At 65.5% G+C, this 57671-nt stretch carries 54 protein-coding genes (1 of these 54 running past the window's edge); 26 read left to right on the plus strand and 28 right to left on the minus strand.

The features are described from left to right. The coding region (locus F4X41_09005) for an IS110 family transposase (protein MYB17145.1) at positions 1–900 on the minus strand (900 nt) is incomplete at its 3' end. Between the two features lie 200 nt (positions 901–1100). Here F4X41_09005 and F4X41_09010 point away from each other — a divergent pair. Both F4X41_09010 and F4X41_09015 read left to right on the plus strand, forming a co-directional pair. After that, positions 1101–1787, plus strand: coding sequence for a hypothetical protein (locus tag F4X41_09010; protein MYB17146.1), 687 nt, complete (start codon positions 1101–1103; stop codon positions 1785–1787). Between the two features lie 14 nt (positions 1788–1801). Next, positions 1802–2356 (plus strand): CpsD/CapB family tyrosine-protein kinase, encoded by a 555-nt coding sequence (locus F4X41_09015; protein MYB17147.1) that lies wholly within the window; start codon positions 1802–1804, stop codon positions 2354–2356. Here F4X41_09015 and F4X41_09020 read toward each other — a convergent pair. Continuing rightward, a complete protein-coding gene (locus F4X41_09020) occupies positions 2353–3192 on the minus strand; it encodes a hypothetical protein (protein MYB17148.1) in 840 nt (279 codons plus the stop codon). The two genes, F4X41_09015 and F4X41_09020, sit on opposite strands and share 4 nt — an antisense overlap. Beyond that, positions 3189–3902: a phosphoribosyltransferase gene (locus F4X41_09025; GenBank protein MYB17149.1), complete on the minus strand. Its 714-nt coding sequence runs from the start codon at positions 3900–3902 to the stop codon at positions 3189–3191. The genes F4X41_09020 and F4X41_09025 overlap by 4 nt, the downstream gene beginning before the upstream one ends. A 113-nt stretch (positions 3903–4015) precedes the next feature. Here F4X41_09025 and secD point away from each other — a divergent pair, with 113 nt between their 5' ends. Then, positions 4016–5329, plus strand: a complete 1314-nt coding sequence (gene secD, locus F4X41_09030; GenBank protein MYB17150.1) for a protein translocase subunit SecD — start codon at positions 4016–4018, stop codon at positions 5327–5329. 7 nt (positions 5330–5336) lie between these two features. Further along, positions 5337–6257: a protein translocase subunit SecF gene (gene secF, locus F4X41_09035; GenBank protein ID MYB17151.1), complete on the plus strand. Its 921-nt coding sequence runs from the start codon at positions 5337–5339 to the stop codon at positions 6255–6257. A gap of 16 nt (positions 6258–6273) precedes the next feature. On the opposite strand, the gene F4X41_09040 is transcribed toward secF, so the two are convergent. The 9 genes from F4X41_09040 to F4X41_09080 form a co-directional block, all read right to left on the minus strand. Next, a complete protein-coding gene (locus F4X41_09040; GenBank protein ID MYB17152.1) occupies positions 6274–6717 on the minus strand; it encodes a hypothetical protein in 444 nt (147 codons plus the stop codon). Next, on the minus strand, positions 6714–7277 hold the full coding sequence (locus F4X41_09045) for an elongation factor P (protein ID MYB17153.1): 564 nt from the start codon (positions 7275–7277) through the stop codon (positions 6714–6716). Before F4X41_09045 ends, F4X41_09040 begins: the two co-directional genes overlap by 4 nt. A gap of 28 nt (positions 7278–7305) precedes the next feature. Continuing rightward, positions 7306–8370, minus strand: a complete 1065-nt coding sequence (locus F4X41_09050; protein ID MYB17154.1) for an aminopeptidase P family protein — start codon at positions 8368–8370, stop codon at positions 7306–7308. Beyond that, positions 8371–9408 (minus strand): endolytic transglycosylase MltG, encoded by a 1038-nt coding sequence (gene mltG, locus F4X41_09055; protein MYB17155.1) that lies wholly within the window; start codon positions 9406–9408, stop codon positions 8371–8373. It abuts the gene before it with no gap. Continuing rightward, on the minus strand, positions 9405–9821 hold the full coding sequence (gene ruvX, locus F4X41_09060) for a Holliday junction resolvase RuvX (GenBank protein ID MYB17156.1): 417 nt from the start codon (positions 9819–9821) through the stop codon (positions 9405–9407). Before ruvX ends, mltG begins: the two co-directional genes overlap by 4 nt. After that, positions 9805–11472 (minus strand): hypothetical protein, encoded by a 1668-nt coding sequence (locus tag F4X41_09065; protein ID MYB17157.1) that lies wholly within the window; start codon positions 11470–11472, stop codon positions 9805–9807. Before F4X41_09065 ends, ruvX begins: the two co-directional genes overlap by 17 nt. A gap of 10 nt (positions 11473–11482) precedes the next feature. Beyond that, on the minus strand, positions 11483–14122 hold the full coding sequence (gene alaS, locus F4X41_09070) for an alanine--tRNA ligase (GenBank protein MYB17158.1): 2640 nt from the start codon (positions 14120–14122) through the stop codon (positions 11483–11485). Between the two features lie 277 nt (positions 14123–14399). Next, positions 14400–14669 (minus strand): hypothetical protein, encoded by a 270-nt coding sequence (locus F4X41_09075; protein MYB17159.1) that lies wholly within the window; start codon positions 14667–14669, stop codon positions 14400–14402. Between the two features lie 88 nt (positions 14670–14757). Next, positions 14758–15906, minus strand: coding sequence for an IS200/IS605 family element transposase accessory protein TnpB (locus tag F4X41_09080; protein MYB17160.1), 1149 nt, complete (start codon positions 15904–15906; stop codon positions 14758–14760). 284 nt (positions 15907–16190) lie between these two features. On the opposite strand from F4X41_09080, the gene argF reads away from it, so the two are divergent. The 3 genes from argF (at position 16191) to F4X41_09095 (ending at position 19386) form a co-directional block, all read left to right on the plus strand. Beyond that, a complete protein-coding gene (gene argF, locus F4X41_09085) occupies positions 16191–17159 on the plus strand; it encodes an ornithine carbamoyltransferase (GenBank protein MYB17161.1) in 969 nt (322 codons plus the stop codon). An 18-nt stretch (positions 17160–17177) separates the two neighbouring features. After that, positions 17178–18017: a TIGR00159 family protein gene (locus F4X41_09090; GenBank protein MYB17162.1), complete on the plus strand. Its 840-nt coding sequence runs from the start codon at positions 17178–17180 to the stop codon at positions 18015–18017. Positions 18018–18078: 61 nt separating this feature from the next. Continuing rightward, on the plus strand, positions 18079–19386 hold the full coding sequence (locus tag F4X41_09095) for a hypothetical protein (GenBank protein ID MYB17163.1): 1308 nt from the start codon (positions 18079–18081) through the stop codon (positions 19384–19386). A gap of 45 nt (positions 19387–19431) precedes the next feature. Here F4X41_09095 and F4X41_09100 read toward each other — a convergent pair whose 3' ends face one another. Further along, positions 19432–20649, minus strand: coding sequence for a glycosyltransferase family 4 protein (locus F4X41_09100; protein MYB17164.1), 1218 nt, complete (start codon positions 20647–20649; stop codon positions 19432–19434). A gap of 1054 nt (positions 20650–21703) precedes the next feature. Between F4X41_09100 and F4X41_09105 the strand changes: the two genes are divergently transcribed. Continuing rightward, entirely contained in the window at positions 21704–22075 is a 372-nt protein-coding gene (locus tag F4X41_09105) for a hypothetical protein (protein MYB17165.1), read from the plus strand. A gap of 1283 nt (positions 22076–23358) precedes the next feature. Here F4X41_09105 and F4X41_09110 read toward each other — a convergent pair. Then, positions 23359–23964 (minus strand): response regulator, encoded by a 606-nt coding sequence (locus tag F4X41_09110; GenBank protein ID MYB17166.1) that lies wholly within the window; start codon positions 23962–23964, stop codon positions 23359–23361. Between F4X41_09110 and dnaN the strand changes: the two genes are divergently transcribed. Then, positions 23964–25211 (plus strand): DNA polymerase III subunit beta, encoded by a 1248-nt coding sequence (gene dnaN, locus F4X41_09115; GenBank protein ID MYB17167.1) that lies wholly within the window; start codon positions 23964–23966, stop codon positions 25209–25211. The two genes, F4X41_09110 and dnaN, sit on opposite strands and share 1 nt — an antisense overlap. A 33-nt stretch (positions 25212–25244) precedes the next feature. Here the strand turns inward: dnaN and F4X41_09120 are convergent, their stop codons facing one another. Genes F4X41_09120 through F4X41_09130 form a run of 3 tightly spaced genes read right to left on the minus strand, consistent with a single transcriptional unit; the run spans position 25245 to position 27983 of the window. Further along, complete coding sequence (locus F4X41_09120; protein ID MYB17168.1) at positions 25245–26159, minus strand: ABC transporter permease subunit; 915 nt, start codon at positions 26157–26159, stop codon at positions 25245–25247. Continuing rightward, positions 26113–27123, minus strand: a complete 1011-nt coding sequence (locus F4X41_09125) for an ABC transporter ATP-binding protein (protein MYB17169.1) — start codon at positions 27121–27123, stop codon at positions 26113–26115. Before F4X41_09125 ends, F4X41_09120 begins: the two co-directional genes overlap by 47 nt. Further along, positions 27084–27983: a nucleoside hydrolase gene (locus F4X41_09130; protein MYB17170.1), complete on the minus strand. Its 900-nt coding sequence runs from the start codon at positions 27981–27983 to the stop codon at positions 27084–27086. The genes F4X41_09125 and F4X41_09130 overlap by 40 nt, the downstream gene beginning before the upstream one ends. On the opposite strand from F4X41_09130, the gene F4X41_09135 reads away from it, so the two are divergent. Further along, positions 27862–29616 carry a hypothetical protein gene (locus tag F4X41_09135; protein MYB17171.1) on the plus strand — a complete coding sequence of 585 codons (1755 nt, stop codon included), beginning with the start codon at positions 27862–27864 and terminating at the stop codon, positions 29614–29616. The genes F4X41_09130 and F4X41_09135 overlap by 122 nt on opposite strands. Before the next feature lie 28 nt (positions 29617–29644). On the opposite strand, the gene F4X41_09140 is transcribed toward F4X41_09135, so the two are convergent. From F4X41_09140 to F4X41_09155, 4 genes are all read right to left on the minus strand, one after another. Continuing rightward, positions 29645–31204: a spermine synthase gene (locus tag F4X41_09140; GenBank protein ID MYB17172.1), complete on the minus strand. Its 1560-nt coding sequence runs from the start codon at positions 31202–31204 to the stop codon at positions 29645–29647. A gap of 68 nt (positions 31205–31272) precedes the next feature. Next, a complete protein-coding gene (locus F4X41_09145; GenBank protein MYB17173.1) occupies positions 31273–32361 on the minus strand; it encodes an ABC transporter permease in 1089 nt (362 codons plus the stop codon). Further along, the gene (locus F4X41_09150; protein MYB17174.1) at positions 32358–33275 is read right to left on the minus strand and encodes an ABC transporter ATP-binding protein; all 918 of its coding nucleotides are present in this window, start codon (positions 33273–33275) and stop codon (positions 32358–32360) included. Before F4X41_09150 ends, F4X41_09145 begins: the two co-directional genes overlap by 4 nt. Positions 33276–33410: 135 nt before the next feature. Then, a complete protein-coding gene (locus F4X41_09155) occupies positions 33411–34172 on the minus strand; it encodes a metal-dependent transcriptional regulator (GenBank protein ID MYB17175.1) in 762 nt (253 codons plus the stop codon). A 21-nt stretch (positions 34173–34193) separates the two neighbouring features. Between F4X41_09155 and F4X41_09160 the strand changes: the two genes are divergently transcribed. From F4X41_09160 to F4X41_09190, 7 genes are all read left to right on the plus strand, one after another. Then, positions 34194–35417 carry an aspartate kinase gene (locus F4X41_09160; GenBank protein MYB17176.1) on the plus strand — a complete coding sequence of 408 codons (1224 nt, stop codon included), beginning with the start codon at positions 34194–34196 and terminating at the stop codon, positions 35415–35417. Next, positions 35410–35928, plus strand: coding sequence for a bifunctional nuclease family protein (locus F4X41_09165; protein MYB17177.1), 519 nt, complete (start codon positions 35410–35412; stop codon positions 35926–35928). The genes F4X41_09160 and F4X41_09165 overlap by 8 nt, the downstream gene beginning before the upstream one ends. A gap of 135 nt (positions 35929–36063) precedes the next feature. Further along, positions 36064–36975 (plus strand): pyridoxal 5'-phosphate synthase lyase subunit PdxS, encoded by a 912-nt coding sequence (gene pdxS, locus F4X41_09170; protein MYB17178.1) that lies wholly within the window; start codon positions 36064–36066, stop codon positions 36973–36975. A 2-nt stretch (positions 36976–36977) separates the two neighbouring features. Then, on the plus strand, positions 36978–37592 hold the full coding sequence (pdxT, locus tag F4X41_09175; GenBank protein MYB17179.1) for a pyridoxal 5'-phosphate synthase glutaminase subunit PdxT: 615 nt from the start codon (positions 36978–36980) through the stop codon (positions 37590–37592). Positions 37593–37672: 80 nt separating this feature from the next. Further along, entirely contained in the window at positions 37673–39064 is a 1392-nt protein-coding gene (locus tag F4X41_09180; GenBank protein ID MYB17180.1) for an AAA family ATPase, read from the plus strand. 38 nt (positions 39065–39102) lie between these two features. Further along, the gene (tmk, locus tag F4X41_09185; protein ID MYB17181.1) at positions 39103–39807 is read left to right on the plus strand and encodes a dTMP kinase; all 705 of its coding nucleotides are present in this window, start codon (positions 39103–39105) and stop codon (positions 39805–39807) included. Between the two features lie 37 nt (positions 39808–39844). Next, positions 39845–40207, plus strand: coding sequence for a hypothetical protein (locus tag F4X41_09190; protein ID MYB17182.1), 363 nt, complete (start codon positions 39845–39847; stop codon positions 40205–40207). A 283-nt stretch (positions 40208–40490) separates the two neighbouring features. Here F4X41_09190 and lexA read toward each other — a convergent pair whose 3' ends face one another. Next, positions 40491–41114 (minus strand): transcriptional repressor LexA, encoded by a 624-nt coding sequence (gene lexA, locus F4X41_09195; protein MYB17183.1) that lies wholly within the window; start codon positions 41112–41114, stop codon positions 40491–40493. A 215-nt stretch (positions 41115–41329) separates the two neighbouring features. Between lexA and F4X41_09200 the strand changes: the two genes are divergently transcribed. The 8 genes from F4X41_09200 to folB all read left to right on the plus strand — a co-directional run bounded on the left by F4X41_09200 (position 41330) and on the right by folB (position 52687). Continuing rightward, entirely contained in the window at positions 41330–43642 is a 2313-nt protein-coding gene (locus F4X41_09200) for a MoxR family ATPase (protein MYB17184.1), read from the plus strand. Next, the gene (locus F4X41_09205) at positions 43629–45569 is read left to right on the plus strand and encodes a VWA domain-containing protein (protein ID MYB17185.1); all 1941 of its coding nucleotides are present in this window, start codon (positions 43629–43631) and stop codon (positions 45567–45569) included. Before F4X41_09200 ends, F4X41_09205 begins: the two co-directional genes overlap by 14 nt. 145 nt (positions 45570–45714) lie before the next feature. Continuing rightward, the gene (locus tag F4X41_09210) at positions 45715–46938 is read left to right on the plus strand and encodes a S1 RNA-binding domain-containing protein (GenBank protein MYB17186.1); all 1224 of its coding nucleotides are present in this window, start codon (positions 45715–45717) and stop codon (positions 46936–46938) included. Positions 46939–47068: 130 nt separating this feature from the next. Beyond that, complete coding sequence (locus F4X41_09215) at positions 47069–49534, plus strand: ATP-dependent Clp protease ATP-binding subunit (protein ID MYB17187.1); 2466 nt, start codon at positions 47069–47071, stop codon at positions 49532–49534. Positions 49535–49588: 54 nt separating this feature from the next. After that, positions 49589–50293, plus strand: coding sequence for a 2-C-methyl-D-erythritol 4-phosphate cytidylyltransferase (gene ispD / locus F4X41_09220; protein ID MYB17188.1), 705 nt, complete (start codon positions 49589–49591; stop codon positions 50291–50293). A 21-nt stretch (positions 50294–50314) separates the two neighbouring features. Then, complete coding sequence (gene ispF, locus F4X41_09225) at positions 50315–50803, plus strand: 2-C-methyl-D-erythritol 2,4-cyclodiphosphate synthase (protein ID MYB17189.1); 489 nt, start codon at positions 50315–50317, stop codon at positions 50801–50803. Between the two features lie 109 nt (positions 50804–50912). Beyond that, positions 50913–52301, plus strand: a complete 1389-nt coding sequence (locus F4X41_09230; GenBank protein ID MYB17190.1) for a cysteine--tRNA ligase — start codon at positions 50913–50915, stop codon at positions 52299–52301. 35 nt (positions 52302–52336) lie between these two features. Then, a complete protein-coding gene (gene folB, locus F4X41_09235) occupies positions 52337–52687 on the plus strand; it encodes a dihydroneopterin aldolase (protein ID MYB17191.1) in 351 nt (116 codons plus the stop codon). Between the two features lie 200 nt (positions 52688–52887). On the opposite strand, the gene F4X41_09240 is transcribed toward folB, so the two are convergent. After that, positions 52888–53829 (minus strand): IS110 family transposase, encoded by a 942-nt coding sequence (locus F4X41_09240; GenBank protein ID MYB17192.1) that lies wholly within the window; start codon positions 53827–53829, stop codon positions 52888–52890. A 92-nt stretch (positions 53830–53921) separates the two neighbouring features. Here F4X41_09240 and folE point away from each other — a divergent pair, with 92 nt between their 5' ends. Beyond that, complete coding sequence (gene folE, locus F4X41_09245) at positions 53922–54671, plus strand: GTP cyclohydrolase I FolE (protein ID MYB17193.1); 750 nt, start codon at positions 53922–53924, stop codon at positions 54669–54671. A 107-nt stretch (positions 54672–54778) separates the two neighbouring features. Here folE and F4X41_09250 read toward each other — a convergent pair whose 3' ends face one another. From F4X41_09250 to gatB, 5 genes are all read right to left on the minus strand, one after another. Continuing rightward, complete coding sequence (locus F4X41_09250; GenBank protein MYB17194.1) at positions 54779–55225, minus strand: nucleoside deaminase; 447 nt, start codon at positions 55223–55225, stop codon at positions 54779–54781. Positions 55226–55359: 134 nt separating this feature from the next. After that, a complete protein-coding gene (locus tag F4X41_09255; GenBank protein ID MYB17195.1) occupies positions 55360–55737 on the minus strand; it encodes a type II toxin-antitoxin system VapC family toxin in 378 nt (125 codons plus the stop codon). After that, the gene (locus tag F4X41_09260; GenBank protein ID MYB17196.1) at positions 55734–55940 is read right to left on the minus strand and encodes an AbrB/MazE/SpoVT family DNA-binding domain-containing protein; all 207 of its coding nucleotides are present in this window, start codon (positions 55938–55940) and stop codon (positions 55734–55736) included. The genes F4X41_09255 and F4X41_09260 overlap by 4 nt, the downstream gene beginning before the upstream one ends. Before the next feature lie 293 nt (positions 55941–56233). Further along, positions 56234–56686, minus strand: coding sequence for a transcriptional repressor (locus tag F4X41_09265; GenBank protein MYB17197.1), 453 nt, complete (start codon positions 56684–56686; stop codon positions 56234–56236). Further along, on the minus strand, positions 56683–57671 hold the 3' portion of the coding sequence (gatB, locus tag F4X41_09270; GenBank protein ID MYB17198.1) for an Asp-tRNA(Asn)/Glu-tRNA(Gln) amidotransferase subunit GatB. Its footprint extends 460 nt past the window's final position; only the last 989 of its 1449 coding nucleotides appear in the window; the start codon falls outside the window, past its right edge — the gene reads right to left on this strand; its stop codon occupies positions 56683–56685. The genes F4X41_09265 and gatB overlap by 4 nt, the downstream gene beginning before the upstream one ends.

Below are 57671 nucleotides of genomic sequence, written 5' to 3' on the forward strand. Positions count from 1 at the left end.
CCCTTTTCCAGCCTCATCCAAATTGGACTTGACAAACCGTAGAGAGTCCTTCTTGGGCTTGCCGGCCTTAAGCAGGCGGTCGTAGAAGGCCCTGATCGCCGGGTTGTGCTTCGAGGCGGTCAGGGCTGCCATGTACAGCGCCGCACGGACCCGGGCGCGCCCGCCCCATACGAACCTTTTGCCCGAGTACTTGCCGCTGTCGCGGCTGAAGGGAGCCACCCCGACCAGTGCGCAGACCTGCTTGTTGCCCACCTGGCCCAGTTCGGGCAGATAGGCCGCGAGGACCGCCACCAGCTGCGGACCGGTGCCGGGCACCGAGGCGATCAGGCCGGCGCGGGCTGCCAGGTAGGGCGATGCGTTAATCAGCCCGGCGATCTCTTTGTCCAGGCGCTTGATGCGGCGCCCCAGACCGGCAATGGCCCGGCCGATGTCGGAGCGGACAATCCGGCTACCAACCAGGCGGCGGCGGTTCTGCTCGGCGGTGCGCTGGGCGACCAGCTGCAGGCGCCGGCCGGCCAGATCGGCCAGTTCCTTGATCGCCGGATCGGGCGCTTTCCAGGGCTGGTAGCGTCCGGCGGCGGCGAACCGGGCGATTACCTTCGCGTCGACCGCGTCGGTCTTGGCCAGCACTCCCATGGCGCGGGCGTAGTCGCGCACCTGGCGGGGATTTACGATCGCCACCCGCAGGGACGCTTTGTAAAGCGCCTCGGCCAACGGCTGTTCCCAGCCGCCCGTAGCCTCCATGAGGACGACGACGATCTCGAGCTCGCCCAGGCGGGCGACCAGCTTCCCGATCCCGGCGGCGGTGTTTGCGAACCTGAGGACCGGCCCCTGCGGCCCGAAGGCGGCGTCGAGATGCTCGGACGAGACGTCGACGCCCACGTATACGGGGGTGTTCACAGATAGACTCCCTGTAACTGCCCGCCGCCTTGGATCCTTCCTCGCAGATTCGGGCTCCCGACGGGGCCCCGGGCAATTGTTCGGATTGCAGCGGCGGGTTACCGGGTGCGGCGACCACGCTTAACTTCGGTCTCCGCGGACCGAGGAGTCAACGGTCTACCGCACCCGGGACTTCCCGTGATCAAGATACGAGGAATCCCGTGTACGCTGACACGCTGTGGGCCGGATGGCGGCGCAATTGGATCGCCATAGCTGCCGCCACCCTGGTGCTGTTGGCCCTGGCGTCGACCTGGGTCGCGATAAGCGGTCAATCGTACCTGGGCCGCGCCCAGGTCCTGGTGAGCTTGAAGGTACCGGACTCGGGACAGGATCCCACCTATCAGGTGGAAATATCGCGCACGCTGGCCATCAACTACGTCATGGACGACCTCGAGCAACTGGTCACCGGCGCAGCGTTCGCGGGCCTGGTCGCCGATCGCCTGGCCAGGGAATCCCAGCTGGTCATTGATGCCGGCGACCTGGCCGGATCGCTGCAGGCCGACCGGACCCACCGCGGCCTGGACATGTTCGTCTACTCGGACGATCGTGCAACCGCCGAAAAGGCTGCGCGGGCGGCCGCCGAGGTGATCACCCAGGAGCTGGACAGCCTGCTGCCGGCATTCGGCGAAATCGCCTACGCCAGCGTGATCGACTGGGATTCAGGTCTTGACCAACTAACCCTGTTGCGTAAGGCGATTACGGTGGCGTTGGCCGGCGCGGTTGGCCTTTTCGGATCGATGCTGGCGGTATCCATCGGCATCGCCTGGCGCGACCGCTTGCATCTCGGCGACCCCGATCTGCCGGGAGGCCTCAAGGTCCTGGCCCGACTCGACGGACAACGCAGTTGACCTTCGAATTCGAATTGGCTGCGCTCCGCGCCCGCGTGCTGGCCCAGTTGGCCGAGAAAAGCGGCGTGATCCTGGTGACCGCCCCCGGCCCACTGGCCGACGCGGCCGCAGTCGCCAGGCACCTGGCCCAGGCCCTGGCCGATTCCGGCCACGGCGCGTTGCTGGTCGAGGCCGCGTCCGCCCCGACGGGACTTGCCGGTTACGGCGACGGCCAGCTTGGCAGCCTAGCTCACGCGCTTGAGTCTGAGCCGCCGCGGCCCGGCCCCGGCGAGCTGGAGGTCCTGGGCGGGACGCTGTCGCCGGACCAGATCGCAAGCCCCGCCCTGTCGGCCTGGCTGCGACGCGCCGGAGGCCTGGTGGTTCTGCTCACCGCTGATCTTGGACGAGCAGCCGATGCGATCGCGCTGTGCGGGTCCGCCGACGTCTTGCTGCTGGCAGTGGCCGACGGAAAGAGCCGGCGGCGGCAGCTACAGGCCGCGGTCGAGGACTTTGCTTCCGCAGGACAAAAACCCCTGGGACTGGTGGCGGCCCCGGCGCGGTCCCCGACCCGGGTTTATCGGCACCCCTAGCAGCGGGCCAGCTTGTACAGCTTGTTGTCGGCCTGCACTTCACAGACGTAGAGGTTGCCGCCGGCATCGAGCCAGATGCCGTGCGGAGCCCGCGGGTCGGGCAGGTTGAATCGTTCGACGATGCCCCCGTCCAGGTCCATCACTGACAGGCGCCCGCCTAATTCGCAGACATAGACCAGGTCGTCGCCTTCGGTAACGAAATCGGCCGGTCGCAGCAGATCGGTCCACGATTCCAGGAAGTTGCCTTCAGTATCGAACAACTGGACGCGGTTGTTTTCGCGGTCGGCGACCCAGACCCGGCCGCGCGTGTCGTAGTGCACGCAGTGCGGCAGATTGAATACGCCCGGACCATCACCCCGTCCGCCCCAGGTCTTTACCAGCGAATAGTCCGGCGCCAGATGGTGGATGTGGCTGTTGCCGTAACCGTCGGAGACGAAGAACCCAACATCCCCGGCCAGCGCGATATCGGTCGGTTCGTTGAACGGCGCTCCATCGACGGACCCTTTCTGACCCTCGTTACCGATGTGGTCGAGGATGTTTCCCTTTTCATCGCAGATCCAGATCACGTGCGCCTTCTGATCGGTCAGCCAGAGCCGGTCGTCGTCATCAACCCAGACCGCGTGAGCGTGCACCATCCGCGGTTCGTCCCAGGTCTCGATGAAGGCGCCGCTCTCGGCATCGAACACGGCCATCGGAAAATCACCGCGGTTGTAAACGTAAACGCGCCCGCTGCTGGTGACTCCGATTCCGCCGATCCAGCCCAACTGCAGGTCGTCGGGGCGCTGCGGCCAACCCTCAACGAGTTCAAAACAGTGGTCTCCGCTTCCAAATTTCATAAGCCGCTATCTCCCTGATCCGTGCCGCAGCCCGGGATCTGATCGCAGTCACCGGAAGTCGGCAGACGACCCGTTCCGGTGGAGCGCTCCAGTTCCCCCAATTGTGCTTCTGAAACGGCCTCAAATCGGACGAAGAATTGGCCTACCGCCCAAAACCGCTTCGGCGCGTGCAGGCAGACGGCGTCATCGAATTCGCCACTTGCGAGCTTCTGCAGCGTCGCTCGCGGCGCCACCGGCGCCGCCACAACCAGCCGAGCCGCCCCCAGTTCGCGCAGCAGGCGGCCGGCGGCAATCGCGGTCGCGCCGGTGGCCAGGCCGTCGTCCACCACCACCGCTATTTCCGGCAAGTGGTCGGCCTCGATTCGGCCGAACCGGGCTTGACTGGCGGCGGCCTTGCGGCGTCGCTCCAAGATCTCCTCCTCCAGATATCGAGTACTGATCTTGAGGTGCTCGATCGCGACTTGGTCAAGATAGGTCGGACCCTCGGCGGTTACCGCGCCGATGGCCAATTCCGGTTGGGTGGGGGCGCGCAGCTTGCTCGCCGCGACCGCCCGCACCTGGACGCCGGTAATCAGCGCGGCATGGTGGGCCACCACCAGTCCGCCGCGCAGGATGCCGAACAGTCCCGACCGCCCCAATCCCTCGGCCAGCAGGCGATTTCCCAATCGCGCGCCGGCATCGGCCCGGTCCCGGAATGCGATGTCCGCCATTAGGGGGATTTGCCAACCTTCCTCGCCCGGCCCCAATCCTTATCAGATAATGCCCACTGGGCCAAGAAAACGGCCGCCCGACAAATAATTCCCCATTTCCCCGTTCCGAGCCCTTGCGCAGACGCTTAATCGTCCTGGCGGCCAGCATTGCAGCCCTTGTCGCCTTCGCCATCTACGTGGACCTGCCCGGTACTCCGGGGTTCGGCATCACGGTGGCGGGCCGGGACCTCAGCCAGCTCGAATTCCGCCAGGGGCTTGACCTGCAGGGCGGACTGCACGTGGCGTTCCAGGCCAATCCGGTCGACGGCCAGGTCGTAGACGAGGACGCGATGGAGGCGGTTCGCCAGATTCTTGAGAACCGCGTCAACGCCCTCGGTGTGGCCGAGCCGCAGGTCCAGTTGGAGGGATCCGACCGGGTAATCGTCGAGCTGCCCGGAATCGAGGACCCCGACGAGGCTATCGCCCTTTTCAAGCAGACCGGTCGCCTGGACGTCATCGGCACCGAACTGCAGTCGCTGCCGGTGGGTTCATTCGTCGACGTTGAGGCCGGCGCCTACGAGCTGGTGATTTCCGGGCCTGACCTGTTGGACGCCGATTTGGTTTACGACGAGATCGGCAACGGTATCGTCCAGTTCGAACTCAACGATGCCGGGGCCGAGAAATTCGGCGCCTACACCGGCACCCATATCGGCCAGTTCCTTTCGATCCTGGTTGACGGCATCGTGATCAATTCGGCGGTCATCAACGACCGGATTGAGAATCGCGGGGTGATCGAGGGCTTCGACAGCCTCCAGGAAGCCCGCAACGTCGTTATCCAGCTGCGCTACGGCGCCCTGCCGGTACCCCTCGAGGTCATCCGCAACATAACGGTCGGGCCCACTCTCGGCGCCGAGTCATTGGACAAGAGCGTCCGTGCCGGACTGGTCGGGTTCGTGATGGTGGCGATTTTCATGATTGCCTACTACCGGCTGCCCGGGGTGGTGGCGGCGCTGGCCCTGGCGATCTACGCCCTGCTGGTATTTGCGATTTTCAAGCTGATCCCGGTCACGCTCACCCTGGCCGGAATCGCCGGATTCATACTCTCCATCGGCATGGCGGTCGACGCCAACATCCTGATCTTCGAGCGGACCCGCGAGGAATTGCGCAACGGGGTTTCGCTGAACCGTTCGATTCATATCGGCTTCCGCCGCGCGTGGACCTCGATCCGCGATTCCAACATCGCCACCCTGATCACCTGCACGGTTCTCTGGTACTTCGGGACCGGATTGGTGAAGGGATTCGCCCTGACCCTGGGAATCGGGGTGCTGGTCTCGATGTTCTCGGCGATCTCGGTATCGCGGACGATCCTGCTGCTGCTGGTCCGCGCCCGCGCCTGGAATCCGGCCGACCTGTTCGGGGTCAAGACCCCCGATCGCGGAGGGGCCTGAAAACCAGATGATCCCGCTGATCGCCCCACGCCGCCTGCTGCTGGCCATTTCGGCGGGGCTGGTGCTCGTTTCGCTGGCGCTGCTGCTGGCGGTCGGCGTAAATCTGGGGATCGACTTTACCTCCGGCAGCCTGGCCCGGGTTGAACTGGGTGTTGAAGGGGAACGCGACGCGATCGAAGATGCGTTGCTGGACGCACAGATTCCCGGCGCAGAGGTGCAGGCCTCCGACGGTTCGACCTACCTGATCCGGACCGCCGAACTCACCGACGCCGAAAAGGACCGGATGGAAGAAATCCTGTCCCGCGCCTACCCGGCATTCGAACTGATTTCGTTCGATTTCGTGGGGCCGGTGATCGGCGCCGAACTGACCCGCAACGCGGCCCTGGCGGTCGCCGGCGCCTCGATCGCGATTCTGCTGTACCTGACTTGGAGCTTCCGCAGCATCGAAAACTCATTCCGCTATGGCCTGATCGCGGTTCTTACCCTGGTTCACGACGTCCTCATCCTCCTCGGAACCTTCGCCGTGCTGGGTCAGGTCATGGGCCTGCAGGTCGATTCGATGTTCGTGACCGCCGCCCTGACGGTGGCCGGTTTTTCGGTGCACGACACGATCGTCGTCTTTGACCGGATCCGCGAGAACCAGGCCCGGTATCGGGGAGCCGGCTTCGCGCGCATTGTCAACTTCTCCCTGAACCAGACCCTGGACCGGTCGTTGAACACTTCGATCACGGCGATATTCGTACTGGTGGCCCTGCTGCTGCTTGGCGGTCCAACCATCCGCGAGTTCATCCTCGCGCTGCTGATCGGAATAGTGGTCGGTACCTATTCGTCGATCTTTACCGCCTCGCAGCTGCTGGTCGTTTGGGATGAAAGCCTGGCCGGGCGCCTGACCCGCCTGCGGACTCGCGTGCTCAGCCGCGCCGGCTAACTCGCGAATTCAATAGTCAGCGCGGCAGAATCCGAGCCAGTTCCTGGCCGTATTCGACCGGAGCCCCGTCCTCGACCAGGAAGCCGAGCAATTCGCCCGCTTTCACCGCTCCGATCGGGTGGTAGTGGTCGAGCGTATCTATGAACCCGATCGTCTGACCGGCCTCGATCTGCGATCCGATTACCGCGGCCGATTCACCCTCGGCGTCCTCGCCGCGCCGAAACACCCCGACGTTGCGCGAGAGGACTACCGTCACCGCCGCCCCGTCGGCTTCGGCCGCGGCCTGAACGGACTGTCCCTGGTCGGGTACCGGGTCGGCCTGCAAGCGGACCCTGACCGAGGCGTCCGCGGACGTCAGGGTCACTTCCTCCACGTCGGTCCCGGCGACCGACTCAAGGATGGCGGGCAACGCTTCGTCGAGCAGACGGTTCCAGTCCGAGCGGCGAACGTTGGAGTTCATCGCCGCGCCCGTTCCAGGTACTGCCCGCTGGTGGTGGAGACGACGATGGTTTCGCCGGTGGTGATAAACAGCGGCACCTGAACCGTAAGGCCGGTGTCGAGCAAGGCAGGTTTGGTCACTCCCGTGGCGGTGTCGCCGCGATGGCCGGGATCGGTCTGCACGACCGCGCATTCAACGGTCGGCGGAAACTGGCTGGAGAGGATGTCGCCGCCGTCGGCCATGAGTTCGATGATCAACTCCGCGACCAGGAAATCCTTGCCGCCGCCGAGCAGTTCGTCGCTGAGTACCAGCTCCTCGAAACTCTCCATGTCCAGGAAGTGGTGCCCCGAGGAATCCGAATAGAGGAACTGGGCCTTGCGGGTGCTGGTGCGGACCCGCTCGAAGCGGCGCGTGGCCGGGAATGAACGGTCGGTCGTGGCGCCGGTGGCCAGATTGCGCAGCCGCACGTTCAGCTTGGCGCCGCCGCGGCCGATTTTCTGGTGGCGCGCGTCAACGACCTGCTGGCGCTCGCCGTCCAGGCTAAGGATCATGCCCGCGCGAACGTCGTTGGAAGAAAGCATGGGCTGATCTCTCTAGTTCGGGGATCCCTCAGCGGGGGTATTGGGACAGAGTCTGCGGATGCTCGGCGTTCACCAGCACCAGGTCCTCGATGCGGATTCCGCCCCAATCGGGCAAGTATATTCCGGGTTCAATCGAGTGAACCATGCCCGATTCAAGGACCGCCTCGGACCCCGGCGCCAGGCGAGGACCCTCGTGAATCTCAAGTCCCACGCCGTGCCCCAGGCCGTGGTCGAAATATTCGGCGAAACCGGCCGATTCAATGACCGCGCGCGCGCTCGCGTCGACTGCGGCGCACGCAGTCCCGGCGGCGGCGGCCCGGATCCCGGCGCGATTGGCGGCCAGAACTATGTCGTAGACCACCATGAATCCGGGAGTCCGCCCGCCGGCGCAAAACGTGCGGGTTATGTCGGAGTGATATCCGTCGACCAGCGCCCCCATATCCACGACGACCGGGTCGCCGGGAGCGATCGCATAGTTCGAGGGCCAATGGTGCGGACGGGCCGAATTGCGGCCGCCGGCCACGATCGTATCGAACCCGGGACCGTCGGCGCCGGCCTCCAGGAAGGCGGCATTGATCTTGGCCGCCACCGATCGCTCGGTAACGCCCGGTTTGATCGATTCCTCGGCGAGGGCCATTACCTCGTCGGCGATCTTGATCGCGCGGCGCATCAGCGCCAGTTCGTTCTCGTCTTTGGTCAGTCTTAGTTCTTCGATCAGCCCGCCGGCCGCCGTCAGTTCGACGCCTTGGATCGCCTCAAGGCGCCGGAACAGGTTTACCGAGACGTCGGCGTCGTCGAACCCGACCCTCCTGATCTCGTTGTCGCGCGCGAATTCGACCGCCCGCAGAACCGGATTGGCGCTGGCGATGTGGATTCCGAAACCTTGCGTTTGCTGTGCCGACTGGACCGTGTAGCGTCCATCGGTGAACAGCTCGCGTCGCCCACCGGTAACCAGCAGCGTTCCGGCCGAACCGGAGAATCCCGAAAGGTACCGGCGGTTGGGCGCGGTCGTGACCAGCAACCCGTCGAGGCCAAGTTCGCGAATTCTCTCCGCGATTAATTGGCAGCGCGCATCAGTGCTCGGCATCGGCATTCACCCGGACTGGAATCTGGCGACGTTTTGTTGGTGTTCCTCGTAAGTTTCGGAGAAGGCGTGCGAACCGTCGCCGCGGGCCACGAAGAACAGGTATTCGGTCTCGGCCGGCTCCAGCACCGCCCTAATCGAGGCGGCTCCGGGATTGGCGATTGGCCCCGGCGGCAATCCCGGGTGCCGGTAGGTGTTGTAGGGCGAATCGGACTGCAGGTCGGCGAGCGTCAGCGGATCTTTCCACCATCCCAGCTCGGCACCGTCGGAGACTGCGAACTGTACCGTCGGATCAGCCTGCAGCGGCATTCCTTGTTCCAGACGGTTCAGGTACACGCTGGCGATCACCGCCCGTTCGTCCTCCAGCTGGGCCTCGCGCTCGACGATCGATGCCAGGATCACCACCTCGTGGTCGGAAAGTCCGGCCGCGGCGGCCGCCTGACGCTCCTGGGCGCCGTATACCTGGCCGAACCGGTCCAGCATCGCCCGCACGAATTCACGCGGCGTGGTTTGGGCGCCTACAAAGTAGGTGTCCGGGAACAGGTACCCTTCGAGCGTGTTTGCGGTAGCCAGATCGGGCAGGAAATCATGCGGGAACTGGTCCGGCCCGGAGCCGATTATTTCCAGGAAGTCGGCGCCCGAAAAAGCCCCTAGAGCCTCGAGCTGTTCAGCGACCTGCTCGCCGCGCCAGCCTTCGATAACGGTCACTACCCGATCGGCCACCTGGCCACGCTGCAGTTCGTCGATGACTTGATCCATGCTCATGCTGGGACGCAGAACGTACTGACCCGGCTGGAGGCTGTGCACCGATCCGCGCCGTTCCAGCGCAAGCCGGAATACGAGATCGGAAATGATCAGGTCTTCCTCCTGCAGACGGGCGGCGATCTCGCTGAGGGTATCGCCCGGCTGGACGGTGAAAAGGACCGACGAATCGGTGCGCGCGGCGGGAGGGCGGGTAAGCAGGCTGGCGGCCGAATAGGCAAGATATGCAACCAGGGCTGCAGCGATCAGGCTCAATGCCACGATTTGCAGCGATCGCGCACTCATCCCCGGTCCCCTTCGCGGGCCATCAGGTAGTGCTCCAGCATCACCGCCGCCGCGTGGGCGTCGTCGGCGTCGGAGGCGAAGCGATGATTCGCCTCGGCGGTGGTGTAGCTCTCGTCGAAGAATTCAATCCTCTCGGGACGCCCGGCAAGCAACTGCCGCGCCTGGCTGCGAACACGTTCCGACTGGACGGTCGGTCGGCCGTCGCGGCCCAGCGGCAACCCGACCAGAATCAGGTCGGCGGCCTGCTCGTCCAGGATGCGGTCCAGCCGGCGCCTGCCGCCCTGGCTGCTGCGGCGGTCGATCACTCCCTGCGGGGAAACCAGGGTACCGGTCGGATCGCACCGCGCCACACCGATCCGGCGCCCGGAAACGTCGAGCGCGACTATCACCTGCGGGTTAGCCGTCGGCGGCAATGTCGACCTCGATCCGGGGAGTCAGCCAGGTCACCGCGTCCCCGAACGGCGACCAGATTCGCAGATCGGAGCGGGCGACCCCGTCGATCGAATTTACGTATGCGAAGGCTTCGTCAAAACTCAACCCCGCGATTTGCTCGCGAACCGTGCGCGGGTCAATCAGGCGCTCGATCCGCGCGGCCGCCTCGTATTGGACCGCCACGGTGTTGCCCAGCGTGACCGAAAGGCGCGGTTCGTTCAGCTGCAGGGTACCCGGCAGCATCCGGTAGGGGACGGGATCGAGCCGTGCCCCGGTCAATTCCAGTTGCGCCAGCTCTTCCAGGTCGGAGCGCCGGAACACGGTGGCCTGGAGTTCCAATTCGACCTGGTATTCGAACGAGACCCCGCCCGCGGGATCCCGGATCGTCAGATAACGTGTCGTGTAAGCCGGCCGCAGCTCGGATTCGGGCAGCACCTGGCCGTAATCCCCGGTCACCAGCTGCGCCGAGAGTTCGGCCTCGGCCTGGGCGCGCAGTCGGGCCTGCAGTTCCTGGAGGGCCGCCTCGCGTTCCGCTTCGGTTACGAAATCCTCCTGGCGGTCAACGCCGCCGGATAACGGTTCTTGCAGGGTCAGTTGCAAAAGGGCACCGTAGGGGCCGATCGCCCGCAGCGATGTACCGGCGGCCAGATTCGACCCGGCCCCGGCCCGTTCGGCCTCGATCGCCACCCGCATCGCTCCGACATCGGCGATCGCCGCAAGCTGGCCCAGGTCGTCCGGGGACTCCCGATAGGTTTCAACGACCACGATTCCGGCCAGGGCTCTTTCCAGCGCGGTCTCGGCGACCGGTTCCTCGCCCGGACCGGTCTCTCCGTCCGGCGGTTCAGAATCCGGCGCGGGTTCCGCGCCGTCGCCCAGCGCCTGCAACTGCGCCTGGGTAGGCAGGGCGAATTCGCTGGTCAGGATGTAGCGCCGGCCGTCGTCGGATGCCAGCACGGTCCCGGCGGGTATCTGCAAGATCTGTTCGGTCAGGTTCAACACCTGCACCGCGCCGCGGGCCGGCTCCACCCCGACCGGGCGCCGACCGCTACCGAAACGGGTCGTCGAACCGCTAACGCGGGTCGTGATGATCCGCCCCGGCAGCAGGCGCTGGCGCGCATTCACGTCGCTGAAGCTCGGATTGGCAAATGCCGTCAGATCAAGCCGCCGGTCCAGCTGCTCGACTTCGATCTCGACGCGCGCGCTGGGGAACAACAGCAGCAGCCAGGCCGCCGCCAAGGCGAGAAGAATCGCGACCGCCAGCATCGGTCCGCCCAGCAGCAGTTCGGCGCGGGAGCGGTCCCAGTAGGGGCCCGAGCCGGTCAGAAGGGCGTAGCTGCGTCCGAGCGGAGCCAGCAGCCGCCAGCGGACCGGAACCCGGGGCCGCGTGGCCAGCCCCTCGCGCCGCGCCAGCTCCAGGACTTTCGCGTCGGCGCTCTCGACTAACAGATCGATTCCGGCCGAATTGGTCAGCGCGGCCAGTCGCTTTATCCCGGCCGGGTCGGCCAGTGGACTGCCCCAGGAGCCCAGAACCAGGGTCGCCGGCCGATCCGCCGCCACCCGGGCGAGCGCCGCGTCCGGGTCTGTGCCGGCCGCAATCGCAATCCGGGGCCGCCCCGCGCTATTCGCGGCCACCGCCCCGCGCCTAGTTCCGATCGCGGCCCAACTGCCGGCGCAGCTCCTCGAGGCCAGCAGCGATGGCGGCTCCGGTTTTCTCGCCGTCCGGACCTCCACCGCGGGCCTGGGCCGGGTTGCCCCCGCCGCCGCCGCCGAGGCAGGCCGCGGCGACCCGGACCGCTCCCGCCGAATCGACCCCGGCTTCAAGCGCCGATCGCGAGGCGGAGGCCAGCACTTGGGCACGGCCGCCGGATTCGCCGGCCAGGACGAAGGCGAAGTCGGCTCCGAGCTGGGACTTCAGGGCCTGCGATACGTCGGCCAGCGAAGCAAGCCCGTCGGTAACCACCTGCAGGCCCAATACCCGGATTCCCCCGGCCGCGGGCGGATTCTGCTCCAGCAGGCGGGCGGCTACCGAGTTCGCGTGCGCCTCTCGCAGGCGGGCCAGCTCGCGCTGCAAACCGGCCTGCTCCTCCAACAGGCGCCCGGTCCGGTCCACGACCTCGCCGACGCTGCTCTCGAGCAGGCGCGCGGCAGCCTCCAGCTCATCGGCGTTGCCGCGGAGTCGTTCGGCGGCAGCCTCGCCGGTCACCGCCTCGATCCGGCGCAATCCCGATCCGATGTTCTCCTGCGCGGTTATGTGGAAAAGTCCCATCTGGGCGGTGTTCTCAAGGTGGGTGCCGCCACACAGCTCCAGCGACCGGTCGCCTATGCTCACCAGTCGAACCTGCTCGCCGTACTTTTCCCCAAAAAGCGCCATCGCCCCGCGGGCCACCGCCTCCTGAACCACGGTCTGCTCGGTGCTGACCGCGATCGCGGCCAGGGCCTGCCGGTTCACCGACCGCTCGATGTTGATCAGTTGCTCCGGGGCCAGGGCGGCGGAATGATTGAAATCGAACCGCAGATGGTCGGGCGCGACCAGCGAGCCGGCCTGGCGGGCGTGGTCGCCCAGCTCGGACCGCAGGGCGGCGTGCAGCAGGTGGGTCGCGGTGTGGTTGCGGCGGATCGCGGCGCGCCGGTCGACGTCTACCGCGGCGGACAGTTCTTGTCCGCTGCGCAGGGTACCGGACGTGATTTTGGCGAAATGGAATATGGTCCCGTCGGCGCTTTGTTGGGTGTCGTTCACACGGGCGCGGCCGGATTCCCAGGACAGCGCGCCGGAATCGCCCACCTGGCCGCCCGATTCGGCATAGAAGGGAGTCGCGGCCAGAACCAACAGGCAATCCTCTCCGGATCCAAGCGAGTCGACGGATTCCCCGCCGGCGAATATCGCCTGCAGCCGCGTCGATTCCAGCGTTTCGCTCTCGTAGCCGCAGAATTTGCTCGGCCCCGGCCCCTGCGGGAGGCGCTTTTCGGCGCGCGCGGCACGCCGCGAGCGGCGGCGTTGCTCTTCCATGGCCGTCTCGAACCCGGGCTCGTCGACGCTAAGTCCGCGCGCGGCGGCAGCCACTTTCAAGTTTTCGATCGTGAGTCCCAGGGTGTCGTGCAGCCAGAACGCCTGGCGGCCCTCGATCTGGTTGATCCCCGATTCGCCCACCACGCGGCGGTCGAGATAGCCGATCGCGTGACGCAGGGTCGCCTGGAACCGTTCCTCTTCCTCGCTCACGACCGCCAGGATTTCTGAACGGCGCCGTCCTACTTCCGGATAAGCGGCCTGCATAGCCTCGATCGCGGCTTCGCTCACGCTGGCCATCAACGGTTCGGTGACTCCGAACTGGCGAGCCGCGCCCACCGCCCGCCGCAAGAGCCGGCGCAGTACGAATCCGCGCCCGTCGTTTGACGGCAGTACCCCGTCGCCGATCAGAAAGGCCAGCGCCCGGCCATGTTCGGCGACTGTCCGCAGGGCCCGCAATTGTTCGAGATCGCCGGTGTCGGGTCGCAATATGTCGGCGGCGACGGCGACTATGTCGGCGTACAGATCGGTCTCGTAGACCGAGTTCTTGCCCTGCATAAGTACGACCCAGCGTTCGAACCCGGCCCCGGTGTCGACCCCCGGCGCGGCGAGGTCGGCCAGGGTGCCGTCGACCTGCTGTTCAAACTGATTGAAAACTAGGTTCCAGAGTTCCAGGAACCGGTCGTCGTCGCTGGCGGTACCGGTCTCGGCCACTCCAGGCGGAGGCGGACGCAACCGGTAGTGGATCTCGCTGTCCGGACCGCAAGGGCCGCTGTCGCCGGTCGGTCCCCAGAAGTTCTCGGCGCGGCCGTGGAATTCGATCCGCTCCTCCGGAATGCCGATCTCGTCGCGCCAGATCAGGTACGATTCCTCGTCGCGCGGCAGATTGCCCTCTCCGGCAAAGCAGGTGACCCAGATCTGTTCGGGGTCCAGACCCAGACCCCTGGTCAGCAATTCGTAAGCCCAGATGATCGATTCGCGCTTGAAGTAGTCACCGAACGTGAAGTTGCCCAGCATTTCGAAAAGCGTCAGATGCGAGGCGTCGCCGACCGATTCGATGTCGGAAGTTCTAAAGCACTTCTGGGCGGTGGCGATCCGGGGATGCGGGGCCTTGACCGCGCCCGAGTAGTAGGGCTTGAACTGCTGCATGCCGGCCGAGGTGAAGAGAACGCTGGGGTCGTCAACCGGGACCAGCGACGAGCTGGGCAGGATCAGGTGGTCGCGATCGGCGAAGAAGTCCAGGAAAAGGGCCCGAACCTGGTCTGCCGGGAAGGTCATTGCTCAGCTCTAACCGTAATCGGATGCGCTGCTGCTGGCGAACGGCCCGCCTGCGGGCCGGCCGGGGCGGCTAACTAGCGCGGGCCCGCCTGCGGGTGCAGAGTCGATGGCGACTGGTGGCGCAGAATCCGGTAGAGGGCGCCGACGACCAGCGCCACCGTGAGCGAAAGCAGGAATTTCCGCATTGTTCCTTGCAGCTTTCGGAAGTGTCCAGCCGACGGGGATGTCCGTCAAACCCAAGATTAGCCAATCGGGGCAACCCCCGCCGGGACCGCTTTCAGGCGATTACCAGATGCAGCAACACCAGCGCCAGCAAAGCCCCGGCAAGCGCCGCCGCAGCCTGGACGTCGCCCAGTTGCAGGAGAGTCAGGCCCAGGCTGTTGCCGATCCAGTTACCGGCGAAGAATCCGGCCAGTCCGAACGGCGGATACCAGAACGGCGATCGTTCGCGGTGCCCGATCGCGGCATAGAAGAGCAACGATACCGCAATACCCATGACCGTTCCCAGGTATACCCAGGGCGGGATTTCAACTAACAGGTCGGTCAATCCCAGACGCTCGGATCCATCGCGGTAGGCAACCACATCAGGAAAAGGGACTTATATGCCCGAGTCGACAATGCCGACCGGCATATATTCACGCCGTCTCACCGACGGCCGGGGGAATAGTCCCGCCCCCGAGAGCTTTTTTCAGGATGTTGATTGCCGCGTTGTGGTCCCGATCCAGCACAAGGCCGCAACCGCAACTGTGCATCCGCTCCTTTAAGCTCTTTTTCGCTCTCGCTCCGCAATCCGAGCAGAGCTGCGAGGTGTCCCTAGGGTCGACGAACGCTAACTTTCTGCCGGCGCTTGCGGCCTTGTAGACAAGCTGATCTCTGATCCGTCGCCAGGATTGTTCATTGATCGATCGATTGAGCCCGGTCTTTCTCGCCCCGCCCGATTTGATCATTTGCCGCACCGATAAGTCTTCCAGGGCGATGAAGCCGTGGCGCCGCACGAGGTTGGTGGTGATCTCGTGACACCGGCCGCGATCCCTGACCCTAGATTTGGCGTGCGCGTTGGCCAGGATCCGGCGGCGCTTGCGATAACGGCGGCTGTTTTTCTTGCACGCAGTCATCCGGCGCTGCTTGCGGGCGATCTGTTCGCGGTCCGGTCTGCGCCGCTCGATCTTCTCTCCGTCGCTAGTAGTAATACGTGACATCACTCCCATGTCCAGCCCGACCCGAGAAGGGCTGTGGGGCAGTGGTTCCAAATCGACCGCGTAGACAAGACTTACACCGACGCGGCGGCCCTTGAAGGTGATGCGGAGGGACTTGAGTTCTTCCGACGGCGGCAGTTCTCGTTTGGTCCGGAGCCTTATGACTGGCAGGCCTTTTGCCCGCACCACATAACCACGGCGGTCAGGTCCGACCATTGCCGGGGTTACCTGCTCCAACTGGATGGTGCGGAAGCGGTTGCGCGGTTTGAATCGCGGGTAACCGGGATTCTCGCCTCGCTTTGTCCTTCGATAGAACGATCCCTTGGCCCGATCGGCACGGTGCAGTACGCCGCGACCAACGTGCACGGACATGTTCCGCCAAAATTCATCGGCGTTGCGAAAAAGAGTGAAGGCCTTGAAGCGGTCGAACAGCGAATCGCTCCCGCCGGCTTGCTTGTACTGTTCGCGCCAGGTTTCCAACTCGGCGTTGTATAGCTCTGCGCATGCTCCAAGGACCTGATTGAGTCGATCGCAGCCCCGGCGTGAGACGTAGCCGCGTTGGTAGATGGTCCGCATGGCCTTAGGCATTGTCGTTGTATCGGAGTTGCATCGGTGCCGTTATAAAGGCGTAAAGTATATCCCCTGTGACAGGTGGTTGGTAGACGAACTTCAAAAAGGGGTCAATTCACATGGCCGGTTCCGTTGCAGACCATCGGCGTCAGCATTTCACTCGCGATTTGGATACCGGGCGTCGATCGGAGAAGATTGGGGCGGGCAGACCATGGGGTGTCATCAACCGTGGTATGTAACCCCCAATATGAACATAGCCAGCTTGCCGCCAAATCGGCAAAATCTCGGGGTGCTTTTGCCAAATGAATGACGCCTCCAGCCTCAAAGGCGTTGACTTCATCGATATTGCCGACCTCTCGCGTCGGCAATTGGAATCGCTCCTGGCCGGGGCCGATCTGCTCAAGCGCGCGCTCGCCAGCCAGATTCCCCACCGCCTGCTGGAATCTCGTTCGTTGGCCCTGATATTCGAAAAGCCATCGCTCCGGACGCGCACCACGTTCCAGGTCGGGATGACCCATCTCGGCGGAGTATGCATCGACCTGGGCCAGGAGCACATGCAGATGGGGGTACGCGAGTCGATCGCCGATATTGGGCACAACCTGGAACGCTGGATCGACGCGGTCATGGCCCGGGTATTCGAGCACGATACGCTTCCGCAACTGGCCGATTCCTGCCAGGCGCCGATCATCAACGGCCTCTCCGACCGATCCCACCCCTGCCAGGCGCTGGCCGATTTGCAGACGATACGCGAGTGTTTCGGCAGCCTGGACGGCCTGCCGGTCGCCTACGTCGGTGACGGGTTCAACGTCGCCAATTCGCTGGTCGAAACCGCGCCGCTGACCGGGATCGACCTGCGCCTGGCCTGCCCGGACGGCTACGAGCCGTTGGACGAGATTGTCGACGCGGCCCGCGGAGGCGGCGGCAGCGTGCGGATAACCCCATCGCCCCGTGAGGCGGTCGCCGGTGCGAAAGTCGTATATACCGATGCCTGGATTTCGATGGGGCTAGAAGCAGAGACAGATGCGCGTCGCCGGGTATTCGCGCCCTATCAGGTTGACCCGGATTTGATGGCCGTGGCCGACGGCGACGCCATATTCATGCACTGCCTGCCCGCACACCGCGGCGAGGAGGTTACCGACTCGGTCCTGGACGGACCCCAGTCGGTCGTGTTCCAGCAGGCTGAGAACCGCTTGCATGCCCAAAAGTCGCTGCTGGTCCATCTGGTCCGGGGCGAATCGGCCCTGGCCGGGCTGGACGTATTTACCCGATGAACGAGGCGCGGCCGGTCCATGATTGACCAGATAACCTACTTGGCCGGCGAATTCTCGTTTTTCGCCGCGATCCAGATTGTGATCGTGGCCGCGGTGGTTTACGTGGGACTCTCCGTCTTCCAGAACACCCTGGCCGACATCCTGCTGCGCGGGGTTCTCGTGCTGGTCGTGCTGCTGTTCGTTTTCGGGTTCATCTTCCAGTTCCCGCTCACGACCTGGCTGGCCGGCGTGGCTCCGTCCCTGATCCTCGTCCTGGCAGTGGTTTTCGCGCCCGAGATCCGCCGGGTGCTCGAGCGGCTCGGGCGCAGTAGCACGACCCTGGGGCTGGCCCTGAACATGGGGGCCTGGGAGGACGAGGAGACGATTGCCGCAATTTCGCGCGCTTCCGCCGAACTGTCGCGGCGTTCGTGGGGCGCATTGATCGTGATTGAGCGCGACGTCGGCCTGGCCGACTTTTCAGGTGCCGGTTGCATGATCAACGGCCGCGTCTCGGCGCAGATATTGCTGTCGATATTCTTCCCGAACTCCGAACTGCACGATCTGGCGGTGATCATCCACGGTCGCACGGTCGTTTCGGCGGGATCGATGTTGCCGATGTCTACTGAAACCTCCTCCACCCGGCACCTGGGTTCGCGTCACCGCGCGGCGATGGGGATCACCGAACAGACCGATGCCGTGGCGGTGGTCGTGTCCGAGGAGACCGGTGCGATTTCGCTGGCCGCCGACGGCCGGATCGCCCAGCACCTGACCGAAGAACAGCTTCGCCGGCGCCTGCGGGCCATACTGATCCCTTCCCGGACGACACGTCGTCGTCGCTGGCTGCGGCCGCGGTCCTGGTTGGTGCGTAATCAGGGATAGGTACCGCCGGCTTCGCCGGTCCCGGCGCCGTCGCAGACTGGGGCTGCGCCTGCGGCGCCTGGTGCGACCGGGCGGCAACTGGCGCATCTGGGCCGCGATCGTATTCGGCATCGCGGTCTGGATCGGGGTGACCCTCGAGCAAAACCCGCGCGTGACCAATCACGCGGTCGACAACATCCCGGTAGACCTGCAGGGGTTGGATCCCGGACTGGTCTCCACCCTGGATCCCCTACCGGTCGATGTGCTGCTGCAGGGGTTGCGCGACGATCTTGGCGAGATCAGCGTCCGCAATTTCCGCGCCACCCTCCCGCTGGCCGGCGTGGGTCCCGGCAACCACCTCATCGCCGTCGACCTGGTCCTCTCGGGGCCAGACTCGATCGAGATCGTGGAAGTCTTGCCGGCCGCCCTGCCGGTGACGCTGGTGTCGCTGCGAAACGAGCAGCGTCAAATCGAACTCGACTTCGAGGTCACGCCCGAAATCGGCTACGAACTCGTGCTCGAGGACTTGCGCCTGGAACCGGCGACGGTGATCATTTCCGGCCCGGAACCGGCGGTTAGCAGGGTAACCCGGATCGCTGCCACGGTCGTCGCCGAGGGCCTCAACCGCACGCAGGGCCTGCAGCTGCGAGCCAGGGCTTTCGACATAAATGGAGCCGAGGTCGACGACGTTACCCTGGATCCGAGCCTGTTTGTCGTCGTGCTGCCAGTTCGCGAGATCGCGGTCCACAAGACGGTGCCGGTAAAGGTCGAAACCGCCGGCAGTCCAGCGCCCGGATTTGCCCTGTCCGAGACCAGCGTCACGCCGTTCTCGGTGGAGATCAAGGGCACCGCGGCGGCGGTTGCCGTGGTCAATGAAGTCAGGACTGAGCCGGTCGTTCTGCGCGGGCAACGCGAGGCCGGGACGTTCCCCGGACGCCTCGTCGTGCCGGCCGGGGTCGAACTCGCCCTGCCCGAGCAGGACTATGAGATCAACGTCAACGTGACCCCGATCGATTCGGTAGTGGCGCTGGCGGACGCGATCGAGTTCGAACGGCCCGACGACTACGTGTCCACCATTTCCCCGGCGGTGGCAACCATCGTGCTGGAGGGGCCAAGCCAACGCGTGTTCGGACTGACGCCACGCGACGTGGCAACCTGGATCGAGATTGAGGGCCCGACCGTGGAGGGAGTCCACATCCTCACCCCGACGGTGCGGGCGCCGGCCGGAATCCAGGTCGTTTCGGTGGAACCGGTGGTGGTGACGCTGACCCTGACGGCGCGCCCGATCGAGCCGGAACCTGAGCCGGAGCCCGACCCGGATCCCGAGGCCGAGACTGCCGCCCCGGATCCCGAGGCCGCCGCCCCGGATCCCGAGGCCGAGGCCGCCTGACCGGTAGGGTCTCGCGAACGTTCGGGCCCGCGGCGAAGGCGCTTGTCAGTTGTGGGCGGGTCGGCGGAGCGCGATAGCCCGGGCGTAGATCCTCTCCAGGCTCCGGGCGGCATTTATAGGGGCCAGATCGCCCTCGATTCGCATTCGCGAGTAATAGTCCAGGTCTCGGTCACGCGGCCGCAGCAGCAGCTCCCGCAACGCGCGGGCCATGCTGCGGGCGCTGCCGCCCGCCGGCAACAGCCGACCGTTGCGGCCCGGCATGACGTAGGTCGAGGCCTCGCCGACGTTGTGGGCAACGATCGGCAGACCGGCGGTTAGCAGGTCGACGTAGCGGACCGGACAGGCGGCGGCGTTGGCTACGGTGTCCAGCGCCGGCATGCAGGCGGCGTCGCAACTGGCCAGGATGGCCGGCAACAGATCGGCGTCGGTCCAGCCCAATTGCAAAACGCCCTGCTCGAGGCCCTTGCGGACGAGAGCCTTGTGAAGCCGCTCGGCCTCACCGCGGTCGCCGTCCCCCAGGACCATGACCACCGCTGCCGGAACCATATCCCGGATGGCTTCCACCAGCTCGGCGTATGAATCGATGGGATATTCGGCGAACCGGGTGTAGATGAGCACAGCCGGCGACCTGTCCGGGATCCCCAGCGCCGCGCGCCCCTGATTGCGCAGCCCCGGCCGGGACCAATTCCGGTGCCGGACCGGGTCCGCGAAATTCGGGATCTGGGCCTGCAGCCGGTTTTGGCCGCCGCGGCGCAGCAGGAACCCGCTGGCGGCGGTGAAAGCGTCGTTGGTTCGCCGGTAGGTATGCTCCTGCAGGTCGGCCCACCAGCGGCGAACAATCGAAGGAAATTCCAGCGGCGACATAGCGGCGGCACCCTCGTAGGCATCCGCGTCCAGGACCACCGCCGGGCCCGGACGCAGGATCCAAAGCAGCGCGGCGGCGAAGCCGGTCGCGCCGGTCGGCCGGAATAGGTGGACGACGTCGTAGGCGCCGCGGCTCAGCCGCCAAGCCCCGACCAGGGCCAACGCCAGTCCGGTAAGCCAGCTGCCGATCAGCGGCCAGCGGCAGGGCCCGACGGTTGCGAGACCGGCGAGCTTCGGGTTCGCCTGGTCAGATTCCGTGCCCATATACGCGGGCACGTGCACATCGACGCTGTGCCCGGCGGCGGCCAGGGCCCGCGCCATCGGCAGCACTCGCGCGGCGGTCGTCCCAGTGGACGTCAGCGGCACCGGCGCCAGCATGCCGATCCGAAGCCCGCTCAATCCGGCCTCCGCCGGCGCACCAAACCAAGGATCAGGAGGGCGCCAACCGCCAGCGCAGAGGCGACGCTGATCGCGGCCCCCGCATCTAAACGCGGTTCCTCGTACTCGAACACTACGCGGTGCCGGCCCGGCGGGACCTGCACGCCCAGATACAGCGAGTCCACCATCAGGAGCGGCGCTTCGATCCCGTCGACCAGGACCTGCCAACCGGGATAGTGACTTTGCCGCGCGACCAGCAATCCGCCGCCAGGGTCGTCAACCAACACCTCCATGCGCTCCGGCGTCGAAGCGTTCAGGACCGCCGCCCCGGAACTTACCGGTCCGGTCGGCCCCCCGCGTAATTCCACCAGATTGGCCGGATCGCGCATTCGGTAAATCCGCACCGATCCAATCTCCTCAAGATCGAATGCCGGACCGTAGGCGAGTCCGTCGGGCTGCGCGATGATGCCGGCCAGGGGGATAGCATGGACGCGACTTCCATCGAGCAGGCTTACCGCGGTTAGCTCCAGCGCGGCATCCGCCTTGAGCCGCAGCGAGCGGATCTCTCCGGGTTCGGCCAGCGCGAAGGTCTGGACAGGGCCCACTTCGGAAGCAAAGTACCCCAGCGCGCGTTCGGAGCCATCGCTGGACGTGGCGTAGAGTGACGCTATCGGGCCGGCATGACGGCCCTCGATCGCAAGGGCGACCGCATCGGCTTTGACTGGTTCGTCCAGCGAAAGGACCAGTTGCCCGCCGACCGGCAACGCGGCGGACGTATCGACATTGAGCCGCAATGGGGAGCGGTAGCCGAGATCGGCGCTCAAGTCCGACCAGTTGTCGGCAATCACCGTGCCGGTTCCCAGCGAACGCAGGAATCCTTCGTCGGGAAACCGTTCGCGGATCACGAACTCGTGCTGCAGGCGGGAATCCTCGGCGCCGGGCCGGGCCGGGAGTTGCAGGTCGCGAAAAGCAACGTAGCGGCGCAGCGGCAACAGGCCCCCGCCGTAGCCGTCGGGACTCGGTACGCGCAGCGCCGAGGATTGGTTGGGCGAAAGCGAATCGCGGTATTTGACGGTTGAAGCAAAAGCCTCCAGCACGGCCGCCCCGTAGTGCCCGTATTCCAGATGCCCTTCCTGGTAGAAGCGGCGCGCCTCAACCTGATAGAACGTGTCGGCCACCGAAAGCACGCGCGGGGCGCCGGCTCCGCTCTCCAGTCGGGCGGCGACCGGGCCGGGCTCGAGATAGGCCCGCGGCGGCGTGGCCAGTTTGTTGGCATCGAGCGCGTGCTGGGCCAGGATCAGTTCCAGGATCAGGAATCCGGGCAATACGATCGATCCGGGCAGACCGCCGTAGGCGCAGTAGCGCAGCACCAGAAACGCCACCGCTCCGCCGGCCAGCCAGGCCGCCAGTTGAAGATCGGAGGACCACCCTAGACCCCAGCTGGTGAACGCCGCGCTGGCGCCGACCGCGCCGGTCGTGGCGAGCGCCCGCCCGGCGGCGGGATACCACCGGGTCTGCGCCAGGTTGGTCGCGTAGTCGGTCCCGATGGCGGCCAGCGCGGCCAGACCGAAACAAGTAAGTAGCAGCCAGCGGGCCGGGACCCGGAACAGGTCGAATCCGGGCTGATGATCGGATAGCAGACCAAACAGCGGAGTTGCCGTGCCCAATGCGATCCATCCCCCGAGGATCGCCAACCCCAGCAGGACGAAGGCCTCGAACCGACGGGTCCTATCAAGCAGCGCCAGGCCCGCCAGCCAAAGCGCCAGCAAGCCGACGTAGCCCAGGAACTCCTCGCTCAGGCCGCGTTCGACGAAGGAGGGCAGCAGGGCTTGCCCGATGGCCGACTTTGGCAAGGCGAAAGCGTTCTGGTGCCAGATGGGCAGCGCTTCCTGCCGCAGCGAGAGTTCGCGCAGACCCAGCGTCGGCAGGATTTGAACAGCGCTCAGGCCGATCCCCAGCGCGGCGGCGGCCGCGAGCCCGGCAAGTGACCGCGCCAACCTCGGGATGACCTCGGCGCCGGAAACGAACGAAATCCGGAACATTCGCGCGGCCAGGTAAAGTCCGCACAGAGCCAGCGAAATGTACTGGGCCTGGAAGTGGCCACCCAGATACTGCAGCGCCAGCAGCAGCGCGAGGATCCCGGTCCCGAGGACCCGCGGCCGTTCGACCAGGCGGTCGCCGACCAGCAATACCCAGGGCAGCCACGCGATGACCGCCAGCTGGTTGGGCAGTCCGATCCGGGCCGCCATGTAACCGCCGAAGGCGAACGCCAGTCCGGCCACCAGCGACCCGACCCAGCCACAGCGCAGGCTGGAACGGGCGAATGCGACCATTCCGATCCCGGCGATCCACGAGTGGATCAGCACCGTGGCGGTCAACGCGTACACCGGTTCCAGCCAGGCGAGGGCCAGGTTTGCCGGGTAAAACACCCCCGCCTGGGGATTGGCCAGAAACGGGACGCCTACGAACCGGTAGGGGTCCCACAGCGGCAGCCGGCCCTCGCCCAACGCCTGGTAGAGGTGGGCGAGATTGGCGAAGGCGTAGTTCTGGAAGTCGTAGCTCCCGGGCACCAGGCCTTCGAACAGGAAACGCCGGTAAAACAGCACCAGGGCCAGGCTGAATCCCAGGACCGTCAACAGGGCCGGTCGGCCCGTCAAGGCGATTTGAGCTCGTCGCCAAATCGGCATGGCTCTGGTGAACGCTCCGCGGACGGGTTTTGGTCCGCCGCGCCTACAGGTTTTCGGCCAGCAGCAGCGCCTTGGCTACCTGTTTCATCGGGATACGCCGGTCCATGCTGAGCCGCTGTATGCGCTGGAATGCGTCCTGTTCGGTGATCGAATGCTTGCTCATCAGCAACCCTTTGGCGCGCTCGATCAGCTTGCGAGTTTCCAAGCGTTCGTTGAGGTCGTCGACTTCTTTGACCAGCAAGCGGTACTCGCGGAATCGGGATACCGCCACTCCGATCGCCGGCATCAGATCGTTGTCGCGGATCGGCTTGAGCACGTAGGCCATTACGCCGGCGCCGATCGCCTGCTCAACCAGTTCGCGGTCGGAGAACGCGGTAACCAGCACCACCGGGGCGACCGCCCCGCGGGTGAGCTGCTCGGCGGCGGCGATCCCGTCCAGGCAGGGCATCTTGATGTCCATCACGACCACGTCCGGCCGCATCTCGCGGGCCAGATTCACGGCCGTCTGGCCGTCGGCGACATCGGCAACGATCCGGTGCCCGAGGTTTTCGAGCCGTTCACGAAGATCCAGGCGGATGATCGTCTCATCCTCCGCCAGCAATATTCGGAGCGGGGCAAGCGAGGGGCGGCGCGAGGTTTGGACGGACAATGCCAGGACTTTACTTGGGCAAGGCGAGATCGATTTTATTTGGCCGGACTAGGGGTGTAGTCACTCCCCGGCGGAGTCTTAAGGGTCGGGTAATAATTGGCTCCACCTCAGCCAAGATGACGGACGGTCAATTGAAGATCAATTGCGCCCAAGACCTGCTGGCCAGGGCGCTGGGCACGGTGTCGCGCGCGGTCGCGGGTCGTCCATCGCTGCCGGTACTGGCCAACGTTCTGCTTACCGCCGGCGACGGCCGATTGCGGCTGGTTGGCACCAACACCGAGATGGCGGTCACGGAATCGCTCGATTGCCAGGTCGATGTCGCCGGCTCGATCACGGTGCCGGCCCGCCTGCTGGTCGAATACATCAGCTCGCTGCCGCCCGGACCCATCGATCTCGAAACCGATGCCGAACGGCTTGAACTCAAGATCGTGGCGGAACGGTCGGACTCGGCTTTCAAAGGGATCGATTCGGAGGAGTTCCCGCCCTTGCCCGAAGTTGCCGCCGATCCCATTCTGAGCGTCGACCCCGCGCTGCTCAAACGGATGATCGACGTGACGGTGAGCTGCTGCGGCGACACTTCGCGACCGGTGCTGGCGGGAGTCTGCATCTCGATTCGGCCCGACGAACTGGTTTTGGCCGCGGCCGACGGTTATCGGCTGGCGGTCAAGCGCCTGGATTGCGACACCGGCGTGACCGACAACGTGGAAGTGGTAGTCCCGCAGGGGTCCCTGCAGGAGCTTTCACGAATCCTGGGTTCCCATCCCGACGAGGTCTCGATCAAGATTGCCGATTCGCGTTCGCACATTCAGTTCGACATCGGATCGGTCACCCTGATTTCCAACCTGATCGAAGAACAGTACCCCAATTTCGAATCGCTCATCCCGCAGGAGCATACGACCCGGGTGATCGTCCCGCGCGGCAATCTGGAAATGGCCACCCGGCTCGCGTCGATATTTGCCCGGACCGGATCGCGCGTCATCCAGCTCGAAACCGAGGAGCCAGGGGGTTTGCTGGTCTCGTCAAATTCGGCCGAGGTGGGGAATCACGAGGAGCGGATCAACGCCAGCATCGAGGGCGAAAACTCGGTGATCGCTTTCAACTCGAAATTCCTCAGCGACATGGTCGCGCTGGTTGAATCCGATGCGATCGAAATCAGGCTTTCCGGCTCAACCAATCCCGGGCTCTTCGCCGCCGACGCCGATCCGACCTATTGCCAGGTGATCATGCCCATGCACGTGGCCCGCTGACACGGGCTCCGGACCGCCGCGGCGGTCCGGAAGTCAAGCGGCCAGGTCGCGCCGCTCGAAGAACACGACGGTCGCCACCAGTCCTATCGCGGCCACCGCGCTGTAAATGATCAGCGGCGCCCAGGTCCACTCGAAGCCCTCGAGTATTAGGCCGACATCGTAGTAGTGGAACAGGGTGTATCGACCCAAGAATTCCCAGTCGTCGGAGATCTTGGATACAACGTCCATCACGTATTGGCCAATCACGATGACGGCCAGGGCGATCTGGGCACGCTGGGATGAGAGCCAAAGTACCGAAAAGAGCACCCCCACGCTGGCGAAGGCGCCGCCCAGCATTCCCATGATGATCCCGGTGTAGAGAAATCTCGCAATCGGCAGCTCGACTCCCTGTAACAGCCCGGCGACGATCGAAAAAAGGACGCAACTGAGACCGATCAGCAGAAGCGGCACCAGCAACCCCAAGTACTTGGAAAGGGCAAATACCCAGCGCGGCACCGGCGAAGAGAGCACTACGTCGATGGTGCCCCGTTCAACCTCGCCGGCGATCTGGGATCCCGAGGCAACCAGCGCGTATACGACCAGCGCCACGCCGAACCACGGGAAGAATTCAAACGACATGAACCCGGCGTAAGAGATTTCCGACGAACCGAGCACCGACGAGGACATCCCGAATGCGGCCAGCATCTCGGGCGGGAATTCGTTCAGGTAGCTGGTCAGATCGATCGCCGCCAGGATCACCTCGTAAAGCATGCCGATTGCGAACGCGATCAGTCCGCCGGCAATGGCGAACCAGAACGTGCCGGTGCGACGGGTGCGCATCGACGACAACATGATTCCGCGGGCCGCGGCGAGCCCGGGGGTCCGCAGTTCCGGGGCGCCGGATTGGGCCGTGATATCTGGGCTACTCAATTTCAGCCTCCTTCGAATTTCCGCGGCGGTCGGACTCATAGAGGTGCAGGAAAGTCTCCTCAAGCGAGGGCGGCACCGAATCCAGGTCGATCACGGTGCGCTCGGCCAATGCCTTCACCAGCCCGTCCATGCCCGAGGTGACCGCGAACGTCAGCCGCGATCCTTCCGCGGACGTTACGCTCACACCCTCGATTTCCCCGAATTCGGCGGCGTCGACGGATTCGGCGAATTCAACTTCGACCGGTTTCACGAGGCGGTTGCGCAATTCGGAAATGCGGTCCACGGCTACGATCTTGCCTTCGCGGATGAACGCCACCCGGTCGCAGAGCTCCTCGACCTCGGAGAGCACGTGCGAGGAGAAAAACACGGTCGTCCCGCGCCCGGCCGCTTCCTGCAAGTAGCCGTGCAGCTCCTGTTGGATCAGGGGGTCAAGGCCGGTCGTGGGTTCATCCAGGACCAACAGCGGTGGATCGGACTGCAGCGCTCCGGTAAGCGCCAGCTTTTGCTTCATGCCGCGCGAGAACCGGGCGATTCGCGCCGAGGGGTCAAGGTCCAGCCGGTGCAGCAGTTCGTCGCGGCGAATTGCGGCCCGCCCGGAAAGCGATTCCAGCAGGTCCAGCATTGCGCGACCGCTCAGCTGGTCGTAGTGGCTGGCTTCGCCCGGCAGGTATCCGGTCATTCCCCGGATGCGGATTGAATCGGCTCGGGAGTCGTGGCCGAAGACCCGCACCGAACCGCCGCTCGGGCGGATCAGGTCCAGCATCACCCGTATCGCGGTCGATTTGCCCGCCCCGTTGGGGCCGAGGAACCCGAAGATTTCGCCGCGGCCGACTTCCAAATCGATCGAGTCGAGCGCCAGCGTCGACCCGTAGTACTTGGTCAGCGATTGGATTTGGATTGCCGGAAACGGACCTGCGTCCACTCCTCGTCCCTTCCCAACTAGGCGAGCCGCCCTATTTGACCTTAAGCGGGCGCCAGGATCGCGTCCAACATCAGCCCGCAGAACCGGTCCGGTTCCAGGTCTTCCATCAGGCGCGCCGGATTAGACCCTCGGCGGAGTCGCATCCGGCCGGACTCGACGTCGGCCCCGACCATGCCATCCCGCCAGCTGTAGAGTTCGGGCCAGATCAATTCGCCCAACGTGGCCCCGTCGAACATCGGGGTCCGGTCGCGGACGCGGACCGCCAGGTACTGATCCAACATGCCGGCCAGACTTGCTCCGATCGCCAATCCCGAATCGCGCATCCGGGCGCTCTCCGCGGTCCCGATCTGGGCCCGGCGGGTGGGGCCGATCAGGCCCAGCCAGGTCTCGGCTCCGGATTCGATCACGACCCGGGCCGCGTCCGGATCGCAGTTGAAGTTGTATTCCCCGCGGGGTCCGTCGGGAAACTCGCCGCCCATGATCAGCAACCGGGCGGCGTTGGTGGCGAAATTCGGGTCCTGCCGGATCGCGTGCGCCAGGTTGGTCAGCGGACCGACCGCGCAAACGGTGATTCGGCCGGGCGCACGATTGACCATTTCCAGGAGGGCGTCGACGCCGTCGCCCGGTTCCACGCGGGCCCGCTCGGGCACGAAACCGGCGCCCGAATCCATCGAGGTACCTGCCGCCAGTCCGGAGTAGTTGGGCCTTTCCCCCGCGTAGACCGGAACGTCATCCCGGCCGCATTCCTCCAGGACCCGTCGCGCCAGGCGGGCACGCGCCCGGGTGTCGCCGTGGGCGGTGATAACCGCGCGCAGATCGATGCGCGGACTGACGGCGGCCAACGCGATCGCGAACACGTCGTCCACGTCGTCGCCGGTATCGGTGTCCAGCACCACCGGCACGGCATCGGGATCGCGTTCGGGGTATGCGGACAATGGAATTCCTAGGGTTGGTCAGGTAATCGGCAAGGACACCGGTATTTTGGGCACAACATTCGATCATTCGGCGCGCGGCACCGTCGCCGGCGGGCGCGGCATGGTCGCGGCCGGTCACCCGCTGGCGGCCGGAGTCGGTCTGCAGGCCCTTGCCCGGGGCGGCAACGCTTTCGACGCCGCGGTGGCAATGGCGGCCGCGATCGCGGTCGTTGAACCGGCCATGAATTCGATCGGGGGCGATGCTTTCGCCATCGTCAAATCGCCCGACTCCGCCCAACCGCAGGCCTTCAATTCCTCGGGCCCGGCCCCGGCCGCGGCGCGCGCGCGCGATTACGGGGAGCGAATCGCCCCGGAGGGACTGGCGGCCGCCACCATCCCGGCAGCGGTGCGCTTGTGGGAGCAACTGCACGGCGAGTTCGGTCGTCTCAAATGGGCGGACCTGCTAGCTCCGGCGATCGAATTCGCCGATCGCGGAGTCCCGGTTTCGCAGCTCTTGGCCGGCCACATCCAAGCCAACCGGAATTCGCTGGCCCGTTTTCCCGACAGCGCCCGCACATATCTTCCCGGCGGCGCTCCGCTTCGGGCCGGGGAAACCCTCTGGCAACGGCCGTTGGCCCGGACCCTCGCAGAAGTCTCCGAGCGCGGGGCGGTCGGACTCGCCGAGGGATCATTCGCCGGGGCGCTCGAAGCCTACGCCCGGGACCTGGGGCTCGCGCACCGGCGCAGCGATTTCCAGCTGCTGCGCTGCGACCGGCTCGCTCCGCTCAGCACTCCCTATCTGGGCCGCACGGTCTGGGTCCAGCCCCCGGTCAGCCAGGGTTACGTCACCCTGGCCGCGCTTGCGATAGCCGATCTGGCCGGGGCCGGCGAGCTCGAGTATTCGGATCCGGTCCGGGTGCACATTGCGATCGAAGCCAAGAAACAGGCTTTCCAGTTGCGGCACCGTTTTCTGGGCGATCCCGACCTTGCCGGAGCCAGTTCCGCGGAAATACTCGACGGTGACTTGCTGGCCGCTTCGGCCGCGCGGATCGACCATACCCGCGCCGCCCGCCACGCGATCCCGGAGCCCCTGCCGGTGGGGAGCGACACCACCTGCCTGGCAGCGGCCGACGCCGAAGGCAACTCGGTCGCCTACATCCAGAGCATCTTCGCCGCGTTCGGTTCGCGCGCCATGGTGCCGGGGACCGGGGTGATGATGAACAATCGCATGACCGGGTTTTCGCTGGACCCCAGACACCCGAACTTTCTGCGCGGCGGGCGACGGCCGGTCCACACCCTGATGACCTGGATGGTCACAGACGCCGAATTGCCGGTGGCTTTCGGTTCAACCGCCGGCGGCCACTACCAGGTACAGACCAACCAGCAGGTCATCGACAACCACCTGCGGTTTGGGATGGATCTGCAACGGGCGCTCGAAGCGCCCCGCTGGGGTCATGACGAGACGAGCGGGGACGTCTACGTGGAGGAGCGCTTTGGCGCGCCGATGGCAGCGACCCTGCGAACCCTCGGGCACGAGGCCGCCGGGGCGGGCCTTTGGGGGGCGGGATCGCGCGGTCTGGCGATCGGCCGCGACCCGGCGAGCGGCAATCTCTGGGGGGCCAGCGATCCGCGCTGGCACGGGGTCGCCATCGGGTTCTGACTAACCCGGCGACCGGAACCGCGCCGGCCTACCTTCCCAGGGCGTAGTCGATGATCAGCTGGTTCACGACCTGCTCGACCGGAGCCAGATCGTCGGTGAACGCGCCTTCCGCCGATTCAACCTGATAGGTCGTGATCCCGCGCGCCGCGACCTCTCGAATCGCCGGAATATCGGCGGCCCCGGCCCGGGCCCGGGCCTCCTCGAAGGCGACCGGGCGTTTCAGCGCGTAAACGAGGCTGTTGGAAGTGGAATCGGGCAGGGTCACCAATACCGCCGGAAATACCGACCGCAAGGTGGCCGCCATTAGGTCCAACAGTTCGTTGTCACGGGCCGGCCCGCGTCCAACGTTCGAAACCAGGACCCCGTCGGGCGCCAGCTTCTCGGCCACTTCCTGGTAGAACTCGCGCGTGGTCAGGTGGAAGGGGATGTACGGGGGCCGATAGGCGTCGAGAATCACCACGTCGTACGTCTTCTGCGACTGGTTGAGGAAAACCCGCCCGTCCTCGGCGATCGCGTTCAGCCCCTCCTCGTTCATCGCGAAATATTCGACTCCGGCGTCGATTACGCCCGGATCGATCTCGACCCCGTCGATGCGAACGTGCGGACCAAAGTTCTCGGCATAGAGCTTGGGGGCGGTGCCGGCCCCCAGGCCGATCACCAGAACCTCGGTTACTTCCCCGGGATTTTGTTCGCGGAAATACGGCGCCAGCAGGAAATAGTCCCAGGGACCGCCCGAGAGCGGCTGCGGCGACTGGTCCGGCCAATAGACCGAATGCGTGGCCAGACGCTCCTCGTTGTTCAGGATCAGGCGGCGCGGACCACCCTGGGCCTGGACGACCTGGATGTAGTTGAACAACGACTCGTCCTCGTAGATCAGCTCGCCGGTCTCGGCCGGCTTGATCGGGTCGATGGACACGTTGCCCCAGACGGTCAGCGCGATCGCCAGCGCCAGCAGGGCCAGGACCGGAGGGCGCCGCAGGGCGCCCGCCGCAATCACCAAAAGTAAAAGGGCGAAGAAAAGGAACGTGTTGCGGGTGCCCAGGTTGGGAACCAGGACCAGGACCGGCAGAAACGCGCCGATGATCGACCCGACCGTGCCGATCGCGTACACCCGGCCGGCCACCCGGCCGGCCGATTCGACCTGGCGCGAGGCAAGCCGAATCGCGAAGGGGGAAACGAATCCGAGCAGGGTAATCGGTACCGACAGCAGCACCAGCACGCCGAACAGCGAGCCCAGGAAAACCCCGGCCGAAAGGTTCGCCAGGCCGGTGACCGACAGCGCCAGGATCGGCCTGGCCACGAACGGAACCAGGGCGATGAACGCGGCCGCAACCGCCACGATCCAGATAAGGAGCCGGTCGTCGGGACGGCGGTCGGCCAGCCGGCCGCCCAGGAAGTAGCCGACCGAAAGAAAAAGCAGGGTCAACCCGATCACGTTGGCCCAGACGAACAGGTTGTTGCCGAAAAACGGGGCCAGCAGCCGCGAAGCGGTCAGCTCCACCCCCAGGATCGACATGCCGCCGAAAAACACCAGCAGCAGCAGAAACCGATCCGAGTAACTGCGGCGCACCTCCACCGGGGCGCTCATTTAGATCGCGCTCCCCGCCCGGGCCGGAACTGCGCCGGCCGGGGTGAACCGGAGTCCGGGGGCACCGGCTATTCCCAACTGAACCGCCACACCGCCACCGCGAATCCGCCGACCACCCAGGCCAGCATCACGGCCAGGTTCAGCCACATGTCGTAGCGGCCGTCGGCCTCGATCATCAGCTGGCGCACGGCGTCGGCCATGTAGGTCAGCGGCAACAGGTTGGCGAACCACTGCAGCACCTGCGGAAACACGTCGAGCGGGAAAAACACGCCGGCCAGGACGAACATCGGCAGCGAGATCAGCTGGACTATCGGGAACATTGCCTCCTCGGTGCGGGCGAACGAAGAAGCGGTGAAGCCGATCCCGACGAACACGAGCGTGCCCAGCGCAAGCACCCCGATTACGGCCAGCGGATTGAAGAAATCCAGTCCGAATCCGACCACCAGGATCACCAACTGAATCGACGCCTGGATGGCGGCGATTATCACCCGCTGAATTATTCCGGCGATCAGCACCATGGATCGCGTCGCCGGGGTCGCGCCGACCCGCTTGAGCACTTTCTTCTCCCGGCGCGCCACCAGATTGATGGCCGAAAAGACCCCCAGTTGCATGATCGAAAAGCTGATAATCCCGGGCCCGACGAAATCGATCGTGCTCAGGTGGCGCGTGGTATTCGGGGTCGTGACCACGTCGATTCGCGGAACGTTGCCGGCCAGCCCCCGGTCGACGGCGTCGACGATCGCGCTCAGCGCCGGGATCACGACTCGGATCGCATCCTGATCGCGGTTGTCGTAATAGATTTCGACCTGGGCTCGATCTTGCTCGGAAAGGGCGCCGGCGAACCCCGGCGGGATGACCAGGACCGCCTTCAGGTCCCCGTCGTCCAATGCCGCGGTCTGGCTGGCCAGATCGCCCACCTCGAGGGCGAACAACGGGTTGGCCTCAATCGCCGCCGTTATCCCGCCGGCATGGGCCGAGTCCTCGCCCGCCACCAGGCCGACCGGGTGCGAAGTGGGCTGGGAAAAGGCCCCGATTATGAACCCAACCACCACCGTGAAGATCGGCGGGAACACGAAGGTGAAGAACATCGCGGTTCGATCGCGAATGAATTCGAGCGAAAACCCCCATATCAGGCCGAGGGTGCCGGAAGTTCTCAATCGCGGATCCTTCGCCCGGTGAGTTTGAGGAAAACGTCCTCCAGGTTGGGCCGGTGCACGTGCACTTCGTCCAGGGCTGCGCCGGTCCGCGACGCCAGCGCGAACACCTCCGGGAGGGCGGTGGTGGCGTCGGCAATTGAAAGCTCGTACTCGCCGTCGGCGGAAATGACCTCTTCGACTCCGGTCAGGCGTTCCAGGTCCAATCCGGCGAGCTCGGCCGAGGCGTTGAAGGTAAGCGTCGCGCCGCCGAAATTGGAACGGATCAAGCCGCCCGGGGTATCGGCGGCAATGATCTTGCCGTTATCGACGATCACCAGGTGGTCGGCCAGGGTCTCGGCTTCGTCCATGAAGTGGGTCGTGAGAAATACGGTGGTGCCGCGCTCTTTCATCTGCGTGACCACTTCCCAGAGGCGGCGCCGTGCCTGCGGGTCCAGTCCGGTGGTCGGTTCGTCCAGAAAAACAAGCTCCGGATCCGAAAGAAGGGCCAGCGCCACTGCCAGGCGCTGCTGTTGTCCGCCCGAAAGGTTTTCGCTGTAGGCCTTCTGGCGTTCGGTCAACCCGACCATGTCGAGCAATTCATCGACGTCGTGGGCGTTCCGGTAGAAGGAACCAAACATCTGCAGGTGCTCGCGCGCGGAGAGCTTGGGGAACAACGCCGAGGATTGCAGCTGGATCCCTATGCGTTCGCTTAGCACGTCTTGCTGCCGGCCGGGATCAAGCCCCAACACCGATACGTATCCCGAATCCCGCTCGCGCAGCCCCTCCAGGATCTCTACCGTGGTGCTTTTGCCGGCCCCGTTGGGGCCGAGCATGGCAAAAATCACTCCCGGTTCAACCGAAAAGGAAATTCCGTTGACCGCGCGCACGTCGCCATAGTGCTTTTTCAGGTCTTGGACGACGACGATCGGATCCATGGCGCGGAATGACTCGAATTGGCTGCTTGCGAGGGGGGCTCGGAATCGGTTGCGCGAGCGGATCGATTATCGAAAAATTGTGGTCGGTCGGTCGAAAATCCGGGCCCCGCGGCGCGGTTCTTGCGGCTGCTTGGTTCAGGCTTTAGTCGGCATGACCCAGATGTAGCGGCCTACGTTTTCACCGACCTGGACGTAGCTGTCGGAAACCCGCACGTCCATCATTCCGCCGCGGCTGCGGTCGGCGACCCGGACCGGGTTGCCCGGAATCAGCCCCGAATCCTGGATGAACGAAAGCAGGTCGGTCTGCTCCTCGATGAGTTCCGAAATCCGCCGCACCTCCACCACGGTTCCCACCGGTACCTGTGAGAGTTGCCAGAGCCCCTCGCGCGACCAGGTTCGCACGTTGCCGGGGATCGGATTGCCGTGCGGGCAGGTCTCGGGGTGGCCGAGGGCGGCCGAAATCCGCTCCTCGAGCCGCTGCGAGATCGCGTGCTCGAGGCGGTCGGCTTCCTCGTGCAGCGCCGACCACTCGAGGCCCAGCTGGTCCTGCAGCCAGCGCTCGATCAGGCGGTGCCGCCGTACTATCCGGTCGGCCCGGGTGCGACCCGAGTCGGTGAGTTCGATCAGGTTGCCCGATTGGACTTCGATCCAGCCGTCGCGGACCATCCGCTTGACGGTGGCCGACACGGTCGGCGCCGAAACGCCCAGGCGCTCGGCCAAGCGCGCCGCGATCACCGGCATGTGCTCGTACTCGAAACTGGCGATCGCCAGCAGGTAGTCCTCGACCGTGGGGGTGGAGTCGGGACCTGGATCAGTGTTCGTCGGGTGCATCAGGCCAATTGTGGCACCGCGCCGGAGGTAGCAGGATAATCGCCTGCTTACGTTCCCGCCCCGCATCCCGTCGAGTTCCTGGTGCAGATGACCCCGGTCCTGGTAATGAAATTCGGCGGCACGTCGCTGGCCGACCCCGAACGGATCCTGGCCGCCATCGGACTTATCGACCAGGCGTTGAGCGAGGGCTTCAGACCGGTGATCGCCGCCTCGGCGATGGGCAAGACCACCGACGCCCTGATCGATCTGGCCCGGCAGCTGGACGCCGACATCGACGGTCCCGACCGCGACCTCTTGCTCTCGACCGGCGAGGTCGTCTCCTGCGCCCTGCTCTCGGCGGCCCTTAACGCCCGCGGGCGCCCCGCGGTGGCCCTGACCGGACAGGCGGCCGGGATCGTGACCGACCAGAGCCACGGGCGGGCGCGAATCCAGTACATTTCCTCCCGCCGGCTGCGGTCCGAATTGGCGGACGGCCGCATCCCGATCGTGGCCGGATTTCAGGGCGCCAGCCAGGGCGGGCGGGTAACGACCCTGGGCCGCGGCGCCTCCGACACCACCGCGGTGGCGCTGGCCACCGCCCTGGACGCCGACCACTGCCGGATTTACACCGACGTCGACGGCATCTACTCGGCCGATCCGCGGCTGGTGCCGGCGGCGCGCAAGATCGAGCAGATCTCGTACGAAGAGACCCTCGAAATGGCCGCCCTGGGCGCCGGCGTAATGCACGCCCGCTCGGTCGAGGTGGCCGGCCGCAACCGGGTGCCCATCGAGGTCCGTTCAAGCTTCAACTCCAACCCAGGGACGTGGATCATGCACGCCGACCAGATCGATATCGAAACCGGAGCCGGCGTTCGCGCCGTGGTCGACGACGCCGACGTGGCCCAGATAACCGTCGTCGGCGTTCCCGACCGGCCGGGGCTGGCGCACGCCGTGTTCGCCCCGCTGGCCAACGACGACATCAGCGTCGACGTGATCGTGCAGAACATATCGCACCAGGGCCTGACCGACATTTCGTTCACCGTCCAGCGCGCCGACTACGACAAAGCCCTGGCCGCGACCCAGCTGACGGCCCGCGAAATCGGCGCCCAGCAGGTCACCTCGGATCCGCAAGTGGCCAAGCTCAGCCTGGTCGGCACCGGGATGGTGTCAACCCCCGGAGTGGCCTCGAGCATGTTCGGCACTCTGGCCGAGGCCGGAATCAATATCCGCGGAATAACCACCAGCGAGATTCGGGTAACCTGTTTAATCGGCGAGGCGCATCTGGCAAAGGGCGCCAGGGCGCTGCACACGGCGTTTGGGTTAGATGCTTGAAGTAGAGATGGTCGTCGACAGCGTTCGCCTCAACCTGGTGAACCCGTCACGCACGATTTGGTTGCGCCAGAAAGACCGGCGCCGCTACCTGCCGATAACGATCGGCGGCCATGAAGCCGACGCCATCGCGATAAAGCTGGTGAACCTGAAAGACGACGCCCCGATGCGTCCGTTGACCCACGACCTGCTGCTGCAGACCATCGAGGCGCTGGGCTGGCAGGTCGAGAAGGTGCTGGTCCGGGATCTGAGCGACCAGGTCTTCTACGCCGACGTCGTCCTGCACCGCGAAGAGGAAGAAAAAGTCATCGACGCGCGTCCCTCGGACGCGATCGCCCTGGCGGTGCGCGCGGCAGTGCCGATTTACTGCGCCCAATCGGTGCTCGACCGGGCCGGCCTGGAGCCCGAGGACGATCCGGCCGAAACCCCCGAAGAACCGGTCAGCGAGGAGAGCCTGAAACCGTTCGCCGAGTTCATCGGGCAACTGGACCTGGACGATCTCGGCGACGATTGAAGCAATCGGTCATAAAATCGCCAAAAACTGCCGGAATAAACCCCGGATGCAGCACGAGAGTGGGCGGGTAGCCACGTGAGCGCCAAGGCCAACGGACAAACCGGCACCTGGAACGCCAAGACCGGCCTGGCCCGGATGCTCAAGGGCGGCGTGATCATGGACGTGACCACGGCCGCCGAGGCCAAGATCGCCGAGGAGGCCGGGGCCGTATCGGTGATGGCCTTGGAGCGCGTGCCGGCCGACATCCGCGCCCAGGGCGGCGTGGCCCGCATGTCGCCGGTCGACATCCTGATCCAGATCAAGGAGTCGGTCACCATTCCGGTCATGGCCAAGTGCCGTATCGGGCACTTTGTCGAGGCCCGAATCATCGAAGCGCTGGGCCTGGACTACATCGACGAATCCGAGGTGCTCACAGTCGCCGACAACGCCCACCACGTGGACAAGCACGATTTCACGATCCCGTTCGTCTGCGGCGCACTCGATCTGGGCCAGGCGCTGCGGCGCATCGGCGAGGGCGCGGCGATGATCCGCACCAAGGGCGAGGCCGGCACCGGTGACGTGGTCGAAGCGGTAAACCACATGCGAACCGTCCAGGGCCAGATCCGTTGGCTCTGCGGACTCGGCCAAGAAGAGCTGATGGCTGCGGCCAAGGACCTGCGGGCCCCCTACGACCTGGTGGTTGAGGTTCACCGCAGCGGAGGCTTGCCGGTGGTCAATTTCGCCGCCGGCGGGATCGCCACTCCGGCCGACGCGGCCATGATGATGCACCTGGGAGCCGAGGGCATATTCGTCGGATCCGGGATCTTCAAAGCCGCCAAGGAAAAGGCGCTGCAGCAGGACCCCGCGCTCAATCTGGCCGATCCGGAAAGCGATGCGGCCTGGGCTCCGTTCGCCCGCCGCCTGGCGCGCTCGATCGTCGAGGCCACGCTGCACTACGAACGATTCGATCTGGTCGCCGAAGCCGCCCGCGGCATCGACGTGGCCATGTCCGGCATCGCAGCCGACTCACTGGAGGTCGCCGAGCGTCTGGCGCAACGCGGCCACTGAATTTGTCATCATCCGGGCCCGACCGGCCGCTGGTTGGCGTGCTGGCCATTCAGGGAGATTTCGCCGAACACCTCGGCGTGCTGGAGCGCCTGGGCGCCCGCACCATGGCCGTCCGCCTCCCCGACCAGCTGGATGACCTCGACGGGCTCGTCATACCCGGCGGCGAGAGCACCACATTCGGCAAACTTGCGGTCCGCTACGGGTTCATGGGACCGGTACGCGATCTGGTCGCCAGCGGCCGGCCGGTCTGGGGGACCTGCGCCGGGTTGATCTTCCTGAGCCGCGATTGCGGTCGCGACCAGCCGATCCTGGAAGTGATGGACGTGGCGGTGCGGCGCAACGCGTTCGGATCCCAGATCGACAGCTTCGAACGCGCTTTGGACATCCCGGCCCTGGGCCCGGAGGCTTTTCCGGGCGTCTTCATCCGGGCCCCGCTGGTCACCGCCGTCGGAAGGGACGTGAAGGTCCTCTCGGAAATAGACGCCGGCGTGGTGGCGGTGGAACAGGCCAACCTATTGGGCACCTGCTTCCACCCCGAATTGACCCGCGACCCGCGAATGCACCGCTACTTCCTCAATAAAATGACCTCGCAGACGCAATTTCCTCCCAAGAACTAACCCCTATCCGCACCGACGCAACATCCCAGTCGCAGCCCTCTCGGGACGCCGTCGGACTGGGATCGCAGCCGCAGCCCGGCCTGCGCTACGCCGAGACGGACGCGGAGGAACTTGACGCGCTGCTCGGCCTGCTTCCGCAATCGGTCGCCGAACCGATCCGATCGCAGGGCGAGTGCGACGCACTCATCGAGGTCGTGCTCGACGTTGGCCGCCGGCCGTTGGCCCGGTTCCCGGGCGGCGACATCGAACTGGGAAGCTGGCTGATCGAATCCGACACCCTGGAGGAGGCCGCCGCCAGGATCGGAAATTTCGACGCCGACAACCGGGCCGGAGTCGTGGGCACGCTGCACCGGGTGTCGGCGATCCGCAACCGCAGCGGCCGGATCGTGGGCCTCACGCTGCGACGCGGCCGCGCGATCTACGGGCAGGTGGCCATGGTCCGCGACGTGATCGACTCGCGCCGCTCGGTCCTGCTGGTCGGTCGCCCCGGGGTCGGCAAGACGACGCTGCTACGCGAAATCGCGCGCGAACTAGCCGACGGGATGGGGCGAAGGGTACTGGTGGTGGACACCTCGAACGAAATTGCCGGCGATGGAGACATCCCGCATCCGGGCATCGGCGGCGCGCGCCGGATGCAGGTTCCGGCGCCGGACCGTCAGCACCAAGTGATGATCGAAGCGGTTGAAAACCACATGCCCGAAGTCCTGATCATCGACGAAATCGGGACCATTGCCGAAGCCCGGGCGGCGCGAACGATCGCCGAGCGCGGCATCCAGCTGGTGGCCACCGCGCACGGCAACAGCCTGCAAAACCTGATCACCAACCCAACCCTGAACGTGCTCGTGGGCGGGATCGAGAACGTGATCCTGGGCGACCGCGAAGCCCGGCGCCGCCGAACCCGCAAGGCCGTACTGGAAAGGCGCGGCGCGCCGACCTTTGATGTCCTGATCGAAATCGCGCGTCGCAACCAGCTGTTGGTGCACACCAACCTGGCTCATGCCACCGATGCAGTCTTGGCGGGAGAACCGCTGGCCGCGGAGATGCGGACCCTGCAAGACGAGGGGGTCCAGATAGATCGCCGCACATTGCGCCCGGCCAGCTCCGACTGGGCCAAACTGGCCGAGGCGCCCGAGCAGGTCATCGCCGAAGCCACGTTCGAGCCTCCGCCGCTGGAGCCGTACCTGCACGGAATCTCCTCCGGCAAGATCCGCAAGGCGGCCCGCGCGCTGGGGATCACGGTGCGGCCGGTCCGCGAACTGGGTCACGCCGAATTGCTGATTACCACCCGATCGAGCTACCTCCACCGTGATTCGACGCTGGACCGGGCGATCGATATGGACATGCCGGTCTTCGTTCTGGAGGGCACTTCGGTCGAGCGCGTCCGCAAGGGTCTGGCCAAGGCGTTCGCGGCCCTGCGTCTGCAATCCGGGTCCGGCGACGGATCCGTCAGCTCCTATCTGAGCAGCGCCTGAGTCCGCGCCCTCAGGCCGCATCCTCTGCACGCAGTGCCATGAACGAGAGTCCGGTCGCTCCCGACCGCGGCATCCTGGTTACCTTCGAGGGGATCGACGGGGCCGGTAAGACGCACATGAGCCGGCAGCTGCGCAGCCGGCTGGAGGATGAGGGCGTGGCAACCCTGCTGGTGCGCGAGCCCGGTGGAACCGAATTCGGCGAACGGTTGCGCGACGACTGGGAGCACGAAAACTTGACTTCGCCGACCTCGCCGCGGGTCGAGGCGCTGCTGTTCAACGCCGCCCGCGCCCACCTGGTCGAGCAGCGCATCCGGCCCGCGCTGGCTTCCGGAAGGGTGGTAATCTGCGATCGATTCGCCGATTCGACCATCGCCTACCAGGGAGCCGATTCCGGTCTGGACGTAGAAGAGCTGGAGCGGCTCAATTTCTTCGCCACCGCCCGGCTGGTTCCCGATCTGGTGGTCCTTTTGGACGTTCCCGCCGAAGTTGGCTTGGCGCGCAAGGCGGGCATGGCCCCGCAAGCCGGTGAACTGAAAGGGATGGAGGGCCGCGGTGCCCGCTACCTGGACCGCGTGCGCAACTTATATCTATCGCTGGCGGCCCATGCGCCCAACCGCTGGCAGGTTCTCAGCGGCCGCGAAGACCCCGCAAACCTGATGCCTAAAATCTGGGCGCGGGTAGCATCCCTCTTGGAGCGCAAGATGACCGCTCCCACCGGACGCCGCCAGAACCAACTCTTGTAGTCCCCGACTTTTTTGGCCGGGTTCCCAGGGAAAAGCATTGACCGCGCGCGAGCAAGGCGCAGCCGAGCAAAACAAGCTCGTAATCGCCATCGTCCAAGACGAAGACGCCAACTCTCTGGCCGACGACCTAGTCGCCAATAACTTCGGGCTTACGCGCATCAACACCGCCGGCGGGTTCCTCCGGCAGGGCAACGTATCGTTCCTGATAGGGACTCCCAGCGACCGTCTGGGCGAGCTGCTGACCATAGTCCGCGCCAATTGCCAAACGCGTACCCAGTACGTCAACCCGATCCCGCCGATCATGGAGCCCGGCGAGTTCTACATCCCCTACCCGGTCGAAGTTCAGGTTGGCGGGGCTACCGTTTTCGTCATCGATCTGGAGCGCTACGAACGGCTCTAGCCCGGTCCGATTTGGGCGCTAAGCGCCCGTGCACATCGGAACCGCGAACCGGGCGCAAGTGAAGGCGTCCCCTCGCTAGCGCCGACGGTAAATCCTGCGAATCACCCTAGCGCAATGGCTCCCGCAGGTACGTCCGGAGTTTTCCCGGCGGCGCCCATTCACCGGCCCGCACCTGCGCCGGGGAGCTGGCAATCGAGCAGAAGCCGGCGATGACACGCGGGTGATCGACCTGCCGTAGGCCTCGCGGGAACGGCGCGGAATCAGCCCGGCGCCCGGCACCCTGTCACTTCAAGTGATCGCGGTATACGCCGACCACCACTCCACGGATTTCAAGCCGGTTCGTATCAATCGGGTCGTGTTCGGAATTTGCGGGTTTGAGCAAATACCGAAAGCGCCCGTTGCGGTAAAAGCGCTTTAGCGTGGCTTCCTCGTCTCCCAGAATCGCAACCACCACGTCGCCGTCGTCGGCGGTGTTCTGGCGCCGCACAAGCACGCGGTCCCCGTCCAGGATGTGGTCGTCGACCATGGAGTCGCCGCGAACTTCAAGCGCGTAATAGTCGCGCGGATCGTCGGGCGAGACCGTCTCCGGCAGCGGCACGTAACCCTGGTGGTCGGTGATGGCCTCGATCGGCGAACCGGCAGCGATCGCGCCTATGATCTGGGCCGCCCGGACCTGCAGGCACTCGTCGGATTCGGGATCGTAATTGGCGGTAATCCCGTGGGCCTCGCCGGTGCGCCTGATGTAGTTCTTGCGATCAAGCGCCACCAGGTGTGCCTGCACCGACGCGGCCGAAAGCCCCAATTGCTCACCGATCTGGCGAACGCTCGGGCTGTAGCCGTTCTCCACCTGGAATGCCCTGATTACGTCTAGCACCCGCCGCTGTTTTGCAGTCAACGACCTTGCCATCGACACCCATCCTGATCATCGTTCGAGTTTCATCAAGCTGTAATCATTCAAATGATCAGCTTAACAAATATTGTACACGTCCGATCGAGCGCCTTTCGAAGGCATGGAACAGCTATCGAACTGCCCCCGAACCCCGCGAATCGGGGCCGACGCGAACCGCCTATCTCAAATAACCTAAACAGACGACGCAAGCCCATTTCCGGTGCCAGTCCCAATTGCTTGACCTGATTCGACGACTGATCCCCGAGATCGGCGGTCCGGCCCACGAAGATGGGCGGGCCGAAGAAGAGGCGACCGGCCAGAAGATTGCTCCCGGCGAGGTCTTGCAGCTGGGACCCGAGGTCGAGATCGGTCACGACTGGTTCGAGGTGAAGGGCCGGCGTTTTCCGCGCCTTAAGGAGCGCGTCCGCCAGGCCCTGCCCGAAGACGCCTCCCATTTCCGGCCCGCGGAAGCCGACGACTTCTCCCAGTCGGTTCCCCGGCGTCACGAGATTTTTGCCCACCTGACCGCCGACATGGCCGACTTGCTGGAACGAATTGCCGAGATCGATTCCAATCCGCGGCTGGGTTCAATGATGCTGATTTCCGGGCCCACCGGTTGCGGCAAGACAACCCTCGCCAAGACCTACTGCTTCGCCGCCAACCTGCCGATCACCGAGCTGAATTTCTCGGGCGACTCCACCCTGACCGATTTCTTCCACCGCACCGAGGTCATCACCGACGCGGCCGGGACCCAGACCACCCAGGTAATGCTCGGGCCGGCCGCGGAAGCGATGCTCTACGGCAAAAAACTGCTCATCAACGAACTGAACATGCTTCCGGCCGACCTGATGAGCGCCATAACTTCGGCGGTCGACACCGGACGCCTGCTGCTCTCATCGACCCGGATGGGCAACGTCGAAATCGCGCTGCACGAGGACTTCGGGATCATCGCGACCGCGAACCCCGACTACATCGGTACCTCGGAAATGGGCAAACCGCTGCGGCGACGCTTCGGGGTCGGCCTGGGTGACATCACCATGGGATTCCTTCCGCCCGAGCAGGAAACCGAATCGCTCCTGGCCGAATTCGGGCGCATCAGGCTGCTGGAGGCGGCCGGTATCGAAGCCGATCCCGGTATCGCCGAGCGGCTGGTGGCGGTCGCCGACCGGCTCCGCAATCACCAGGATTTCGGCGCCCGGATGCGCGACCGCATTTCAACCCGGGCCCTTCTCCACTGGCTGGCAACCGGTTACCTCACCGGCCTGCCGATGGCTGAGATCGGCGCCCGCGCGGTCCTGACCATCGCTCCCGGCGACATCTTTGACGAGGTGGCCCGCACCGCCGCCAAGATGTTGGGTGGCCTGCGCGCCGCCGACGGTCCCCCGCGGCGTCTCGCCGGCGCCCTGCTCTCGCGCAAGGGGCCCGAACCGGGGCAGGCCGTGCCCGTGCCCGAACTCGATCACCCGCTCGAAGAGGAACCGGACGCGGTCAGCGAATCGGTCGACGGAGCGGCGATCGAACTCAGTGACGGGGTCAGGGTCGCGGTGGCTCCACGCGAGGCGGGGGCCCCGCGACTTGCCGCCTTCGACCGCCGCGGGCAGCCGATTTCCGACCGCAGCGAGCTGGCCACGGTTCGATCGCAACTGCGCCGCCAGCTCAACATCAATCTGCCCCAACCGCTGGGCAATCCGCCCGAGCGGGACCGGATCCTGCCGTGCCTTACGGGCACCACCCACGGCGCCCTGCAACTGGCCCAGAGCGCGGTCCTGCTGGGCTGGCCGGTGCTGCTGCGCGGCCCCTCGGGGTGTGGCAAATCGGCCCTGGCCCGAACCCTGGCCGCGCAATGGCATTTGCCGGTGGTCGAGTTCTCCTTCACCGGCGAGACCGACAAGAGCGATCTGACCGCGGTGCGCCAGATGCGTGCCGGCCGCACCCGCTGGAACGTGCAGGCGTTCATGGAGGCGGTCCAGGCCGGCTATTTCGTAATCATCAATGAGTACAACCTCGCCTACCCGGACGTGCACTCGATCATCAACGGCCTATTCGACAAGGCCGGACTCGTGACCCTGCCGGACGGATCCCAGTTCCGGGCCCACCCCCACTTCCGCCTGGTGGCGACCGCCGCGCCCGACGGCCCCGGGGTCAAACCCCTCAATGAGGGCGTGGAGAACCGGTTCGGGGCCGTAATCGCGATGGACTACCCCCCTCCGGAAGAAGAGCGGGCCATCCTGGCCGCAATCGCCGCCCCCGACGCCGATCCGCAGGTGCTCGACTCGCTCTGCCAATTGGCCAATACCTCGCGTCGGCTGCTAGCCGGCGACCTGGACGAGCAGGCCGGCGAAGGCTTCGGCAACATTCCGCCCGACCTGGCCTCGGGCGTCGCCGAGCGCACCGCCCTCACCACGGCCGAACTGGTGATGCTGGCCCGCGGCTCCAGGGACCGCGCCGAACTGGTCGCCTGGTATCGGCGGGGAGTCATCGAGGGCGCCAGCGAGGAGATAGAGCGGGTGCTGGAACCGGTCCTGGCCAACTATGGACTCGCCTGAGCACCTAGCGGCCGTCACCGGCGGCAGCACCGTCAAAAGCGGCGGGATCCTGCCCGGTGAACTCGAACTGGCCACCCGTTTGATCCTGGGCGATCGCGAACTGGCAGTGCTTCCCGGTCCCTGGTGGGCCTATCTGCCCGAAGAACGCCTGATCACCTATCCCGAAGCCCTGACTCGCACCTGGTCGGATGAGCGCCTCGTCGGCGGTATGTGCCACCAGGTGGCCGAGGCGTTTTACACCGGACGAAGGGGTCGTAACCGCATCGAATACTGGCTGCGCCAGCAGCGCCGGCACGGGTATCCGGCCGATTCGATGCGGCTGCTGGCTCTGACGGTCAACGACCTGCGGGTGAACCGGCTATATCTGCAGCGCCGGCCCGGGGCGGGTCCGTACTTCAGCGAGCTGTATCGAGTCTTGCCCGACCTGGAGCCGCGGTCCGACGTGGGCGCGCCGCCGGACAGCTCCGGATTCTTGCGTCCGCCGCACCACCTGTTCCTCGACGCCCTCACCACCAGGGCGGTCAACCGGCGTTGGCCGGGAAATTGCGAGACGCCGTTCACGCCGGAGATGATCCAGGACGCGCTGGATCAGACCGACCGCGACGTGGAGCGCGCCATCGAATCAGACGACGTCGAATCGATGCTGCGGCGCCTCACCGGCAAGACCGCCCGGACCTACGCCGGATTGATCGGCGAATGGCAGGCGATGTCGCAGCAAACCGATCGGCCGGCCGGCGAGGAGGGCGGACAGCCGAACGCCCCCGCCGGCGAACAGGATGCGACTGCGGCGCGCGCCAATGCCGAAACGGCCGAAGGCGAGATCGGCGAGGAAGCCCTGCAGCTGCGCAGCGGGTCGGGAAGCTCGGAAGCGGTCCAGCGCGCGCGGCAGCGATTGCAGCAGCGCAAGATCGCCTCGCTGCGGGTGCGCGGCGCCCGCCGGCTGTTGGACCGCGAGCGCAATTCCCACCAGAGTCCGCGCTGGGCGGCCGAACTGGTCGAGGCGATTCGGCGCGGCGAAGCTGACGAGCGGGTCGACTACGAGAACTTCGACTACCTGGCCGCGGTCAACCGCCTGGAGAAGGGGATCAAGGCCACGGTCGAGGGAGACGGGCGCCATCCGGGCCTTGCCCAGATCATGGACCGTCGCCGGCAAGGCGAGTCCGAGGCGCACCGCCGCCCGCGAAAACGGCGATCGGGCGAGACCGGCAACATCGACCTGCAACGGCCCGAACGGGTGCTGACCGACCCGCTCAATGCATTCCTCAAAGGATTGCGCGTGCCGCGCCAGGACCGCCAGCGCGACTTTGCCAGCTCGATCCTGCTGGACATCTCGGGGTCGATGGTCCAGAAGGGTTATCCGACCCGCAAGTTCGACCGGCTGGCCGACTCAGCGATCCTGTTCATCGAGATCCACGAGCGGCTGCGGATCCCCTTCGAGGTGATCGCTTTCTCCTCGCAGGTGACTCCGCTGTGGACGTTCGAGGAGTGCGTCTGGCCACGCCAGCTATCGGGTCGCGCCGCACCCTACGAGCCGCGCGACCACGCCGAAATCTTCAAGCGCCTCTATGACCTGGACCACAAGGACACCGACGACGCCGGGGCGCTGGCGGTGGCGCTGGAGCGGAGCCGCGAGCAGAAAGGCTTGAAAAGCGTATTCGTGGTAACCGACGGGATCTCCTCCGACCCGGCGCTGCTGCGCCGGGCCCTGATCGATATGCACCGCCGCAACCAAGCCGCCCTGCCGGACCAGCGCTACAAGGTGCTCGCGTTCGGCGTTGGCGTGGTCAAGTCGGAATTCCAACTGGCCTATCAGCCCACCCACGACGGCAAACCGCTGGCGTCCTGCGCGGGCGCGGTGGTCGAGAACGTGGCCGCGCTGCCGGAAATAATCCGCAGCGCCGTCGACGAGCGCATCCGCTATCTGTAGCCGGGCCTTTCGGGGCGCTTTGCGGCCCCGATGCTCTCCTATAATCCGACCTTAAGAAAGCCCGCGCGCGTGCGCCGGTCCGCCATTCCCACCGGTCGGCGGCAACTTCCCAGCGGGCCCAACTCCAGGACTGGACGAGCAGAACTTGCCCACGCCAACGGCGATTAGGCGTCAGATACGCGAATTTGCGCCGGACACCGATTACGAAGAACTTGCGGGCATGGGTGATCTGCTCGACCACGGCGAGCACGAAGTACGGCTCCTGACGCGCGGTGAACTGGTCACCGGCCGGGTCATGCGGATCTCGGGCGAGGAAGTGATGGTCGACGTCGGCCTCAAGTCCGAGGGCGTCGTGGTCGGCCGCGAGCTCTTCGACCCACACTACATGGAAGACCGCCTCGACCTGGAGATCGGCGACGAGATAGACGTATTCGTCCTCCAGCCCGAGGGTGACGCCGCCGCGATGCTTTCGATCCGCCGGGCATTCCAGGAGAAGCTCTGGCAGGAGACCGAGCGCATATACCAGGAAGGCACGGTCGTCGAGACCCGCATCACCGAATTCAACAAGGGCGGGGTGCTGGTCGACGTCGGTCCCCGCGGATTCGTGCCGATGTCGCAGCTGACTTCGCTCGGGCCGTCGATCCCGCGCGACCAGCGCGAAGAGCTGGCCGAGATGCTCTCGGCCCTGGTGGGCAAGACCATCCGGGTCAAGATCATCGAAATGGACAAGCGTCGCAACCGCCTGATCCTTTCCGAGCGGGCGGCCGAGCGCGAGGCCCGCGCCAAACGGCGCGACGCGCTCCTGGGCCGCTTCAAGGTCGGCCAGGTGGTGCGCGGCCGGGTTTCCAACCTGGCCACCTTCGGCGCCTTCATCGACCTGGGCGGAGCCGACGGGTTGGCTCACATCTCCGAGCTTGCCTGGAGTCGGGTCAGCGACCCGGCCGAGGTCATCAAGGCCGGCGATGAGATCGACGTTTACATCCTGGCTCTGGACCGGGTGGACAAGAAGATCGCCCTGAGTGTGCGGCGCACCAAACCCGACCCCTGGCGGGACATCGAGGCGCGCTACGCGGTCGAGCAGGTCGTCGACGGCACGGTCACCAATCTGGCCACATTCGGGGTGTTTGTACGCCTGGAGGACGGGATCGAGGGCCTGGCCCACGTGGCTGACGTCGAGGACGGGGCCATGGTCGGATTTCGCGAGGGCGACGTTCGCAAGTTCAAGATCCTCAATATCGAGACCCGCCGCCGCCGGATCCGGCTCCTGCCGTCCGACGCCGCGCCGACGCGCGAACTGGCGGACCTGCAGGCTTCCGACAGCGAGGGCGGGACGATCGTGGGTACGGCCGAGTATTCCGGCCCCGAATAAACCGCCCGCAAAACTCACTCGCGCAACCCCAAGAATTTCGACTGGTCGTCGCCACAGAGGCGATCCAACCGCCCGAGTCAACCCGTTATTGGTAACAATTGAGTAGCCGGATCTAGCTGGGGGTTGGCACGTGAACGAGCGACTCGACAAGTTCACTGAACGCGCCAAGAAGGTTTTGGTTTACGCGCAGGACGAGGCTACGCGGTTCAATCACACCTACATCGGCACCGAGCACCTGCTGCTGGGACTGCTGCGCGAGGGAGATGGGATAGCCGCCAAGGCGCTTGGCAACCTCGGCGTCGAACTCAACAAAGTCCGCTCGGCGGTCGAGTTCATCATCGGGCGCGGTGAAAAAGTCGTCGTCCAGGACATAAACCTGACTCCGCGCGCCAAGCGCGTGATCGAGCTGGCGGTCGAGGAAGCTCGCCGCCTGGGCCACAACTACATCGGCACCGAGCACCTGTTGCTGGGACTGGTCCGCGAGGGCGAGGGCATCGCCGCCGGCGTGCTGGAGAGCCTGGGAGTGAACCTGGAAAAGGTCCGCGCCCAAGTTGTGCGGGTCGTATCGCAGGGAACCGGCGAAACCAAGCGGCCCGGCCGCAGCCAGCGCCGCAAGTCGTCTTCGACGCCGGTACTGGATTCGCTGGGGATTGACCTGACCGCCGCCGCGCGGCGCGACGAACTCGATCCGGTGATCGGGCGGGCCGACGAGATCGACCGCGTGATCCACATACTCTCGCGACGAACCAAGAACAACCCCGCCCTGGTCGGCGATCCCGGCGTGGGCAAGACCGCGATCGTCGAGGGGCTTGCCCAGAAGATCGTGGTCGGCGACATTCCCGAGAGCCTGCGCGACCGGCGCCTGCTGACCCTGGACATCGGCCTGCTGGTTGCCGGAACCAAATACCGCGGGGAATTCGAGGAGCGCCTCAAGAAAGTCATCGAGGAAATCCGCAGCTCCAAAGACTGCGTGGTTTTCATCGACGAGCTGCACACCCTGGTCGGGGCCGGCGCCGCCGAAGGCGCGATCGATGCGGCCAACATACTCAAACCGGCGCTGGCGCGCGGCGAGCTCCAATGCATCGGCGCCACCACCGCCGACGAGTACCGCAAGTACGTGGAGCGCGACGCGGCCCTGGAACGCCGCTTCCAGCAGGTTCGGGTGCGCGAATCCACCATCGAGGAAACGACCGAAATCCTGCTTGGCGTCCGCTCCCGCTACGAGGAACACCACGGCGTCGAGATTACCGACGCGGCGGTCGTTTCGGCGGCGGAGATGGCGGGTCGCTACGTGACCGACCGATTCCTGCCCGACAAGGCAATCGACGTCATCGACGAGGCTGCCGCGCGGGTGAACATCCGGGCCGGATCGACCTCGTCGGCCCTGCGCGAGCTACAGCAGAAGATCGAGGAGCTAGTCCGGCACAAGGACGCCGCGATATCGCGATCGCAATTCGAGGAAGCCGACACCCTGCGCGAGCAGGAGCGCGAGCTCCGCGCCAAAGCCGAGGCGATGGAAACCGACTGGCTCGAGAACCGGGCCCGGGAAGCGCCCAAGGTTCAGGAAGAAGACGTCGCCCAGGTGGTCTCGGTATGGACCGGGATCCCGGTCCACCGCATCGCCGAGGAAGAGTCCAAGCGGCTCCTGCACATGGAGGATGAACTCCACCGGACGGTGATCTCGCAGGACGAGGCCATTGCCACCCTGGCCAAGGCGGTACGCCGCGCCCGGGCCGGATTAAAAGACCCCAAGCGACCGATCGGGAGCTTCATCTTCATGGGTCCGACCGGCGTCGGCAAAACCCTGCTGGCGCGCGCGCTGGCCGAATTCCTGTTCGGAAGCCAGGACGCGCTCATCCGGATCGACATGTCCGAGTACATGGAAAGGCACTCGGTATCGCGTCTGGTCGGGGCGCCGCCGGGTTACATCGGTTACGACGACGCCGGCCAACTGACCGAGGCGGCGCGCCGGCGACCCTATTCGGTAATTCTTCTGGACGAGATCGAAAAGGCCCACCCGGACGTCTTCAACGTGCTTCTGCAGATGATGGAGGACGGACGGCTGACTGACTCCAAGGGCCGCACCGTCGATTTCCGCAACACGGTCCTGATCATGACCTCAAATATCGGCGCCAAGCAGATCAAACGGGTCGGCGGGCTCGGATTCTCCGGTGCCGATCCCGAGCAGGACGATGAAGGTTTCTACCGCGACATGAAGTCCAAGGTCACCACCGAACTCAAAAAGGCATTCCGGCCCGAATTCCTCAACCGAATCGACGCCTCCGTCGTTTTCCGTTCGCTGGGCAGGGCCGACATCGACCAGATCGTGGACCTGGAACTGGAAAACCTGCGCGCCCGACTGCGCGAGCACGAAATCGGAATCCAGCTCTCTGCGGAGGCACTCGGCCTGTTGGCCGAACGCGGCTACGACCCCGATTTCGGGGCCCGCCCGCTGCGCCGGGTCATCCAGCAGCTGCTCGAGGACCCGCTGGCCGAGACCCTGCTTTCGGGTGAATTGCCGAACGGGGCCAAGGTGATGGTCGAGCGCGACGGCGACGAGCTGGTTACGCAGGTCCTGGAACCGCTCGAAGTCTGACGCCCCGGCGGCGTCGATTGGGCCCGCGCACGCGGAAATCGCGCCACTGAAGTAATGCATCGCGAACCATCGAGTCCCGATTGCGTCGCGATCCTGCTGGCGGCCGGATCCGCGCGGCGTTTCGGGGCCGACAAGCTGCAATCGCGCCTGGGCGGTCGCCCGCTGCTGGCATGGGCGCTCGGGACCCTGCTTGCAAGCCCCGCGATCGGCGCAGTGCAATTGGTCGGCTCGGAATCCAATCTGGGCTGGTTGGCCGAATTGGCCTCCGACGGCAGCGACGCCAAGCTCTTGGATCCCTGCCCGGGCGGACGGGTTCGGTCCGAATCCACGCTCGCCGGCCTGGAAGCGGCCGGCGGCGAATGGACCTGGGCGCTGGTTCACGATGGGGCGCGCCCGTTCATCAGTTCGGCGATGATCGACGCCGGACTGGCGACCGCGCGCGACGTCGGGGCGGCGATCGCGGCCGTGCCCGCCCAGGACACCGTGCAGATCGTAAACGAGCAGGGACTGATCGATCGGACTCCGCCCCGCAGCAACGCCTATCTTGCCCAGACTCCGCAGATAGCGCGCCGCCAACTGCTGCTTGAGGCGCACCGCCGGTTTGCATCCGAACTGGAGCGGTTCACCGATGAGGCCTCGGTTCTGCGCGCGGTCGGCCAGCCGGTCGGGGTTTTTGCCGGCGACCGCAATAACCTGAAAATTACCGGGCCCGGAGATCTGGCCCTGGCGCGGGCGATCCTGGCCGAATTCGAAAACTGAGTCCGACGACCGGAGCAGAAGATGACCCAGAAACGCATCGGCCAAGGCCACGACCTGCACCGCCTCGAGGCCGGCGGGCCGCTGCGCCTTTGCGGAATCGACGTCGACGCGCCGTTTGAGGCGGTCGGTCACTCCGACGCGGACGTGGGAATTCACGCGTTGGTCGACGCCCTGTTGGGAGCCGCCCAGCTGGGGGACATCGGTCGGACATTCCCGGACACCGATCCCGCCCATGCCGACGCGAACTCGGCCGACCTCCTCTGGGAGGTCCACAACCGGGTCCGATCCCTGGGCTGGCGGATCGAAAACGTCGACCTGACCATTCATCTGGAACGCCCGCGCCTGGCGCCCTACGCATCCCAATTCGCGGCCCGGCTGGGCGGGATAACCAACGTGACGCCCTACCGCTTCAACATCAAGGCCAAGACCGCCGAGGGTCTGGGGCCGGTGGGGGATTCCGCGGCGGTGGCCGCCGACTGCGTCGTGCTGCTTACCAAGATGGGCCGCTGAACCGACCGCTCGCGCGAGCGGCTACGCCAATAAAATTTGCCGGGCGATCGGGGCAAGCTGCCGACGACCGCTTGCACCCGACGCAAATCGCCAGCCAGGAACTAGGGTTCTGGGACTAAGAATCCGCGACACGGCCACGCGCGAGCTGATCGCCGTGGCCGAAGGCGACGGCCCGGTCACGCTTTATGCGTGCGGGATGACTCCCAAAGACAAACCCCACATCGGGCACGCCCGAGTTTTTGTCATGGTCGACGTCCTGAGGCGCTGGCTCGAGTACTCCGGGCAGGAAGTCCAGCACGTCCAGAACTTCACCGACGTCGACGACAAGATCATCGAGCGCGCCCAAGCCCAGGGCCGCGATCCACTGGAACTGGCGCGGGCCAACTCGGACGCCTACTTCTCGGTGATGGACCGCCTGGAGGTACGCCGCGCGCACCTCTATCCGCGGGTGACCGACAACATGGAGGCGATCATCGCCGCGATCGGCGAGCTGATCGAGCGCGGCCACGCCTACGCCACGTCGAGCGGCGTCTATTTCCAGGTCTCGACCTGGCCGCAATACGGATATCTCTCGGGTCGGCGCGGCGAAGACCAGCTGGCCGGGGCCCGGGTGGCGGTAGATGAGGAAAAGCGCGATCCGCGCGATTTCGCGCTCTGGAAGCACCACAAGCCGGGTGAGATCTTCTGGGAGAGCCCCTGGGGACAGGGGCGGCCGGGCTGGCACATCGAATGCTCCTCGATGATCCGAGCCCACCTGGGACCCGAGATAGAGATCCACGCCGGCGGGTCGGACCTGATTTTTCCGCACCACGAGAACGAGTGCGCCCAGGCCGAGGCCGGGTTCGGAGTCGAGCGATTCGTGCGCTGCTGGTTTCACGTCGGAATCCTGCGCATCGGGGGCGAGAAGATGGGGCACTCGCTGGGCAACTTCCTCACCCTGGAATCCCTGCTGGATGCCTACGAACCGGCCGTGTTGCGCTACTACCTGGTCTCCACCCACTACCGCTCGCTGGTCGATTTCGGGGACGATTCGCTGCCTCAGGCCGAGGCCGCGCTGGCGCGCCTGCGCGGCCCCTTGCGCATCGAACCCGCGGCCGCGGGGAGCGCCGACGCGGAACTGGCCGCAGCTGCCGGGCGGGCCAAAGCCGAGTTCGCGGAGGCCATGAACGATGACCTCAACACGACCCGGGCGGTGGCGGCGGTGTTCGGGCTGGCCCGGGAAATCAACCGCCACGCCGGGAGCGTTTCGGCGGCGGGACTGGAAAAAGTCGTTGCAACCTACCGCGAGCTGGTTGGCGTGCTGGGAGTGGACCTGGAGCCGGCCGCGCAGCAGGATGATGGAGACGCCGGCGCGCTGCTGGATCTGCTGCTGGAACTGCGAACCCGCCTGCGGGCGGAGAAGAACTACGCCGCGGCCGACCAGATCCGTACCGCGCTCGGCGATCTGGGCTACGTCATCGAGGACTCGCCGGCCGGCAGCAGCTGGCGACGCGCCTAAGGGGAATTTACTTGGATTCGGTCCACCTCTCCAAGATGGTCTTCCACGCCTACCACGGCGCCCATCCGGAGGAAAAGTCGCTTGGACAGAGGTTCCTGGTGGACCTGACCGTGGAAGGCGATTTCTCCGAGGCCGGCCGATCGGACAACCTGGCCGATGCAGTCGACTACGGCCCCATCTACCGGGCGGTGCGCGAGATCATGGAAAGCGAATCGGTGAACCTGCTCGAACACCTCGGAGAACGGATCTGCCAGGCGGTGCTTGCGCTTTCGCCGCGAATTCGCAGAGTGGAGGCGGCGATCACCAAGCCTTCGGCGCCAGTCGCCGGGGTGCTTGCCGGAGCAACCGTGACGATCCGACGCGAGGCACCGCACTCCGACAACTGACTTAGTAACCGTGTTGATTGTCAACCGTGTATGGAGGATTGAGCAAGGCTCCGGAAGTGAGATGCGGGCAGTATTGGCGTCTTCCAAGTGGCAGGGCTCCGCCAGGGACTTGGCCGTCCGCGGAGTCCGGCGCCAATGGTCGGTAATCTTCCCGGCCCCGGCTTGTCCCTTTTGCCTGACAGGTCTTCGGGCGACGCCGCCTACAGCAGCTGCGTCCAGGGCCGGCCCTGCCGCACCACCGCGTTGAGCATCAGCAGCAGCTTGCGCGCACAGGCGGTCAGGGCCACCTTCCTGGGCTTGCCGGCCTCCACCAGGCGCTCGTAGAGCGGCTTGATGTCGGGATTGAAGCGCGCGGCCGACAGGGCGCCCATGTACAGCGCACTGCGCATCCTGGACCGCCCGCCGCGGATGGAGCGCTTGCCGGAGTAGGAGCCGCTCTCACGGCTGTAGGGGGCCACCCCCACCAGCGCGGCCAGCTCACGACGGTTAAGGGTTCCCAATTCCGGCAGGTAGGCGATCGCCGAGGAGGCCAGCACCGGGCCGACGCCGGGAACCGTACGCAGCAGATCGTAGCGGGCCTTAAGGTCCACGCTTCTGGCGATCAGTTCGCCGATGGCCTTCTCCAAGCGCTCGATCTGCTCGGTTGTCCAGGCGATGCTGGACCGGATCTGGTCCGCCGCGACCGGGCTCGCGGCCTTGTCGCGGCGGTTCTTCTCGCGGCTGCGCTGGCCGACCAGCTGCAGGCGCCGGGTGGTCAGCTCCTTGATCTCGGCCTGGGCCGGGTCGGGCTGCCGCCAGGTCGGCGGGTTCATCACCCTGGCGAAGCGGGCGATGGAGATCGCGTCCAACCGGTCGGTCTTGGCCAGGTTGCCGCTGGCGTCGGCGAAGCGCCGGGTGCGGGCCGGATTGACGATCGCGACCCTGTAGCCGTGCTCGGCCAGCACGATCGCCAGCTTGCGTTCGTAACCGCCCGTGGCCTCCATGCAGATGAGGGCCACGGGTCTCTGGGCCGCCAGCTTCCGGAGCAGCTTCCCTATTCCGGAGGCGGTGTAGGCAAAGCGGGACGTCTCCCGGTCGCGGTCGGTGGCGACTTCGAAGCTCGCCTTGGCCACGTCGATCCCGACGCAGCAGGATTGGTTCATGCCAAACTCCCTTAGCTACCCGCGTCGAGCAACCCTTTCTTGCGGATGCGGACCCGAGTCTTAAGACCCGGTCCCTGGTAACCATTCGGGCGATGCGACGCGGGAGAAGGGTGCGGCGAGCCGTACTAAATTCCGGCCCCGCCAACGCGGGCCTAGATTGGGCCGGTCAGCCGCACCCAAACTCCACCCGCTCAACATACAAGGATTGGTGGCTTCCGCGCCGACCCCGTTTCGGCTCGGTCGCGACCAGTTGCAGGGAGACCTCAATGCCCGATCACGAAGCCATGGTGTCCGCGGTCCGCCAGTTGCTAATTGCCATTGGCGAAGACCCCGAACGCGATGGGTTGGCCGGCACCCCGGAACGGGTCGCGCGCATGTACGCCGAGCTTTTTTCCGGAATCGACGCCGATCCCGACGAAGTGCTCGACACCACTTTCGACCAACCGTTCGACGAGATGGTGCTGGTGCGCAACATCGGCGTTCAGTCAATGTGCGAACACCACCTCATGCCCTTCGTCGGCCACGCCAGCGTCGCCTACATTCCGGGCGAGCGCATCGTGGGACTGAGCAAGATCGCCCGCGTCGTGCGGTTGCTTTCACAGCGCCCCCAGGTCCAGGAACGGCTGACCATCCAGATCGCCGATTCGATCGAAAGGGTGCTCAAACCCCGCGGCGTGGCGGTGCGCATCGAAAGCGCTCACATGTGCATGAGCCTGCGCGGAATCAAGGACCCCGGCAGCACCATGGTCACAACCGTAACCCGCGGACTTTTCCGGACCAACCCCTCCACCCGCGCCGAATTCCTGGCCTCGGCGGCCAAGCCCGGCGAGCGCAGCGTCTAGCTACCCGAAAGCCGGTCCTGGCATTACGACCGCCGCCCGGCGCGGCGGCCGGGGGACACGGCCAGTTCGGCGCTTGCGGCAATTGGCGCCTTACGACTGTCCCGCATTCACTCCTGACCGCTATCCCGGGCCCACTGCAGCGGGTTCTGCTCCATAAATTCGCCCATCAGTTGCTTGGCCTCGTCAAGGTCCAGGTCAATGACCTCCACGCCATTACGGAGCATCAATTCATGCCCGGTGGGTACTGAGTAGCTCACCGACTCGGCTACGACGACCTTGTTGATTCCGAAAAGGACGATCGCGCCGGCGCACATGCTGCAGGGCATCAGCGTCGAATACATGGTCATGCCGCGAAAGTCCTGCACCGACTTGCCAGCGTTGTTTAAACAATTGATCTCGCCGTGCATGACGCAGTCCCTGTCCTGCAGGCGGCGATTGCGCCCGGTGGCGACCAGGCGGCCGCCGCTGTCGACCAGGGCCGCCCCGATCGGGATGCCACCTTCGGCGGCGCCGGCGCGGGCCTCATCCAGAGCGGCCTTCATAAATCCGTCCATGTCAATTCCCCCAATTCGGCAATTCGGCAGACCGTTGCCAAGGCACCGCGCTGGCCTGGACCGGCAGGTTTCCCGGTCGAGCTCCGATAGTGCAACTCATGCTTAGGGCACCCGGGCATCGAGCGGCAATTTGGCTAACTTTGACGCGGCCTGAATTGCACATTTTCAAATCCACTGAAATCTGAATCCTGTGTCCAAAGCTGGGCGCCTAGTCGCCGCGCCGTCGCCAGGATTATGCTGTCGGCCAGCGGAAGCTTCTCGGTAGCCGAAATACGCGCGGCACCGATTGCCAATGTCGGATCAAGATCCACCGTGAGACCCTGCCGCAAGGCAGAGGACGCGCGCAACGCCAGGCTCTCTCCGCGTCGCAGGAGGACATGTTTGAACACTTCAAATGAGACCAACGTCGGGACCGCCAGCTGATCCACGTTTTCGATCGCCGGAGCAAAAAACGACGCATTTGGTCCCTCGCTGAAGTACTCCAGCCAAGCGCTCGAATCAACCACGTTCACAATCGGTCATCCTCTCGGTCGACACGCGTGTCAATCCCCGCCAGAAATCCCCTCAATTCCTCAATTGGCTCCACCGGCACCAACTGGATGCGGCCCTCGTAGGGGAAGGCCTCGACTTTCTGCCCTGGTTTGAGTCCTAGGGATTCGCGGCAATCCTTTGGAATCACCACCTGGAATTTAGGAGAGATAGTTACTGTAGCCACTTTTTCTCCATCGATACAATGAGCGTAATACGATTTTCATATCGATGAGTTTATCGCAAGTGACCATTTCGCAACACCGCACGGCGGTCTATATGAGCCGCAGCCGGGCAGGGCGGAATTGAATAAGTATTTATCCGGCGGGAATTCCCCGAATGGGGCTGCGCCACGGGGAGCCATTCGCTCGACCCTCTAAGGGCGGATACGCCCGATGCCTTCAGACTCCCACCGTTAGGGGGTCTGGTCATTTGCCTTTAGCAGTCGAACCCCGCTCAAAATTCAATTGCGCCCGAAAGCTACAAGCCGGATGATCGGCAGCTTGCGCAAAGTCCGACCAATTCGATGTTCTGACGCTCGATTGAGATTTCGGATTCGTTGGCCAGTTCGCGGATCCGCCGTTCTGAGATCCCCGGCCGGAACTCGTGCACCTTGCCACATCCGCGACAGACCACGTGATGGTGGTCCGCGCCGGTCGCCGCTTCAAAATGCGCGTGTTCCTCGGTGAAGTAGTGCCCGACGACAAGGTCCAGGTCCTGAAGCAGCGCCAGCGTTCGGTAGACGGTGTTCAGGCTCATGCGGGGATCGCGGGCCGAGGCCTGCAGGTAGATTTCGCGGGCTTCCAGGTGGTCGGGCGCCGAATCGATGATGTCGGCCACGAGCAGGCGCTGCGGGGTGCGCCTTGCCCCCGAACGCTCCAGGCCTTCCCGCACCGTGCGCGGTTGGTCGCTGGTGGAGCCGGGCGGCGTCATTGCGAGAGTTCGGCCGCGATCTCGCGGTTGACCACGCCCGGATTGGCTTTGCCGCGGGTCGCCTTCATCACCTGACCGACCAGGAAGCCGGCCGCCTGTTTCTTGCCGGCCTTAAAGTCCGCCACCGCCTGCGGGTTGGCGGCGATCACCTCCCGCACGATCTCCCTCAGGGCGTCGGCGTCAGATATCTGCTCGCCCATCTGGCTGGCCAGTTCGGCCGCCGAACGGCCGCTGACCACCATTTCCTTCAGGATTTCCGCCGCCATCCGAACGCTGATGCGGCCGGCGTCTTCGAGCTCAAGCAACTCCACCAGTCCGCCCGCGGTCACGCGACCATCGGCCAGGCTTGATCCCTCCGCCCGCAGGTGCTGGACCAGTTCGTTCAGGACCCGGTTGGCCAGGCGCCGGGCGTCGGGGTAGGACTCGCGCGCTTCCTGGAAGAAAGCCAGCAGTTCGCGGTCCGAGACGAGTTGGTCGGCGTCGGCTCCGACAATGCCGGCGGTTGCCAGTTCGGTCCGAATCTGACGCGGCAGCGGCGGCATCTGCGACCGCAGCCGCTCGACCGTTTCCTGCGCCACGTGCAGGGGTGGCAGGTCGGGGTCGGGGAAGTAGCGATAGTCGTGCGCGTCTTCCTTGACCCGCTGCGACAGGGTCTGGCCGCGCGCTTCCGACCAACCGCGGGTTTCCTGCACCGGCGGCGCTTGCGTTTCCTCCCAGACCTGCCGTTGCCGCTCTTCCTCGAATACCAGAGCGCGTTGCACGGCCCGGAAGGAGTTCATGTTCTTGATTTCTACCTTGGAGTTGCCCATCGGCTGACCAATCGGCCAGATCGAGATGTTGGCGTCACAGCGGAACGCGCCTTCCTGCATTTCGCCCGAGGACACCTCCAGGTGGACCAGGATGTCGCGCAGTTCGCGCAGGTAGCTGCGGGCCAGTTCGGGCGAATCGATATCCGGCTCGGAGACTATTTCCATCAGCGGGATTC

This window comes from Chloroflexota bacterium, from assembly GCA_009840625.1.
GTDB lineage: Bacteria > Chloroflexota > UBA11872 > UBA11872 > VXNJ01 > VXNJ01.

What these genes read in the sequence shown, in the direction of transcription:
- F4X41_09020 (MYB17148.1), bottom strand. Translation starts at nt 3,192, where the DNA reads ATGAAATTTGGAAGCGGAGACCACTGTTTTGAACTCGTTGAGGGTTGG.
- F4X41_09025 (MYB17149.1), bottom strand. Translation starts at nt 3,902, where the DNA reads ATGGCGGACATCGCATTCCGGGACCGGGCCGATGCCGGCGCGCGATTG.
- secF (MYB17151.1), top strand. Translation starts at nt 5,337, where the DNA reads ATGATCCCGCTGATCGCCCCACGCCGCCTGCTGCTGGCCATTTCGGCG.
- F4X41_09040 (MYB17152.1), bottom strand. Translation starts at nt 6,717, where the DNA reads ATGAACTCCAACGTTCGCCGCTCGGACTGGAACCGTCTGCTCGACGAA.
- F4X41_09045 (MYB17153.1), bottom strand. Translation starts at nt 7,277, where the DNA reads ATGCTTTCTTCCAACGACGTTCGCGCGGGCATGATCCTTAGCCTGGAC.
- F4X41_09050 (MYB17154.1), bottom strand. Translation starts at nt 8,370, where the DNA reads ATGCCGATGCCGAGCACTGATGCGCGCTGCCAATTAATCGCGGAGAGA.
- mltG (MYB17155.1), bottom strand. Translation starts at nt 9,408, where the DNA reads ATGAGTGCGCGATCGCTGCAAATCGTGGCATTGAGCCTGATCGCTGCA.
- alaS (MYB17158.1), bottom strand. Translation starts at nt 14,122, where the DNA reads ATGACCTTCCCGGCAGACCAGGTTCGGGCCCTTTTCCTGGACTTCTTC.
- F4X41_09080 (MYB17160.1), bottom strand. Translation starts at nt 15,906, where the DNA reads ATGCCTAAGGCCATGCGGACCATCTACCAACGCGGCTACGTCTCACGC.
- argF (MYB17161.1), top strand. Translation starts at nt 16,191, where the DNA reads ATGAATGACGCCTCCAGCCTCAAAGGCGTTGACTTCATCGATATTGCC.
- F4X41_09090 (MYB17162.1), top strand. Translation starts at nt 17,178, where the DNA reads ATGATTGACCAGATAACCTACTTGGCCGGCGAATTCTCGTTTTTCGCC.
- dnaN (MYB17167.1), top strand. Translation starts at nt 23,964, where the DNA reads ATGCCAGGACTTTACTTGGGCAAGGCGAGATCGATTTTATTTGGCCGG.
- F4X41_09120 (MYB17168.1), bottom strand. Translation starts at nt 26,159, where the DNA reads ATGAGTCCGACCGCCGCGGAAATTCGAAGGAGGCTGAAATTGAGTAGC.
- F4X41_09135 (MYB17171.1), top strand. Translation starts at nt 27,862, where the DNA reads ATGCGCGGACTGACGGCGGCCAACGCGATCGCGAACACGTCGTCCACG.
- F4X41_09140 (MYB17172.1), bottom strand. Translation starts at nt 31,204, where the DNA reads ATGAGCGCCCCGGTGGAGGTGCGCCGCAGTTACTCGGATCGGTTTCTG.
- F4X41_09150 (MYB17174.1), bottom strand. Translation starts at nt 33,275, where the DNA reads ATGGATCCGATCGTCGTCGTCCAAGACCTGAAAAAGCACTATGGCGAC.
- F4X41_09155 (MYB17175.1), bottom strand. Translation starts at nt 34,172, where the DNA reads ATGCGGGGCGGGAACGTAAGCAGGCGATTATCCTGCTACCTCCGGCGC.
- F4X41_09160 (MYB17176.1), top strand. Translation starts at nt 34,194, where the DNA reads ATGACCCCGGTCCTGGTAATGAAATTCGGCGGCACGTCGCTGGCCGAC.
- F4X41_09165 (MYB17177.1), top strand. Translation starts at nt 35,410, where the DNA reads ATGCTTGAAGTAGAGATGGTCGTCGACAGCGTTCGCCTCAACCTGGTG.
- pdxS (MYB17178.1), top strand. Translation starts at nt 36,064, where the DNA reads ATGCTCAAGGGCGGCGTGATCATGGACGTGACCACGGCCGCCGAGGCC.
- tmk (MYB17181.1), top strand. Translation starts at nt 39,103, where the DNA reads ATGAACGAGAGTCCGGTCGCTCCCGACCGCGGCATCCTGGTTACCTTC.
- lexA (MYB17183.1), bottom strand. Translation starts at nt 41,114, where the DNA reads ATGGCAAGGTCGTTGACTGCAAAACAGCGGCGGGTGCTAGACGTAATC.
- F4X41_09205 (MYB17185.1), top strand. Translation starts at nt 43,629, where the DNA reads ATGGACTCGCCTGAGCACCTAGCGGCCGTCACCGGCGGCAGCACCGTC.
- ispD (MYB17188.1), top strand. Translation starts at nt 49,589, where the DNA reads ATGCATCGCGAACCATCGAGTCCCGATTGCGTCGCGATCCTGCTGGCG.
- ispF (MYB17189.1), top strand. Translation starts at nt 50,315, where the DNA reads ATGACCCAGAAACGCATCGGCCAAGGCCACGACCTGCACCGCCTCGAG.
- folB (MYB17191.1), top strand. Translation starts at nt 52,337, where the DNA reads ATGGTCTTCCACGCCTACCACGGCGCCCATCCGGAGGAAAAGTCGCTT.
- F4X41_09240 (MYB17192.1), bottom strand. Translation starts at nt 53,829, where the DNA reads ATGAACCAATCCTGCTGCGTCGGGATCGACGTGGCCAAGGCGAGCTTC.
- folE (MYB17193.1), top strand. Translation starts at nt 53,922, where the DNA reads ATGCGACGCGGGAGAAGGGTGCGGCGAGCCGTACTAAATTCCGGCCCC.
- F4X41_09250 (MYB17194.1), bottom strand. Translation starts at nt 55,225, where the DNA reads ATGGACGGATTTATGAAGGCCGCTCTGGATGAGGCCCGCGCCGGCGCC.
- F4X41_09265 (MYB17197.1), bottom strand. Translation starts at nt 56,686, where the DNA reads ATGACGCCGCCCGGCTCCACCAGCGACCAACCGCGCACGGTGCGGGAA.